Here is a 57,671-nt window from a genome sequence, read left to right as displayed (position 1 = left end):
TCCTTATTTTTCTTTGTGGCTGGCTTTATGGTCAGATATAGCGTTGATAACGGTGGCAGCGTCAATGCAATAGAATACTGGCAACCATGTGCCTTGATTGGCTGGCTGGAAATAAGAGCAACAGGATGCTTATCGCTGCCCCCATAGCGTGAATCATTTGTGTTTAATAAGACTTGATATTGACCGTGTAGCCTGACACCAATGCGGTAATCTGCTCGCGTTACTGGAGTGAAATGGCTGATTACAAGCAGCGGGTCGCCATTTTCGGCGTAGCGAATAAATGCAAAAACCGAATTATCGTGATCGTCGACGATCACCCATTCAAAACCACTTTCATTGTGATCGTTATCGTACAGGGCGGGTGTACCGCGATAAGTAACGTTGAGATCTCTGATCAGACGTTGAACACCAGCATGCGGGCTGGTAGGAATATCCACCAGATGCCAATCTAACTCCCCATCATGATCCCATTCACGCCATTGTGCGATTTCTCCCCCCATAAACAGCAGCTTTTTACCTGGGTGCGCCCACATAAACCCATAATAGGCACGTAGCGTGGCAAATTTTTGGTCAGGTGAGCCTGACATTTTGCGCAATAAGGAACCTTTACCGTGAACAACTTCATCGTGAGATAGAGGCAATATGTAGTTTTCACTCCACGCATACATCACGCTGAATGTCATTTTATTATGGTGGTATTTACGGGCGATAGGGTCTAGCTGTAAATAGCTTAACGTGTCATGCATCCACCCCATATTCCATTTGTAGTTAAATCCAAGTCCGCCAAGGGATGGTGGCAATGTCACCCCAGAGAAGTCTGTCGACTCTTCTGCGGCCATTAATACATTAGGCTGGATACGGTGAAGTAATTCGTTGGTATGCTGTAAGAAACTGACGGCCTCAAGGTTAATATTGCCACCATACTCGTTTGCAATCCATTCGCCGTCAGGGCGGCTATAATCGCGATAAATCATCGATGCAACAGCATCAACGCGTAAGCCATCGAAGCCAAATCGATCTACCCAATAGACGGCATTATCGGATAAAAACTGGCGTACCTCGTGACTGCGGTAGTCGTAGATCAGAGTATCCCAGTCGCGGTGCTTACCTTCTTTTGGGTCAGCATACTCATAGAGTGGCGTACCATCAAAATTGGCTAACCCACTATTATCCGAAGGAAAATGGCCGGGCACCCAATCTAGGATCACATTAATACCTAATCGATGTGCTTCATCAACAAAGTCAATCAAATCTTGCGGCGACCCAAAACGGCTGGTAGGGGAGTAGATACCTAATGGCTGATAGCCCCATGAGCCATCAAAAGGGTGTTCGCTAATAGGCAATATTTCTAAATGGGTGAACCCCATCTCTTTAACATAGGGAAGTAATGTTTCTGCCAGTTCTCGGTAAGTGAGCCAACTATGGTTATTGGCTGAGCGCCGCCATGAACCAAGGTGAACCTCATAAATAGAGATAGGGGCATTGCGTTGGTTCGATTGGATTTGCTGTGCTGTGGGGTGGCGCTGTTTTGGAAGCAGGGAAACAATTGATGTCGTATCTGGTCGTAATTGGCTGCGAAAGGCATAAGGATCGGATTTTAATTGTATTTCGCCTTTTGCATCTAATATTTCATATTGATAGTGAGTACCTGCCTGAATCGCGGGAAGAAAGATTTCCCAAAGGCCATTTTCGGGATGATGGCGCATTGGGTATCGGCGACCGTCCCAAAAGTTAAAAGCGCCCACGACAGAGACTCGTTGGGCATTCGGTGCCCAAACACAAAAATGCGTACCTGTAATATCACCCACTTGGCGTACATGCGCACCGAGTGTCTCAAATGAGAAAGTACGCTGGAGGCCTTTGGTATCTGCATCGTGTAGTAATGTGCCGAAACGGTACGGATCTTCAATAACCTGTTGTGAATTGCCCCAGTTAACCTGCAAAATATAAGTGAAATTAGCGTCTAAGTCTGTTGCATCGCCTGAAAAAAAGCCGCGTTCATCAAGGCGTGATAGTTGCACAACGGGGGCTGCGGTCAACCTATCCAGTACGGTGACCTCTTGAGCATTTGGGAGTAAGACTCGAAAATAGGTAACTTTTCCTTGTTGATGCATACCAAGGAAAGCAAAAGGGTCACGATAATGTCCGGCAAATAATTGATCGATGATCAGTTGTTGCTCTGATGGTTTTTCTCTCTCTTTCATCACCTCTCCTGAATGAAATCAGTCGCAGCTAGCCGCCTTATATTATCGTTTTCATGATTAACTTTTAGATGCTAAAGGTAGCGTTAAAACGAGCGCTATTTGTTATTATTTATCATTTTCAATGATACAAAATAATAGTCCACAATTTCATTTGATAAAAATATTGAGATAAGTCAATAACTATCAAATTAGGAATGTTTTATATTTTAATATAGCGATAAAACAATAAAGCTGCTTGGTGTTGAAGTAAAGTCATCAAAAATAGATGAATTGGAAATGGTTTTGTTTCTTATGATAATAAGTCTAGGTGCTAAAAAGTCAACATCTATAACTAGTTGAATCTATGCGTTAAAATGCTTTTCAATTTCGGATGCTCTTGATTAAATATTACTGTCATTTATTGATGTGAAATATAAAACATTAATTAATGACAAAACTAAAAATTAATATTGTTAAATGGAATTCTCTATTGCTTTATTAGCATTAGTCCGTAAATATAAGGGTAGTGATTAATAAAGTGTGAGACCCAGAGAGTTATTATGGATCAACCAACGAGTTCAACCGAAACTAATCAAAAAACGAAGAATGAAAAACGTAGAAAAGTCTGGATGGTAATTGCTTCAATTATTATTGTTCTACTGTTTGTTGCTTATGGTGCTTATTGGTTTTTGGTATTACGTTTTCAAGAATATACTGATGATGCTTATGTCTCCGGTGTGCAAGTACCTATTGTTGCGCAGACTACAGGTAATGTGACTCAGGTTAATTTTGAAAATACCGATTTGGTTAAAGCGGGTGATGTGCTGGTGGTTCTGGATAAAACCAATGCACGGCTAGCCTACGAGCAGGCAAAACATGACCTCGCAACCACGGTGCGCAAAACCAAAGAGCTGTACATTAATGGTGATGAATACCAAGCGCAAATCCAAAAAAATCGTATCTCACTTGCGCAAGCACAGAAAGATTATCAACGCCGCGCCGCTTTAGGACGAAGTGGGACTATCTCTAAAGAAGATTTACAACACTCCCAAGAAGCGGTGCAGTTGGCGCAAGCAGCCTTAGATATCTCCATTCAGCAATATAATGCGAACCAAGCACTATTGCGCAATACCGAGTTGAGAAAACAACCGGCAATCCAACAAGCCGCAGATAATGTGCGCAACGCATGGATTACTTTGCAACGTACAGAGGTGAAAAGCCCTATCACAGGTTATGTTTCGCGTCGTAATGTGCAAGTCGGTTCACAAGTCGGTCCGCAAGGCTCTTTGATGGCTATTGTGCCAGCTCAACCCGTTTGGGTGGATGCGAACTTTAAGGAAACACAATTAGAAAAGGTGCGCATAGGGCAGCCAGTAACACTCACCAGTGATTTTTATGGTGATGATATTGTGTATACCGGTAAAGTGGCTGGTTTGGATATGGGAACGGGGAGTGCTTTCTCTTTATTACCTGCACAGAATGCAACAGGTAACTGGATTAAAGTGGTACAACGTTTGCCTGTCCGTGTAGAGCTAGACCCTGAACAGGTTGCCAAATATCCGTTGCGTATTGGGTTATCAATGAATGCAACGATTGATATTAAAGATCAAAATGGCCCTGTGTTAGCAGAGGTTCAGCGTGACACGCCTGCATTTGAAAGTGATGTGCTGGTGTTAAAGCTGGCGGATGTCGATTCGGTGATCGACACGATTATTAACGAAAACGCGGATTAGCCCGAAAGGAGTGGCTGTGGCAGATATTCAACCACTAAAGGGCTCAAAGCTGGTATGGGCAACGATTGCATTGTCACTTGCAACCTTTATGCAGGTGCTGGATTCGACAATCGCTAACGTTGCCATCCCAACCATTGCTGGTGATCTCGGTGTTTCAATGTCACAAGGAACATGGGTGATTACCTCATTTGGTGTTTCTAATGCCATTTCCATTGCGATCTCTGGGTTCCTTGCTAAACGGTTTGGTGAAGTCCGTGTTTTTATATGGGCAACCGCTTTATTTACCATCTTTTCATTACTTTGTGGCTTCTCTGATAGCCTTGGCATGTTAATTTTATTTCGTGTTTTACAAGGTGCTGTTGCGGGGCCGGTGATCCCCCTTTCACAAAGTCTGATCATGCGTTGCTACCCCCCTAAAATGCAAAATATGGCATTGGCATTTTGGTCAATGACGATCATTTTAGCCCCGGTGTTTGGCCCTATTTTTGGTGGTTATATTAGTGATAACTTCCATTGGGGGTGGATCTTCTTTATGAACGTTCCACTGGGTATTTTTGTGGTTATTGTGGGCTCTATTATCCTTAAAGGAATGGAATCGAAAGTAGTCAATGTCCCGTTTAATTTGATTGGCTTGGCATTATTGTCAGTGGGTGTTGGTTGCCTTCAGGTCCTGTTGGATAAGGGGAAAGAGTTAGGATGGTTAGCCTCTGATGAAATTGTCACATTAGCGGTAATTTCAGCGATAGCATTGGTTTTTTTGGTTATTTGGGAACTAACAGACAAAAACCCAGTTGTTGAGCTTGCACTATTTAAATCACGTAACTTCACGATAGGCACGATTTCCGTTAGCTTAGCCTATATGGCCTACTTTGGTGCTATCGTTCTCTTGCCCCAGTTATTGCAGGAGGTCTATGGGTATACGGCAACATGGGCGGGGTTAGCCCTTGCGCCGATAGGGTTATTGCCCGTCTTGTTCTCTGCCCCCGTCGCGAAATTGTCAGACTTCCTTGATATTCGCTGGATAGTGACATTTAGTTTTGTATTCTATGCGATTTGTTTCTTCTGGCGGGCATATACCTTTGAACCAAGTATGGGCTTTTCTGCCGTAGTTTGGCCTCAGTTAGTGCAAGGGATGGCTGTGGCTTGCTTCTTTATGCCACTGACGACGTTAACACTGTCAGGTTTACCCCCTGAAAAATTGGCGTCGGCGTCAAGTCTTGCAAACTTCTTCCGTACTCTTGCAGGCTCGATAGGAACATCAATCACAACCACGATGTGGAGTGATAGAGAGTCGCTCCATCATAGCCAGTTAACGGAATACATCACTGACTATAACCCTGAATCGCTAGAGATGTATAAAGAGATGGCGGCACATGGCTTAAGTCATGAGCAGACATCGGGCTTTATTGTGCAGGAGATCACTAGCCAAGGATTAATCATTGCGGCCAATGAAATCTTTTGGTTGTGTGGATGGGTGTTTATTGGACTGATTATCACCGTCTGGTTTGCAAAACCGCCTTTTGGTAGTAAAGCGTAAGTTAAATACAATAAGAGCGCTAATGATTAGCGCTCTTATCTTTTGAAGCCTACGGGTAGACAATATTGAGTGTCGCCGTGGTTTTGAGGGTGCCTTGGGTTGCTCGCTGAGGGTCCCATGCATAATAGTAAACAGCCATTGGAATACTAAAGTGCGGTTCCAGTTGGCCTCCTGCATTTACGTAAAACAGCGACGTTGCATTACCTCGGGAGTTTGGATTTTGTGAAATCACCACAGGGGTATTTGGCGCATTAGTTTTAACTAAGCGTAGCCCGATACCTTGTGCGGCATTGGCTGTTTTATCAATCAAGACCGTATTATCTGAGCTAAGCAGATTATTGCTAGATAAAAAGACATCGATCGCTCTTTCTGCCGTATTATTTGCGCCCCCAAGGTTCTCACAACGCATATTCAATGAAAACGGTGTATAGCCAGCTTGGTTTCCATTGATGACTTGATGGCGGCTTAATGTTGGTAATGTGACAACAAGCCCCGCATTTTGGAAAGCGCAGGTAGTTAATTTTGGTGCATATTTTAATATTAGTGGCTGACCGAACATATCACGGTCATCATAGGGCCAGTTAAAACCGTTAAATAACCATTGTAGGATTTTCAGAAGTTGTTTAACGGGCCATAGCACAATATCAAAAATTGACATTCCGCTTAAATCTGTGACGAAGAGAATATCATGTAGATGGACGGTATCACCGGCAATGAGCGTGCCTTGTTTTGGTTCAAGCGTAAATTTAATCGTTACTGGCGTATTTAACTCAGAAGCAGAGTGACGACCTGATTTATTCAGTTTCTTATTCGGAATATCATTAATGATTTGTGCCCTGACATGATATTTCCCATTCATAAAACTCAAAATGGTTGCATATTGGTTGTCAGTATTCAGGATTTTGGTATAACCAAATTCGCTTTGGCGGGTGGAACAATTAAAGCTACCCGAGTACTGTGTCGATATGGTCGTTGTCCACTCGGGGGTGGCGGGGGTGAGTTTATCCGACAAATCAATGCTAATTGGCGAAGCATAGCTTATGCCACTTTCATGGCAAATTGCCTGACTATAGCCGCTAAAGAGAATTAGGATTAAAAAAAGATAGTATCGCATCATGACATTCATCTCGTTATTGGCAAACGCCAGTGGGGCCGTCAAGGTTGTCTGGTAAGTTATGAATGGTGCAGTGACCCTCATTTAACCGAATAATGACCGACTTAGGAAAAGCTTCTGCTTTTAAATACAGCACACTGGCTTGCCCTACATAGCCAATCGCTTCTCCTTGAAGGTCAGTTACTTCTGCGCCGAAAGGTAATGCACTGCCATCTTGTCGTAATGCACGACTGAGCCAAGAGGTGCGCGTATCGGTTTTGAATTTCACTAAGTTCACTGAACCTTCGATTGGTGCGCTATTTGCCATATTGCCGATAACTTCAGCGCCTTGTGTATTTTCTGTATTTGAAAGCATAATCGTATTTTTACGATATGGCGTTGCATAAGGTACTAATGCCAGTCCTTCTTTATTGGTCACGATACTTTGGTCGCCATTCACCATTAAGCCTTGTGCATGGGGCGCTTTGACGATGGTCATTGTATTGCCGATTTCGTTAGATGCGAGTATATCCCAAGGTATAGCGACTAAGCTGCCGCGTGCACTCAGCCCAGTTTGATGGTAGTCATTAGATTCACTGAGTGAACTACCAATAGTGGAAACATTTGAGCGATAAGCCATATTGGCGCTTGCCATGTTTTGGCCACCTTGCTGATTACTGCCGGAAAGTGAATAACTCAATCGGTTTGCTTCCAGAGCCGTACCACTTAAAGAAACGGTACTTTGTTGATAGTGAGAATCGGTAGCAGTAAGGCCTGTGCTGACCCATATATCATTATCAAATACAGACAGAGGTAAACTGATTGAAATATAGTAGCGATTTTCTTCTTCGCCTTTACCATCTCGTACTCGGCTAGCGGACAGTGAATAGCTGATATCTGAATACGCATTCGAGTAGCCTAGTTGGTACTCGCGGGTTGTTGGGGTAGTCGACCAATAGTCACGTTGGGAGCCGGAAACGTAGAAGGTTCCCCAGTTTTCAGGTAAGCGCTGATTTAAATTGATCGTGAAGGTATTTTTTGGACGAACCCCACGCATAGAATCCCACGTATTTATATCGAAAGCAGGTAATTCACGATGAGGCAGTGTCTCTGTGGCCTGTTTTTCTAAAGTTTCCTGATATAAACGATAACCTTCATGGGCATGAATCGAATCACTGAAGCTATAATAGCCTTTGGTCGAATAGCGATAGGCGGCTAAGGTGAAGTTGGTAGCTGTCGTATTGAGAAACTTACTGTATGACACTCGCATACTTTGGCCTTTCTGCGTGTCATTAGGTAATTGAGTATTGGCATGTGTGATATCGAGAGAAACAGCACCAATAGGTAAGTTCCAACCAGAGCCGAGCAGATAAGCTTGATAATCTTCACTTGCAATCACCCCCGTGTAGCCAGTGATTAGGTTATTAAAACCATATTCGAAGGTGCCTTGGAGAAATTTGGGCTGATAGTGACCATTTTCTTGGTTCACCTTACCAGCGAGCAGGGCATAATTACTTACCCCCTCTTTTAACATCCCCGGTACGGCAGAAAATGGAACCGTAAAAGATTGTTCTTGCCCGTTGGCTTCTTTTACGATCACTAACAAATCGCCAGCCGACCCCGTTGGCTGAATATTATCGATGGTAAATTGCCCTGGTGGCACGTTTTCTTGGTAAATAATACTGCCGTTTTGTATGACTTTGACAAGGGCGTTAGTTTGAGCGACACCTCTAACAATCGGGGCAAAGCCTTGTTGTGAAGTGGGGCGCATATTAATGTCTGAGGCGAGAGAAACGCCACGAACTCGCACTGAATCAAATAGTGTTCCCTGGGAGTAAAAATCACCTGCAATAAAATTGGATTGATATAATGGTAAAGCTTTGCGTAGATAGCGTGTATTATTTTCCCATTTTAAGCTATCACCTGAATGTTTTCGGAGTGAGCTGCTATCGCGAAATTGCCAAGAGCTAAAATTGAGCCCCGATTCAAAACCCGCGTAGAGATCATCACTCGATGATTTATCACCATTTTTATTCTTTGTTTTATAGTAAGTCGCGTTATATGAAAGCATGGCTGCGGGGATACCCTCTTCCCAAAATTCGGGAGGAACATAGCCCACTTCGTTGTGCAAAAGAAAGCTTTGTGGAATAGACATTTTGATGCTTAATGTACTGATATCGACATTAAAGCTACCACCTTGGACCAATTGTTCTAATGTATATTCCTGCTCTTCATCCGATGTTTCAGGTAATTTGATCCCTAAAAGTCCAGCTTCGCGTTTGCTAAGAAAAATACGGTTGTGAGAGTCTGTAAATATAAAAGGATAACGGCCTTTCCAATCGCCATTAATAAAGACATCCATCTCTTGTGTACCCGCTGGCATGCTTTGCTCTTCATAAAAGCGAGACAGATCGGATTTCGCGGAATCACCAGCGAGTAAAGAGGTATCAAAACTCACCCCCCAGCTTTTTGATGTTCCAAGAATTAGGCAAACTGCTAATAGGCTCCTATGGCGGCCATGCAACTTCATTATTACAAGCTCTCTTATATTTTATTTTGCAATCACATCTTTATTTTTATAGGCGCCGAGATCATCGACATAGAGCAAACTGTATTTTTGACCTGCACTGACAGCGGTTTTAGTTGGTGCTAAAGCATGTGAAAACGGCGCTACCATGAGTGAATCGGTCAATATTTTTTTACCTTTTTTATCATCAACATTCGCAAGAGTGACGTAATAAGGACTATTGTTAGTGATACGGAATTGTTTGTTTTCCGCTTTCACTTCAATCTGTTCGAGTGCTTGTTCAACACCGGCTTGTAAGTGGTTCGGACGATAGAACAGTTTAATACGTGTTTTAATCGCCAACTGCATCGTGTTTTTCCCTTGCAGATGTTCTGGTGTTGGTGGGATATCTAATATATTTAAATAAAAAACAGATTCGCGATCGGTTGGCAGCGATGCGGGGAGTTTTTTAATGCGTAACTGTTGCCCATCATTCCCTGATACCTTAACAACAGGGGGAGAAAGCAAAAAAGGAACATTGGCTGTTTCTGGTGTTGAATTGATATCACCATCGTCAATCCATGATTGGACTAAGGCTGGATCATTTCCATTATTAATAAGTTGTACGATGGTTTCGTTATTTTTTTCTGGATAAATAACGCGTGTTCCATTAACAACAATATTAGCAAAGGCAGTATTAATACTAGCGAGTAAGGAAAATAAAATAAGTAGGCGCATAATAATAAACTCAGAAATAGCCAAGCTAATAAAATAGCCTGGCTATTTGGGTAAATAATTACAGATATGAAATGGTATAAGTGACGTTAGAGCTTAAGCTACCAACTCTTGCTGGCAGAGCATTCGTTTTATAGTAATAGATATCTAATGCTAAGGTTTCAGTGTTAGAGTCGTTGCCTTTGATATCAGTAACGAATGGTTGGTTTAATAACAGAGGAATTTGGTCTGTTGTTTTAGTAATGGCGAAACCAACGTTACGAGAAACGCTCGTGTCATTTTCATTAACTGTGGTATTTTGCAGATACTTACCATCAGTAGAAATATTATTTGCAGATGAGAAATAAATTTTCAGAGGGGTATCAGCAGCGCCGCTTGCAGAAGTACAGTTAGAGAAAGTGAGTGATACTGTTTTTTTATTTTTAGTAATAATGCCTTGAGTCGTGCCTGCATCTTCAACAGTGATTGGATTTAATGCAACAGTGAAATCCGCACTTTTACCGCCATTGATAGTACAAGTTGTATCAGTAATTGCGCCACTAAAGTTAATTACACCACCAGCTGCTTTTTCAGCAGCAAGTGCTGGTGTAGCAGAAAGAATTAATGCCGTTGCAACTGATAATGCAAATTTGTTATTCATTTTCTTCTCCGAGAAAAGCTGTATATATGTTAATAAAAGAGGAATGGCAAAGTTTGCGCCTTCTGTTATTTATAGAAATAGAAAGCCATCCTCAGCCAGTTTAAAAAAATTTATTAATTACGTTGAATTTAAAAAACAGAAATACGAAACGGCACTTTTTAACAAAGGCGCTTTATATTTCAGCCTCATTTAAATTTGAGGGTAATTTGATTTATATCAAATTTTATAGGGCGCTATTATACGTGTAATCATTTGTTTAAAAAGAGGGGGATTATTACTCATATTAGATTTAAAAATTAAATATCGAATTAGGCTCGGAAAAGATTGCTGATTACGTGTTAAAGGGCGTATTTTGAAAAGAGGGTGGTGTTTTATTTTTTAATTTCAGTTAATTCAGAGTTATATGTATTTTTTGGCTACAAAAGTAGAGTTAAAAACTTGTTACCAAACGTTTCATTTTGTGGATTTGTATTTCTTTATTGATTTTAAATCAATATGTTAAGTCAGGTACTCCTTTGGTAGTAGTTGATAAATAGTCAAAATACATAAATTTTTTTGATGAAAATCATTTTAATAATTTTATTTTATTCAAATTTTTAATCTGAATAAATAAGTTTAGTCAAAATAAATATTTATATAAAAATGAAACTATTCTTAATATGTATTATTGTTAATAAATATATTCACCATGTGAAATATTTTTTTGATATAAACAATGACGTGTCGATGAGTAAATATTAATCAATTTTAGGTTTTAACTATCATATTAATAGCTAATATCTATAAAATAATCACATTAATAATAAGGTTTATTTTATATTGGCTCACTTCGAAAAAGGTCTGCCAGTTAAACTTAATTTATCTAAAAATGATTTATTCATTTCTACAGGTTTCATTATCGGCAAAAAACAAATTAACTTTATTATTAATTTACCTTTTCTTTTGCACATAGAAGAAAAGGCGGTGAATTTTTCAACATGGGTGGTATTTTGCACGATAAATACCCATAACGAATTGTTATTCTTTGTTATTGTGGGTTGAAAAACAGCCACTGCTTATTTTATTTCTAAGGGATTGTATTAAACACGGCGATATAAGCGAATCAGAATAGTATCAATTTAATGATGATTTATTGCCAATAATCAGTGACTTTACTTAATTATGGGTATAAAAGCACTCGAAGTGGAGTGCTTATTATTTTATTCGTAGGGTAACTATAGGGCTGATTTCGGAATGACACCTTCAAATGTCAGTTTCGGGCGATCTGGCTCTTCTTGTGTGAGTGGGGTAACTTCTTTGAAGCTTTGTTGGCAGCGGATAACAAGGTCTTGATAGTCAGCCGTACCTCGGCTTTTCCAAGCTATTTCTTTTTCAGACAGTGTTCTTTGTGCTTTAGCAGGTGTTCCTACGATCAACGTATTATCTGCAAATACCGCTTCTGCTTTCACAAAGGAGCAAGCGCCAACAATAGAATTCTCGCCAATCACGGCGCCATCCATAATGACACTGTTCATTCCAACCAAGGCATTACGCTTAATATGGCAGCCGTGCAAAATCGCACCGTGACCAATATGACCATTTTCTTCAATGATGGTATCGTATTGCGGGAAACCATGCATAACACAGTTATCCTGAACATTAGCCCCTTCTTTAATGATCAAACGCCCGAAGTCTCCACGTAAGCTCGCATTAGGGCCAATATAAACATTTTTTCCGATAATCACGTCGCCAATGATCACAGCGGTTGGATGCACAAAACTTTCTGGACTAACAACTGGCGTGATGCCATCTATCTGATAAAAAGGCATATTGAGTTCCCCTTCTGTTTAAGTTACATCGGTATTTAAGAAGATTTATGCCGCGATCTCTTTTAATACACCGCCAAAACGTCGGAAATAGGTTGTAGTCGGTTGCGGCAGTTCCCCTACAGTTGTTTCGCATATTTCGCTGACGTAGCGTGTTGCTGCTACTTCAACACGCTGGTAAATATTGATACACAGATTCCTGGCTATTTGCCCCTCCCATTGCGCAGGGAGTAACTCATCAGGTAGCAGCGGATCTTTTAATACTACTCGGCGATAAAAGTGGATCAGTAATAAGCGTAGTTGAAAGCATTGCTCAGGTGTTATTTGCTCATCCGATAACTCTTTTAATAAGAGTGCGAGTGGGCGAAATAACACGATAAATTGGTGATAATGTTCAGCCACCTGTTGTAACGACCAACTGTCTGACACCAACTCTTTTAGGTGTTTTTCGGAGCGGTTATAGGGGTAATCTGCTCGAAAGTAGATCACCTCTTCACTTGCATTAAGTTCATTAAGTAATGAAGGAATATCGCTTTGAGCGCTACTTGGTGCTGCCATCAGTGAGGTGCTAAATTGACCAAATCCTAACCAGCTTAACTCTTTTTTGAGCCTTGCTTTTTCATCTTTGTCAGCGGCTTCAAGTAACAATAAATCCCACTCGCCATCCCAATTGGGTTGCTCACTTTGATAGATTTTACTTTCAGCGTGACGAAATTGGTTTTGACCACGTTCAGATATTCGGTAATAGCTACGACGACCGATTTTTTCAGCATCTAGCCAGCCTTCTTTTTGTAAGCGAAATACAGAAGTACGGACAAAGCGGTCGGTAAAGCCCATTGGTTCAAGTAAATTGGTTAAGCTACCAAGCCATACTTCGCCCCCGCGGTGGTGTAGCGCATCGCCATAAAGAGAGATAATGAGTGATGTTCCACTAATTGGCTGGCTGGTTAGCGCATGCTGTATAAATTGGTTAAGTTTAGTTTCCATTTTGTCATTATCCGATGAATATCTGTATCAAAAATATGAATGAATAGTAGACAAAAACATCTTGCTTGTCTTCTATTTGCTACACAGGGCATTGTTATATTAGGAAACTAAAATTAAAGGCACCCCGACATTTATCCATTGTGAGGTGCCTCGTAGAGAAGATTTATATGGCGATCCTTGTATCAATAACACGAGCCGCTTTGCCTTGTGAACGAGGGATATCACCGCAATTAACGAGACTGATCTGTGTGCTCACGCCTACCATTGACTTAATTCGATGCTTAAGGTTATGGCAGATATTACAACGCTCATCATAGGTCAGAAGATCGGGTTTTTTCAGCTCGACGCGAATAGCTAAGCTATCCATATTCCCTTTACGGCTAATTTCTAGCTGGTAATGAGGGGAAAGCTCTTTGAACTGCATGATTTGCTCTTCTATCTGCGATGGGAAAACGTTGACTCCACGAATGATCATCATGTCATCAGAGCGGCCGGTAATTTTACCGATACGGCGCATATTACGATTAATCCCCGGCATTAAGTGGGTTAAATCGCGAGTGCGATAGCGGATAACAGGCATAGCCTCTTTTGTTAGGGTAGTGAATACTAACTCACCTTTATCACCGGGCGAGAGTGTTTTTAGGGTATCAGGTGAGATAATCTCCGGATAAAAATGATCTTCCCAGATTGTAGGCCCACTTTCTCCGGCATCGGCACACTCCATGGCCACACCTGGCCCCATGACTTCTGACAGGCCGTAGATATCAAGCGCTTTGATGCCTAAGCGAGTTTCAATTTCTGTTCTTAATGCCTCAGTCCATGGCTCTGCACCAAATACGCCTAGTCTTAGTGAGCACTTACTTGCGTCTCCGCCCATGATTTTCTCTAGCTCATCAATGATGCTTAGACAGTAAGAGGGGGTTACCATGATGACGTCAGGTTTGAAATCAGCAATTAATTGAGCCTGTTTTTCTGTCTGACCACCAGACATAGGAATAACGGCTGCACCAAGACGCTCAGCACCATAATGAGCGCCTAAGCCACCGGTAAATAGGCCGTAGCCGTAGGCAACGTGGATTTTATCTCCTTTCGTGGCTCCCGCAGAGCGTAGGCTACGAGCGATTAAATCAGCCCAATTATCAATATCTTGTTGGGTATAGCCGACAACAGTGGGGCGACCCGTCGTGCCCGAAGAGGCATGAATACGGATGATTTTATCCATGGGCACTGCAAAGGTATTAAATGGGTAATTCTCGCGTAGATCTTGCTTTGTGGTATACGGGAATTTTTCGATATCACTCAGTTGCTTGAAATCGTCAGGATGAACGCCGGCCGCATCGAATTTTTTGCGATACATCGGCACATTTTCATAAGCGTGAGTGAGTGTCCACTTCAGTCTTGAGAACTGCAATGCCTCGATTTCATCTCTCGATGCAAACTCAATTGGATCAATAGTGTGTTGTAGAGTGCTCATAATTGCTAGTCCTTATAATTATTGATATCCGCATGCTTTAAGCCTTTTTTGCGATATATTGCCGAGTCAGGGCGGGTATATATGCAATGGCGAAAAGCGAGTGCAGTATTGGCCTGAGCAGGTGTAGGGTTTCAGGCGTTTTTATTTTTTACCCATCATTCATCTCATTAGAACGGTGTGATTTTGGGTAGGTTAATCGGTCTAAACTCGTTCAATAATCATGGCTATGCCTTGGCCCACACCAATACACATGGTGCATAAGGCATAGCGCCCTTGGCGACGATGTAATTCGTTCACGGCGGTAATCGCCAACCTTGCCCCACTCATACCAAGAGGGTGGCCTAAGGAAATGGCACCACCATTTGGATTCACTTGTGGCGCGTCGTCAGGTAAACCTAATCCTCTTAGTACAGCGAGTGCTTGAGCAGCAAAAGCTTCGTTTAGCTCAATCACATCCATTTGTTCGATTGTTAGCCCCGTCATTTTGAGGACTTTTTGGGTAGCGGGTAATGGTCCTATCCCCATAAACCGAGGTTCAACACCACAGGTTGCTGTTGCGATAATTCGTGCTTTAGGGGTTAACCCCTGAGCTTTAGCCGTTTCTTGGGAAGCGATAATCAAGGCGGCTGCACCATCATTCACCCCAGAAGCATTACCTGCTGTCACTGAGCCATTTTCACGAAACGGTGTTTTTAACTTTTGTAATTGTTCCAAGGTTGTTTCAGGTCTTGGGTGTTCGTCTTCTGTAACAATCGTCTCCCCTTTGCGATGTTTAATGGTGACGGGGATGATCTCTTGTGCGAAAACGCCTTGTTGACGAGCCTGTTCGGTGCGTTGTTGGCTACGTAGAGCAAAGGCATCTTGGTCAGCTCGATGGATGCGATACTCTTCTGCAACGTTCTCCGCCGTTTCTGGCATCGAATGTGTTGAGAACTGCTTTTCCATCAGTGGATTGACAAATCGCCAACCAATTGTGGTATCAAATATTTGTGCTTGCCTTGAAAAGGCCGATTCTGATTTACCCATAACAAAGGGCGCGCGGCTCATTGATTCGACACCGCCTGCAATCATAAAATTCGCTTCCCCCGCTTTGATACTTCTAGCCGCAAGTGCAATTGCATCAAGGCCTGAACCACAAAGACGATTCACGGTAGTGCCCGATACGGATAATGGAAGACCCGCTAATAAACTCGCCATTCGTGCGACATTACGGTTATCTTCACCAGCCTGATTTGCGCAACCTAAGATAATGTCATCAGTTATTGACCAATCTAATTGAGGATGCCTTTCCATTAGAGCCTTTAAAGGTAAAACGGCGAGGTCATCAGGGCGTACAGAGGACAGTGCGCCTCCGTAGCGGCCAATTGGGGTTCTGATACCATCACAGATAAAGGCATCTCTCATCACTCTTCTCCTGTTAAACGGTGACCTAGGCGATGTGCTCGCCCGTAGAACCAAGCTAAGGTTTTGCCTTGTTGGTTGACAATTTCTACTTCATATAAGCCAGTACGTTTGCCCTGATGCTTAACGTTTGCGACTGCGGTCAATGTATCCCCTTCATATGCAGGGCGGATAAAATCAATGGAGCAGCTTGAGGCAACAGCGGCGAGTCCATGGCTATTGCAAGCGTAAGCAAACGCGGTGTCAGCTAGGCTGAATAGTTGACCGCCATGGCAGGTTTTATGGCCATTAAGCATGTGCGAAGTGACGGTCATGGAGAGTTGAGCGGCTCCCTCAGAAACTTGCTCTATCACCATCCCCATCGCTTTTGCGCAAGCATCGTCACGGTACATGATGTCTGCGGATTGTTGAGCCAATGTTATTGTGGTTTGTGAACTCATTGCAGCTCCTTAGCAGGTAATGACCGCACCCCAGCAACCAATTGGCGCAACAGGGGATTCGCCCGGTAGCGCCCGTCGGCATAAAACTGCGATAACTGATCGAGTGTATTAAGGATATGTTGCCAGCCAATTTCGGCGCCCCAAGCGAGCGGCCCTTTAGGGTAGTTCACGCCATAACGCATTGCGTTATCAGTATCTTTTGGGCTAGCGACGCCTTTATTGACAACATCTAAAGCTTCATTGCATAGCATGGCAACCGTCCGCATTGTCAATAGGCCGGGATAATCAGGTAATACAATCACGTCCTTGTTGAGCGATTGAAAAAAGGCAATGACACTCTGGTTTTCTTGGTGGCTGTTTTGGACTGCACAACTGATTGCAATTGCGTTTGCTTTGGCATAATCAGCGGATAAATCAAATTGCACCATGCTCTGATTGGCTTTTTGCGCTCGTACAGAAGTCAATTCACCATTCGTTAACATAACAATAACATTGTTAACTCGGAGTGTAGGCGATTCGTGGCTATCTATTTTAGATTCTTCGAGAGGGATCCCGTTTTGCCTTAATAATTGTGCAAACTCAGGTAAACTTTGCCAATCGCCTCGAGCCGTAACGGAGGGGGGATTGTTTAATATCACTTTTTCTGCCATTGTGGCTTTAGGCAGTGGTTTGTTGTCATCGTAATGATAAAAGCCGCGGCCAGTTTTTCGACCGAGATGTCCCGCTTGGACCAGCTCTAATTGTTCAAAGGAGGTTTGGAACCGAGGGTCGTAGCCAAATGCTTGAAAAACCGAATCCGTCACCGCGTAATTCACATCATGACCAATAAGGTCGGTCAGTTGTAAAGGGCCCATGGAAAACCCACCGGCATCACGTAGAACACTATCTAATGTTGCAGGGTTTGCGATTTGCTCTTCAAGTGCGCGTAATGTTTCAGCATAAAAAGGGCGAGCAACTCGATTAACGATAAAGCCAGGCGTTGAGCGGCAGATAACGGGAATTTTGCCCCATGCGACCGCCAAGTTTTTTAGCTGTTCAATAACAGCGCTTGCGGTTTCGCGCCCACGAATAACTTCAACCAACTTCATAATGGGAGCTGGGTTGAAAAAATGGAGGCCAGCAAAGCGCTCTGGGTGTTTAAGTTGGCTGGCGATGGCGGTAATCGATAACGAAGAGGTGTTACTTGCAAAGAGGGTATTTTCTTTGCAAATGCCTTCAAGTTCGCTAAATATCGCTTGTTTTATAGTCAGTTTCTCAGCGACAGCCTCAATGACTAATTGAGCCGGTGCTAAGTCAGCCATCGTATGTACAAGTGTAATACGCGCAAGCAGTGCCTCTGTTGTTTGCGCATCCGCTTTGCCCTGCTGAACGCGCTTATTTAACCGTTCAGTTAAAGACTGTTTTGCTTTATTCAGTGCTTGTGTGTTGATGTCAAATAGCAGTACCGTATGTCCAGCGCTTGCTGCCACCTGTGCAATGCCGATACCCATTGTGCCAGCACCAATGACAGCGACGGTATTAAGAGTTAAAGTCATATTAGCGTCCTTTAAACTTAGGTTCGCGCTTATTCAAAAAGGCATCGACTCCTTCGCGATAGTCTTCGCTGCGTCCACCTAAGCGCTGTAAATCACGTTCTAGGTCTAGCTGCTCATCTAATGTGTTAGTTGCGGCACGATAGATAGCTTTTTTGATTAGCCCTAAGCCATAGGTTGGCTGTGTGGCGAAGTGCTGGGCTAATTGATTAACGGTGGTTGTCAGCTCATCATTTTCAGTGACTTGCCAAATCATGCCCCACTGTAGTGCTTGCTCAGCGCTAATTTTATCGCCAAGTAATGCCATCCCCATGGCTCTTGCATGGCCTGCTAATTGAGGTAAGAACCAGCTACCACCGGAGTCCGGTACTAAACCTAAGCGGCAAAAAGATTGAATAAAACTGGCGCTTTTAGCCGCAATAACGATATCACCCGCTAAGGCGATTGCCGCGCCTGCACCTGCGGCTACGCCATTAACGGCACAGATGATAGGCTTCGGTAGTGAAGTGAGTCGGCGCATCAGAGGGTTATAGAAAGTTTCGACGGAATAACCTAAATCCGGTGCCTGTTCGCTAACCGAAACATTGCGATCATTCAAATCTTGACCTGCACAAAAACCACGACCGGCTCCTGTAATCACTAAACAACGCACGGTATCATCACGTTCAGCAATTTTTAGTGCATCACTTAGTTGACGATGCATTTCATCGTTAAAGCTGTTTAACCGGTCAGGGCGGTTTAATGTAATGGTGAGTACGCCATTTTCCAGTGTTGTCAGTATCATTGCGCTGTTTGGCATCTTATTGTCCTGTAAATTTTGGCTGTCGCTTTTCAAAGAAAGCATTGATCCCTTCGCGGCGGTCATCAGTACCTGCCAAGGTGACAAAATATTGGCGCTCAAGCTGTAATCCCTCTGAAAGTGAGATTTCTTGAGCTGCATTAATGGATGCTTTAGCCGCTCTCACGGCAAGTGGGGCGTGATCCGCCATGCGTTGGGCAAGTTTCTGTGCGTATTCAACAACTAACCCATCCACACAAATTTGACTCACTAATCCTGCTTGTAAGGCACGTTGTGCAGGAATCGCCTCGCCCGTGAGTACCATTTGCATCGCAAGGGATTTGCCAACCACGCGAACCAGACGTTGAGTTCCTCCCGCGCCAGGTATTAGCCCTAGGGTGATTTCAGGTAAGCCAAAACGCGCCGTTTCACCGGCAATGACCACATCACTTGCAAGTACTAATTCAAAGCCAGCACCCAATGCATAACCATTGACTGCGGTGATAATGGGTTTGGAAATTTGCGAAAAACGACGCCAAACTTGAGGGCGCCTATCCGTGATCGCCGCCGCAACGGTTTGTTGCTGGAGCTCTTTAAGGTCAGCACCCGCCGCAAAAAAACGTGGGTTGCCGGCAATAACGATGGCGCCGATTTGTGGGTCTTTATCGGCTTGTTCAAGGTGATCGACAAGTAATTCGAGGCAATCAGTACTTAAGGCGTTACGCACATCAGGGCGATTCAACGTCAATGTTAGGACGCGATGTTCAATATGAGCTAGGATCCAATCAGTTTGCATATGAGCCTCCTACACATCGAAATCGAGTTCTACGCCATCGCCTTTCGGCCATGCTTGGCAGCTTAAAATATAACCATCCGCAATTTGGTCCGGCTCAAGGCTGTAGTTGACGCCCATTTCAACTTCGCCCGCTTTAAGCTTACATTTACATGTTGCGCAAACACCGCCTTTACAGGCATAGGGAAGGTCTGCGCCTTGGCGTAAGGCCGCATCCAGAATACTGTCGTCTTGGCTATCCATATTGATGGTCATTGTACGTCCATCAAGGTGAATGCTGACTTGGCGGTTATCCGTTGCTAATGTTGCAGATGGGCGGAATTTCGTGCCGGAAGTGTTAAAACGCTCACTATGAATACGCTCTGGCGCCATGCCACATTCAGCTAATGCAGATTGCACATCGTCCATCATCTCTTCAGGGCCGCACACAAAAGCATGGTCAAATTGCTTAAAATTGAGCAAGGTTTTACCCAATGCCATTAATTGTGGCTTATTCACGCGACCGCTAAGCAGTGCACTGTCTTGCTGCTCTTGGCTAAATAGATAGAGCACCTGAAAACGTTCTGCATACTGGTTTTTAAGGTCGGCAATGCTCTCTTTAAACATCACCGAACGGCTATTTTTGTTGCCATAAATTAAAGTGAAGCGGCTGTGTGGCTCAGTTTGTAGGGTGGCTTTAATAATGGAAAGTAAAGGTGTGATACCGGAGCCTGCCGCAACCGCAAGGTAACGACCTTCTGTTGTGACTTGAGGTTGATAACCAAATTTCCCTTGGGGGATCATTACATCAAGGCTATCGCCAACATGAAGTTGTTGGTTAATAAAATTTGAAAAACGTCCTTCGTGGATGGCTTTAACACCAATTTTTAGCACCCCGTCGTCAGGTGAACTGCAAATGGAATAACAGCGGCGTAAGTCTTCGCCATTGACTAAGGCTTTTAGGGTTAAATGTTGCCCAGGGCGGTAGCGATAGTGCTCGCGCAAATTATCAGGAACGCAGAAGGTCACAGCAACCGCATCAGGCGTGTCACGTTCAATTGCAGCAATACTTAAACGATGAAATACAGTCATGAGTGTGCCCTTAAATACATTTAAAATAATCAAATGGCTCAAAGCATTCGAGACAGCGATATAGTGCTTTGCAGGCGGTCGAGCCGAATTCGCTGATTTTCTCTGTGTGTTGACTGTCGCAACGTGGGCAACAGATTGGCCCCGATTTTTCGGGGTGTTCACAGGCTTTTCCTGCTGGCGGCGCAATACCAAATTCACGCAAGCGTTGTTTGGCGTCTTGGTTCATCCAATCTGTTGTCCATGCCGGCGTGAGAACGACCTCGATTTCCACATTGGGAAACCCGGCATGCTCTAAAACATTTTTGATTTCGTTAATTAAAAATTCAGTTGCTGGGCAACCGGAATAAGTGGGTGTAAACATCACTTTCCAGCCACGAGATGTGGCAAAAACATTGCGGATCATGCCAAGATCAGTAATGGAGAGTGCAGGTAACTCAGGATCGGGGATTTGATGCAGTTGCTGCCAGATCTGATGAATTTGAGGGGGTTGTAACCCGCTGTTTTGCAATCTCTGTTCCATAGCATCACCATTCACAATTTGGATAAGCGCGTTGGACAAACTGTAGCTCGGTTAAAATGAGGCCCAAGTGTTCAGTGTGGTTACCCTGTTTGCCACCTAAACGGTATGCATTTTGTTCAGGCATCGTCAGCGTGGCTTGCGCGAAAGTCTCTGTGACCGTTTCTAACCACTGTTCACGTAATGTTCGAGGGTCAACAGCGATACCTACCTCTGCGAGCGTAATCTCGACTTCATCGGCGTGGAATAATTCGCCTGTAAAGCGCCACAGTTGATCGACCGACTGCTGAATTCGCCGATGGCTTTCTTCGCTACCATCACCTAAGCGGATCATCCAGTTACGGCTAAAGCGTAAGTGGTAGAGCACCTCTTTGAGCGATTTTTCCGCGATGGCTGCCAATTGTTCATCTGCGCTGTGAATTAAGGCTTGATAAAGCGGAACATGGTAGGCATCCATAAAAAATTGGCGTACTAGCGTGTCGTTGAAGCCGCCGTTTGGTTGCTCTACCAGCAGTAAGTTGCAAAACTCACGTTCATCTCGGAGGAAGGCAATTTTATCTTCATCAAACTCTGTTCCTGATAGGGTTGCGGCATACGCTAAAAAGTTTCTTGCCTGACCGAGTAAGTCCAAACCGATGTTGGAGAGAGCAAGGTCGATTTCCAATTCTGGTGCATGACCACACCATTCACATAGCCGTTGAGCCAGGATCAATGCGCTATCGCCTTGCCTTAAAACATATTGTTTGAGTGCTTCATGCTGATTCATATCGTTGCCTCACATGTTTTTGATGCCATCGGGGATGGTATAAAAAGTTGGGTGGCGATAGACTTTGGTGTCAGCAGGGTCAAAGAAAGCGCTCTTATCTTCTGGTTGAGAGGCAATAATATGCGTCGCTTTGACCACCCAAACGGAGCATCCTTCACTACGACGAGTGTAAGCATCGCGTGCATTTTCTAGTGCCATCTGATCGTCAGCGGCATGCAGGCTACCGACATGACGATGCGCAAGCCCTTGTTTGCTCCGAACAAAAACTTCATATAATGGCCAATCTTGATTGCTCATGGTCTTTTCCTTTTATTCTGTGCTAGGCGGCGGATTTAACGGCTTTCTGTTTTCGGCTATGTGCCATGGCACCTTCGCGTACCCATGCTCCATCTTCCCAAGCTTTGCGTTTGGCATGCACGCGTTCGTAATTACAGATGCCTTCGCCTTTAATGACTTGATAAAACTCTTCCCAGTCGATTTCACCAAAGCGGTAGTGCCCTAGCTCCTCATCCCATTTCAGTTCTGGATCTGGAATAGTCATACCGAGGGCTTCCACTTGCGGTACTGTGTTATCAACAAATTTTTGGCGTAGCTCATCGTTGCTAAATCTTTTAATTTTCCATGCCATACTTTGTGCACTGTGTGGGGAGTCACTGTCGTTCGGGCCGAACATCATCAGAACAGGCCACCAGAAACGGTTAATGGCATCTTGTAACATGGCTTTTTGTTCATCAGAGCCGTTCGCCAGTACAGTGACAGCTTCGTAACCTTGACGTTGATGAAAACTCTCTTCTTTACAGATTTTCACCATCGCTCGTGCATAGGGGCCATATGAGGCTCGGCAGAGGGCAACTTGGTTAACAATGGCGGCACCATCAACCAACCAGCCAATCACACCTACATCGGCCCAAGTTAGGGTGGGGTAGTTAAAAATAGACGAATATTTCATTTTGCCATCAAGCATCTTTTGATAGATGTCTTGGCGAGTGCATCCTAACGTTTCGGCTGCGCTATAAAGGTAGAGGCCATGACCTGCTTCATCTTGGATTTTTGCTAACAAGATAGCTTTACGTCTCAATGTGGGTGCGCGAGTTAACCAGTTTGCTTCTGGCAGCATGCCGATAACTTCCGAGTGTGCATGTTGTCCAACTTGGCGGATCAGGTTTTGCCTATAGGCATCGGGCATCCAATCTTTTGGCTCAATATTAATGTCGGCTTCGATTTTGGCCTCGAAGTTTGCCTGATTTTGCTCATTCATTGTTTTCTTCCAAATGATTCGTATTAAATTAAATAAAAATAAAAAATGAATCACAATATTTAACATTAATGCTAGGAATCGTTAACAATAAAATCAATCTCATTTATTCTCCTTTTGCGATTGGCTTCACAATCAATTTAAGTTTATTGATTTAAATCATAGGGTTAATTTTATGTAAATTAGTGTGGTTTTTATTTGTTAGTAGCTAATGGATAAGTTTTGTTCTTAATTTGTTAAATTGAGGTTGGCATTCGCTGCCCATATTGTGATACATATTTATTTAATATTTGTGTTTGTTGTTTTTTATTTTGGAGAGATGCCATGCAGCAATTAACAAGTTATATAACGGGGAAGTGGTTATATGGTGAAGGTGAAGGCCGCAAAATTTATCATGCATTGACTGGGCAGGCGTTATATGAGGTTACCACTGCGGGTTTACCTCTGGTTGATTGTCTTGATTACGGTCGGAAAAAAGGCGGGGATGCTTTATCCGCCATGACTTTCCAGCAGCGCGGCCAAATGTTAAAAGCCGTCGCTAAATATTTGCTAGAGCATAAAGCGTCTCTTTATGAAATATCAGCACAAACAGGGGCGACTAAAGCAGATAGTTGGGTTGATATTGAAGGTGGGATCGCAACACTCTTCTCTTTTGCAGGGCTTGCAAATCGCGAGTTGCCAGATGATACGATTTGGCCCGAAGATGAGATGATCCCGCTATCGAAACAAGGCCAATTTATTGCTCGCCATATTTTAACTTCCCGCCATGGTGTGGCATTACATATCAATGCATTTAACTTCCCTTGTTGGGGAATGCTAGAAAAATTGGCACCAACGTGGCTAGCGGGGATGCCTGCGATTATTAAACCTGCGACGGCTTCCGCTCAAGTTACTCAAGCAATGGTGCGCCTGATCGTTGAAAGTGGGTTAGTGCCTGAAGGTGCTATTCAGCTAATCTGCGGGGGGATCGGTGATATGTTTGAATATCTCGATTTTGAGGATGTGGTGACCTTTACTGGCTCGGCAGCAACAGGGCAAAAATTAAAATCTCACCCTCGATTACGTGAAAAGTCGATCCCATTCACCATGGAAGCAGACTCCCTTAACTGCGCAATACTTGGGGTTGATGTTACTCCAGAACAACCTGAATTTTCTTTATTTATTAAAGAAGTGACCCGTGAGATGACGGTGAAAGCAGGGCAAAAATGTACGGCAATCCGTCGTATCATTGTGCCGAAGCCCCAGTTAGAAACAGTTAAACAGGCATTATTAAAACGCTTATCGGGTATCACTGTCGGTGACCCTGCCGTTGAAGGCGTGCGCATGGGGGCTTTAATCAATCAAGAGCAGCGTGATGATGTTCATGAAAAGGTTATGTATTTACAGCAAAACGGTTGTGAAATCCTGTGTGGAGGGGATCTTCAAGAGCTGAATGTGATGGGGGCCGATAGCCAAAAAGGGGCATTCTATCCGCCTACCTTGCTCTATTGCGCCGATCCTTATACTAATCAGGCCGTCCATGAAACGGAGGCATTTGGGCCGGTTGCAACATTGATTGGCTATGAGACGAGTGACCAAGCGGTTGAGTTGGCCATTATGGGAGGAGGGAGCCTTGCGGGTACATTAGTAACGGCAGACACCTCAGTAGCGCAAGATGTTATCCGTAGAAGTGCACGGGCACATGGTCGAATGTTGATTCTGAATGAAGCCTCAGCGGCAGAATCAACGGGGCATGGCTCACCATTACCACTATTAGTGCATGGTGGCCCGGGTCGCGCGGGTGGTGGCGAGGAGCTAGGCGGATTGAGGGCAGTTAAACACTATATGCAGCGAACGGCTATTCAAGGTAGCCCTTCTATGCTGACTGCCGTCACCAAGCAGTGGATCCGTGGTGCAGATGTAGTGACGGATCAAGTGCATCCGTTTAGGAAGTATTTTGAGGATTTAGTCATTGGCGATACCTTATTGACGGCAAGACGCACGGTGTCGGAAGCAGACTTAGTCAACTTCGCTTGTTTAAGTGGTGACCATTTCTATGCACATATGGATAAAATTGGCGCTGCGCAATCATTATTTGGTGAGCGAGTGGCTCATGGCTACTTTGTTGTATCAGCAGCGGCTGGTTTATTTGTTGATGCGGCAGTCGGTCCTGTGATCGCCAACTATGGTATGGAAAACTTACGTTTTATTGAGCCTGTAAAAATTGGTGATACCATCCAAGTGCGTTTAACTTGCAAGAAAAAGATTAAAAAAGCACAAAAAACGGCAGAAGATAAGCCAAATGGCGTGGTTGAATGGGATGTTCAAGTCTTCAATCAAAATAATGTTGCCGTTGCCTTATACAGTATTCTGACGCTTGTTGAGCGCCGTGAAGGGGATTTTTAGCGGCTGAACGGATACGGGGATGATTCGCCCGTATTCAATAGCAGGTTGCGGTGAGGCTAGCCGCTGTCCAGCCTCTTATCAGCAGTCAGAAATTAATTGTGAATAAAGTGCGCTTGGTTCAGTTGGCTAAGCGCATGATTGACGGCAAAGATCTCCCCTCGGACTTCAGGAACACCAAAGGATTTTAGCCGCGCACTGTGCTTTTGTAAGTAAGCTTGAGCTTGCCCTTCTGACGCAAACAGGTAAATACCTCCAGCCTTTTGTGTCGATGGGTTCTCCGTCCAAATTTTCCAGATAAAGCCAGGTTCATCATTGATAGACTCGGCTAATGTTTTCATTGCATCAGCCATCTGCTCTCCCCAAGGGCCTTGATAAGGGAAATCGACCTGTAAAATCACCTGCATAACGACTCCGATTTTTGCTTGTTCTATGGATGAGTAGTAGACAGTATAATCCCTAACTGAAATTATTACTTTGATAATTAATGGTGTTTTACGCTATCGCTTTTTCCTGCTTCAAAAGCGGCTAATGTGGCTAAACGTGCTTGTTTATGGTCAACAATTGGTGCGGGATAATCTAAAGTAACGTGGTTAGCCTCTGCCCACTCATGCGGTGTGTGAATATATTTATCGGGTACGGATTGTAATTCTGGAAGCCACTGGCGAATAAATGCACCCTGAGGGTCAAATTTTTTACCCTGAGTGGTTGGATTAAAAATACGAAACCAAGGTTGTGCATCAGTACCTGTCGAAGCAGACCACTGCCAGCCTCCATTGTTTGCCGCGAGTGTGCCATCAATTAATTGCTGCATAAAATATTGTTCGCCGAGTCGCCAATCAATCAGTAAATCTTTCACTAAAAAACTCGCAGTGATCATTCTTAAGCGATTATGCATCCAACCTGTGGTATTGAGTTGTCGCATTGCAGCATCAACGATGGGGTATCCCGTTTGCCCAAGCTGCCACGCTTTAAAGTCAGCATCGGAGCTATTCCACTGAATGTGGTTGGTCCATTCAATAAAAGGCTGGTGGCGGCATAAGCGTGGAAAAGCGACGAGTAGATGATGGTAAAACTCTCGCCAAATTAATTCATTAAGCCATGTGAATGCCCCGCTATCTGGGGAATCAAAAAGCGGTGGATACTCAGCGAGCAGGCGATTTAAACATTGCCGTGGTGAGAGTACCCCAATTGCCAAATATGGGGATAACAGGCTAGTACCCTCAATTGAGGGAATATCGCGATGCTGTTGGTAATGCTGCACTTTTAGGCGACAAAATTGCCTGAGTTGCTGGCGTGCTGCTGATTCACCCGCTGGGAAATGTGGCGCAATATCGACGGCGTGATGCGCAAACAAGGGGAGTGATAGGTCATCGATAGCAAGTGCTTCCCCTCGTGGTTGAGGTGCTGGTAAGGAACGAAAATCGGTGGTCACTAATTGGCTAATAAAGGCTCGACGAAACGGAGTGTACACTTGGTACATTTCGCCTTTCTGATTTGTGACGGATTTTGGTGGTAATAGTAAGGCATCATCAAAAGCATGTACTCGGAAAGCGCGTTGTGGGTGATGAATCAACCATTCGTCTCGCCTATGCTCATTGAGTTCATATTGATGATTGAAATATAGGTGGTCAACTTGCTGCTGTTGAGCAAAATCCAGTACCCATTGTGCGGCACTTAAAAAATCGGGGGTTGTTTGGCAAAACAGAGGGATGCTTAATTTGGCCAGCGAGTCACGAAGCGCAATGAGATTTTGATGCAAAAAGGTGATTTGCCGAGAGGAGAGGTGATGTGCTCGCCATTGTTCTGGTGTAGCCGTAAACACGGCGAGCACTTTAGCATCAGGATCAGCACAAGCAGATGACAGCGCTTTATTATCGGTGACACGAAGGTCATTACGAAACCAGACTAGGTGACAAGCCTGTTTTTTCGCCATCTTCTGCTCCTTTGCCTTACATCAGGTTTAATCCAATTTAGGGTGCTGATTAATTAATGACTGACGCTTTTTCTCTAGCTCAGCGATCTGTTGTTCAATATCTTCAACTTTCTGTTCAATATTGTCATAGTGCTCGCTTAAGATCTCTTTCGCCTCTGCTCTATCAGATGCCGCAGGCGTTGCCCCTCTTAATGGTTTGTTTGCGGTCTCTGGCATAGTAATACCAGTATAGAGGCCAATTAAGGCGATAACCATTAAATAAAAGGCGGGCATATACAGATTATTGGTTGATTCAACTAACCATGCTGCTACTGTCGGTGTGGCACCGGCAATCAAAACTGAAATATTAAAGGCGATTGCGAGGGCGCTATAACGAATGTGCGTTGGGAAAATAGCCGGTAAAATTGATGCCATCACCCCTGTAAAACAGTTCAGTAGCACAGCTAAAATAAGCAAACCAACAAAAATCAAGCCAACAGAGCCGCTATCAATGAGCATAAAGGCAGGATAGGCTAACACTATCAGACCTAAACTCCCCGCAATAACGAATGGGCGGCGACCAATTTTATCGCTGGTTAAACCAATAATTGGTTGGACAAAGAGCATACCAATCATAATGGCAATGATGATCAGCACACCATGGTCAGCAGAATAGTTTAGGTTATGCGACAGGTAACTTGGCATATAAGTCAGCAACATGTAGTAAGTCACGTTTGTTGCGATAACTAAACCAACGCAGATCATCAAACTTTTCCAATATTTAGAAACGACCTCACGGAAAGAGACTTTCGGTGGATTTTGAATATTGGCTTTATCTTGTTTTTCGAGCGTTTCAATGTGTTGTTGGAATGCTGGGGTCTCTTCAAGTGCATGGCGTAAATACAGGCCAATGATACCTAAAGGCAGTGCAAGGAAGAAAGGGATCCTCCAGCCCCATTCGTGGAAGTTTTCTTCACCAACAATACTTGAAATGAGTACCACAACACCGGCACCTAGCACGAAACCTGCGATAGAGCCAAAGTCTAACCAACTTCCCATAAAACCACGTTTACGGTCAGGTGAGTATTCGGCAACAAAGATAGCTGCACCTGAATACTCTCCACCCACGGAGAAGCCTTGGGCGAGTTTTGCTAACAATAGTAGGATAGGCGCCCAGATACCAATAGTCTCATATGAAGGGATCAAACCGATACTGAAAGTACTGATCGACATAATGATAATGGTGATGGCTAAGACTTTTTGTCGGCCATACTTATCCCCTAGGATACCAAAGACGACACCGCCGAGCGGTCGAACTAAGAAGGGAACAGAGAAAGTGGCTAGAGCGGCGATCATCTGTACGCTCGGTGATGCGCCAGGGAAGAAAACTTGACCGAGTACATAGGCTAAGAAACCGTATACCCCAAAGTCAAACCACTCCATCGCATTACCCAGCGACGCCGCAGTGATGGCTTTTTTTAATTTTCCATCATCAATGATAGTAATATCATTAATATTTAAAGGCTTTTCTTTTTTCTTTTTGAACTTCATGGAACCATCCTTTTATCTGAATTTCGAAACGTAATGAATTGCATTCATGATCTGTGTGGTCCATATCTCTATATCTTGCTCGCGCCAGATAAAAACAGAGATCGTTATATTAGAATAGTCGTTATCTGTAGAATGCATCAATATTTTATTTATCACTGGCAAAGATCATCAATATGACGAGTGTTTCATATCGAATTTGCTAAGACGACTTGGGGAAAATCACCGCTAACAATTGCGCAGAGAAGAGCAGGGAATAGAGAAGTGTTGTGAGCTAGTTTGTTGTTGTGCATTTTGTAAAAAAAGCAAAATGAGAACCTTTATGTGACTTAAACAGGTCATCAATAATACAATAATATCGATTAAATGTAAAATGTCGGTTATTTATGCTGATTTTAGTGGCTTTATTAATTTTTTAACCTTGCCAAAAATACTTAATTGGTTTTTATACTTAGTGTGTTGTTTTTTAATAAAAAATTGCGATGTGTTTAATGCTTAATAATATGATGCTTATCTTAAATTTTTTACAAGAGGGGGAGTTATGCAGCAGCGCGCAAAAATATCGCGTTTGGCCTATTGGTAAACCATACCATTTATCCGATGGAGGGTATGGAATTTGAGTTATTTATCGATAGCTATTTTTGAGTCTTATTTCTGGTTTGAATTTCGTGAATATTTCTATTTTGATGCCAGCTTCTTGCACTTCAATCACCAATTTAAATATTCTGGCACCTTAACCAATACAATTATTTATCTTATTTTTACTCCTCTAGGATAATCAACAAATTACTTATCATTATCGATATTATTTATTAAATACTCTTATTATGACTGGTTATTAAATAATTGTTAATATTATTGTTTTTTGATATTTCAGCACACAATGAATATTTAATTTATGCTGTATCTAGATTCTTCTTTTGATATTAGTGGAGGATTGTTCTGTTCTTAATAGCTATTTGTTTTCCTCGGTAGGAACCGCAAATTTAATTCGTTACACTAAGTTTAAAGTGCGTAAATTGGTTTAATAATGATGATGTATTACAGAGAAAATAGATTTGATGCTCTGTGAATATTTTAACCTAATCTGACTGGAAAGAGTGCCATTATGAAAAAACAGACAGTTGCATCCTATGTCGCGAAAGTCCTAGATAATGCTGGTGTGAAGCGCATCTGGGGCGTTACGGGTGATTCACTCAATGGGCTGAGTGATAGCTTACGCCGTCTTGGCACAATCGAATGGTTAGGCACCCGTCACGAAGAAGTTGCAGCATTTGCCGCAGGTGCAGAAGCGCAAATGACGGGTAAGCTAGCCGTTTGCGCAGGCTCTTGTGGTCCGGGTAATATGCACCTAATCAATGGGTTGTATGATTGCCATCGTAATCGCGTGCCTGTATTAGCAATTGCTGCACATATCCCTTCTAGTGAAATCGGTAGTAACTACTTTCAAGAAACGCACCCAACAGAGCTATTTCGCGAATGTAGTCATTATTGCGAACTGATCTCTAACCCTGAGCAGCTTCCTCAAGTGCTTGGGATTGCGATGCGTAAAGCGATTCTAGAAAAAGGTGTCTCTGTCATTGTACTGCCAGGAGATATTGCGTTACGTGAAGCACCGGAAACAGCAAATGATACATGGTATCAGCCGCAAGCTCCGTTGATCATGCCTCAGCCTGCTGAAATTGCGAAGTTAGCGGACGCACTAAACCAAGCACAAAATATCACCCTATTTTGTGGGGCAGGCTGTGCTGGTGCACACGATGAAGTGATTAAGCTGGCGGAAACATTAAAAGCGCCAGTCGTGCATGCACTACGCGGTAAAGAGCACATTGAGTGGGATAACCCATATAGCGTTGGTATGACGGGGCTGATTGGTTTTTCATCCGGCTACCATGCAATGATGAATGCCGATACGGTGGTGTTACTGGGTACTCAGTTCCCATACCGCCCATTCTATCCTCAAGGGGCTAAGATTATTCAAATCGATATTAATGCAGGTAGCTTAGGCTCCCATTGCCATATCGATATGGGTATGATTGGTGACATTAAAGCCACTTTGACCGCATTGCAACCTCACTTAGACGTGAAACAAGATAGGCACCACTTAGATAGCGCATTGAAACATTATACCGAAGCGCGTGAAGGTCTTGATGATTTAGCGAAACCGGGTAAAGACGGTGTGATCCACCCTCAATATTTAGCAAGCCGGATCAGTGCATTGGCGAATGATGACGCGGTATTTACCTGTGATGTGGGAACGCCAACGGTATGGGCGGCTCGTTACTTAAAAATGAATGGTAAACGCCGTTTAATTGGCTCGTTTAATCATGGGTCAATGGCAAATGCGATGCCGCAAGCGATGGGGATCCAATCTGTCGATAAACAACGCCAAGTTGTAACCATGAGTGGTGATGGCGGTTTTAGTATGTTGATGGGGGATCTGTTGTCACTGGCACAAATGAATTTACCTGTGAAAGTCATTGTTCTGAATAACGGCGTGTTAGGTTTTGTCGCTATGGAAATGAAGGTAGGTGGCTTCTTAACAGAAGGCACTGATCTCCATAATCCTAATTTTGCGGCAGTTGCCAATGCTGCTGGGATCAAAGGGATCCGCGTTGAGAAGAGTGAAGATGTGGATGCCGCATTGAAGGAAGCTTTCGCTCATGATGGCCCTGTTGTTGTTGATGTTGTCACAGCAAAACAAGAACTTTCTATGCCACCGACAATTAATTTGCAAGAAGCAAAAGGTTTTAGCCTATATATGCTCAAAGCCATTTTAAGTGGTCGTGGTGATGAAGTTGTTGAATTAGCGAAAACCAACTGGTTACGTTAATCGGTCATTTTGACTGATCTGCTTTGCCGAATTAGGCAATTTACGCAGCCAACCAATTAGGGTTGGCTGCTATCTGTATGAGGGAATTAATACCCCGCAGCCGATTGGCTACGCCATAAATGAGCGGCAACTAAGGCACGCCATGGCGAAAATGCCTCTAACCATTTTTCCGTCTCTTTTGCTGTAGGCTGGCTCTCTGCGCCAAGTAGAGACTGCAAATTGCGCCTCACGGCCACATCGCCATGTAACGAGCCATCGAGGTAGTTAAAACCGCGTAAAAGCGCATAATTTACCGTCCATGGGCCAATACCTTTAAGGCTGACTAATTGGTCGGTCAATATTGTGACATTATGGTTGCTGATAGGTTGTGATAGGTCGATTTGCTGACTTAACAGTGCGTGACAAAGCGCTCGTATGGCGATGATTTTACCAGTAGAAAATCCAGCTTGGCGTAGTGATTCATCAGTCACTTTTGACACCTGCTGTGCATCTGGAAAACACCAAATGCCCGATGAGTGTTTTGAACCAGTGGCTTGAATAAAGCGACGACGTATTGCAATCGCGGCTGTTACACTGATTTGTTGGCCAATAATCGCCCACACTAATGCTTCAAATGGGCTTGAAGATTGATATATTCGTAAACCTTGTTGTTGCTTAATCAGCTTACCGATAATGGGATGTGATAAATATTCCGCTTCAAACTGTTCGACGGCTTGCCGTAAACCGAGCATATGTTTCCCTAGTTCAACAACATCGTATTCGCTGGGCCGATTTTTAGCGTTATCAATATCAAGGGTAATGTGTGCCTTGTCTTTATCAATCTCAATAAGTAATTGAGCTGGAGAGTGCGCCCACAATATACCTTTGCGCAATAAATTACCTTCAACAATTTCGGCAATATTATGTTGATCTCTTAAATGAAAGGCGAAAAAGTCATTCGTCTGATAATGGGGAGGTAGAGACAGCTGGGCGGTTATTTTTGGCATAGAGTAGGCCTTATCGGGATTATTATTTTTATGGACAAAAAATATGAGGTTATTTTGATATTTTTCGTATTTTGGCTTTGATAATTTTTAATTCAAAGGTGATATTTTAATCGAAAAGCGTTAGATTTATATAAAATAAATTTTCCATTTAAGTTAACTATTTGCATTGAGGTTAAACTAAAAAGCAAGGAGCTAGCCATGAACCAATCTGAAGAACATCTCTCCTCAAGTAGAATTAATGAGGGTTCAGATCAAAAAACGGATTGCCCATCAGTAACGGTTGAAAATGAGCCTCTTTCTTCTGAACCCGTCGGTTTTGGGGGATGGCTACTAATCCCTATGTTAGGATTATTTCTTACGCTAATTATCACTCCTTATACTTTATTGAAAGACCTTCCAGAGCAGCTAGAAGGTTTGGAGAAGATGACTGACCCTACGTCATTATCATTTATTCCAATGGCTAGGGAGTTCATATATTTTAACTTACTCTCGAGTGCATTGATTTATGGCTTATTGTTATTCGTATGTTATCTCTTTATTTATAAGAAAAAATTGGTGATTAAAGTCATTATTCTCTTTTACGCGAGTGACTTCATACTATCCATAGCAAGTGTCGTTTTATTGAGTTCATTATTCTCAATATCAGCAGAGGATGAAGATATTGTAGATATTGTCGGTAGTGGGATACGCCTCTTTATTTGGGGCTTATATTTCTTAGTTTCTGTCAGGGTAAAAAATACGTTTGTTAATTAAGTAATAGCGATACTGAATATCGCGAATGTGAGGGTGCATGATTTACTGTAAAAGAGTCTATGATGCCGTTTCGTCTGAAGATGGATACCGTGTATTGGTTGATAGGTTATGGCCAAGAGGGATAAAAAAAGTCGCGCTCGATTATGATGAATGGAATAAAGACGTTGCGCCATCCAATGAGTTACGTAAATGGTTTCATCAACATCCTGACCAATTCAATAAATTTGTTGAAGACTATCATCAAGAATTAAGTCATCATTCAGCGGCTTGGATGCCTCTTGTAGAGAAAGCGAAGCTAGGCAATCTCACCTTGCTGTATAGTGCTAAAGATAAGGTGCATAATCAGGCACACGTATTGAAAGCATATTTAGAACGCTGTATTAAGTCACAAGAATAAGGTTATTAATCAGATGGATGTCAACACACCCGCAGTCTTAACGGGCCCTCAAAAAACACCACTACAAGGCATTAGAGGATGGCTTATTTTACCTATGCTGGGTCTGTTTTATATGCTTTATCAGACTATCATCATGATGTACTTAGATATCCTGCAAGTTAAATCAGCTTGGCACCTTGTGACGAATGAGCAATCTGATTTTTATGTCGATGGGTTTTCAAACGCTTTTTATATGCTACAAATGGCCCAAGGTATATTGATAGTTTTGTTGGCGTGGAACGTTATCGCAGCCTTCAAAGGCCTAAAAATCGCGAAACCTTTATTTATTATCTCGATGCTATTTTATACCGTGATGGTTGTTGTTTCGCGCTTTGTTTTCCCAAATATTTTTGGTATTGAAATTGAGTATAGCTACATTATTAATGTGGTAAATAGCTGTTTCTACTGCTTTATCTGGATCCCCTATGTTTTGATGTCAGATAGAGTCAAGCAGACGTTTATTCACTAGTCGCTCGTTGGCTGCCAGTAGGCAGCCAATGGCATAAAAAGGTTAATTTGCCAGCACTAATTCATTGGTCATCCCACATTGTTCAACAAAAGTCTCATCATGCGACACCAAAAAAAGCGTGCCTTTGTAGTCGCTGAGTAATCCTTCCAATAGTGTTTTTGAATCTAAATCAAGGTGGTTATCAGGTTCATCCAGTAACAATATCGCAGGGGGGGTTGGGCTATGGGTTAGCGCTAATAGCGTCGCTTTTAGTTGTTCACCACCGCTAAGTTGGCTAAGTGGTTGGAGTGACTTATCCCCTCGGATCCTGAGCATGCCCAATTGGGTGCGCCATTGTTCAACGGTAAATGCAGGTTGATAGCGTTGTAGCGCTTCCGCGACGGGGAGTGTTTTATCCAATAAATTGAGATGTTGATCGAGATAACAAAATGCAGGGTTAATTCGGTATTCTCCGGATACCGCAGTAATCATCCCCGCAAGGGTTTTTAACAATGTTGATTTACCGCTGCCATTACGGCCTTTAATGTGCCAATGTTCCCCTGTATAGGCAGTGAAAGAAACAGGCTCCGTGTAGCCATAAGGCAGTTGTAGCTGAGAGGCAAAAATCGTGACCTTACGACCATCTGGCTGGTAATTTAACGTCATTTTCTGTTGTTTATTATGGATCTGTTTGTCTTGTACGTCCTGTAATTGGCCTTGTAAATCGTTCATAACACGCTGATGGCGTTCAGCCACGTTAGATTGTCTTTTTTGCGCACGATTGGTTTGCATATCCAGTAGCAATAAGGACTGAGAGCCACTATAACGAACTTTTTCGCCTTGTTTGCGTCGTTGCTCTGCTTTTTGCAACGTGGCGTGTTGTTGGCGTTTTTCTTGGCGGATTTGGTTGTCTAGCCGTTCGGTTTTGGCCTCAATGGCTGCCATAGCAAAATGTTTTTGTTCTTCATAAAGGGCATAGTTGCCGCCATATTCATGTAGCCCTTTATCGGTTAACTCAAAAATCATTTGCATATGAGCCAGTAAAGCTCGGTTATGAGTAATAACCAAAGAGCCTGCTTTATGTTCTGCCAATTTATTGCTTAGCCACTGGCGACCCTCATGGTCAAGGTGGTTATCGGGTTCATCTAATAACAGAAAATGGTCTTTATGTAAGAAGGCTCGACATAATGCAAGACGAGTTCGCTCACCACCACTTAAGTGATTAATTGGAGCATCTATCATCACGGGTAATTTGGCTGAGTCCAATAAGCTCTGCCAAATGGCAGGTAAATGCCATTTATCTTCCAATAGCTCTAAGTCCTCCATAGTCGCATTACCCGAATCGACTCTTGTAAATGCATCGACCAAGGGGCTAACACCTAAAGCGTCTGCGATGGTATCTCCTTCTAAGCGTGTGAGCTGGTCAACGTGCATAAAAGGCATCGCCCAACTAACGTAGCCTGAGGTTGGTTGCATTTGTTGAGCAAGTAGCCGCATTAATACAGACTTTCCTTTGCCATTGTTGCCAATTAACGCATTTTTTTGGCATATCAAGGAGCCATTTAAGGGGGGAAAAAGCGCTGTTTGGTGAAATTCGATATTAAGTTGTGAAAAATGACAAGCAACAGTCATGTGTACCTCCTGAGAGCAGGGGGCAGACAACAGCGTGCTATCTTTCAAGAAATGAGACGATTGATGACCATTGTCTGCCAAAAACAGAAAAAGAAATACCGTGTTGGGTATCTGTAAGCATTTTCTGGCAGATCTCAAATCATCGTCGGGGAATACCTTTAGCTAGGTGGAAGAAAGAGTGATTTGATTATTTAATCAAACTCTATGCGTTTAGGCAACTGATAAAGTAGTAGGTATTGTGCTCTATGGGTCCGTATAAATTCCAAAAGAAAAGCCAGCCGATGATAAACCGACTGGCTTTTGGTGCATTGCCAACGAGATTTTTACAACTAAACTGTGGCTGGTTGAGCGACGTTCACATGCTCTGCCAACCATTGTGCGATGCGCTGTTTTTCACTTTCGTTCAGCCACATGCCCAATTTGGTACGACGCCAGATAGCGTCATCTAATTCAGTAACCCACTCATGTTCGACTAAGTAACGTAGCTCTGCTTCATAGACGTTATGACCGAATGCTTCGCCAAGATCGCTGAGTGAGTTAGCACCTTCGAGGATCAACTTGCTTTGACTGCCGTATGTTCTTGCAAAACGTAGAGCAAGGCCTTCTGGTAGCCAATTGTAACGTTGACGTAGTAAGCGTGCATAACCATCACGATCACAACCTTCAATGTCACCGCCAGGCAGCACACCATTTTTAGTCCATGCTGCACCTGCATTTGGGTAGTAAGGCGCAAGTTTACCGAAAGCCGCTTCTGCGAGTTTACGATAAGTGGTTAATTTACCGCCGAAAACAGACAGCAGCGGTGCTTTGCCATTTTCATCGTGAATATCGAGTGTGTAGTCACGTGTAATGGCTTGTGGTGAATCAGACTCATCGTCACATAATGGACGAACCCCTGAGTAATCCCAAACAATATCCGCTTTGCTCAACTGTTTTTTGAAATGATCGTTATAGACTTTTAGTAAGTAGTTCACTTCATTGTCATCAATACGAACATTTTTTGGATCGCCTTTGTATTCGACATCGGTGGTGCCGATAATGGAAAATTCATCCATCCAAGGGATCACAAACACAATACGGTTGTCTTCATTTTGTAAAATATAAGCTTGTGGCTCATCATGAGCGCGAGGCACAACAATATGGCTACCTTTGATAAGACGAATGCCATAAGGTGATTTGAGTTTCAAACCATCGTCAAAGAACTCTTTTACCCATGGGCCAGTGGCGTTAACTAAACCTTTCGCCTTCCAAGTTTCTTTTTCACCAGTGCGCAGGTCTTCTGCTTCAACTACCCATAAGCCATCTTCACGATAGGCTCGAGTGACTTTTGTACGTGTGCGAACCTCACCATTTTTACGTACCACTTCTTGAGCGTTTAATACAACCAAACGCGCATCATCGACCCAACAGTCTGAATATTCGAAACCTTTGTTAAGTTCAGGCTTAAGGACGGAATTTTGACCAAATTTTAACCCTTTACTGCCGGGCAAGCTGGTACGTTTACCCAAGTGATCATACAGGAATAAGCCAATACGGATCATCCAAGCTGGGCGTAAGTGAGGTTGGTGCGGCAGACGGAAGCACATTGGAAACGCAATGTGTGGCGCAAGTTTTAATAACACCTCGCGTTCAGCAAGTGCTTCACTCACAAGGCGAAATTCATAATGCTCAAGATAACGTAAACCACCGTGGATCAGTTTTGAACTCGCAGATGATGTCGCACTTGCTAAGTCTTGAGCTTCAAGCAGCAATACAGATAATCCACGGCCAGCGGCATCTGCCGCGATACCAGCGCCGTTTATACCGCCGCCGATTACAATCAAGTCTTTAGTTTCCATGCATCCCCCTGAGATGTTCGAAACGTTTTCTATAATGTTCGTTTTCGCTCATTTGATTGTAATCAAAATCGATTAATATGCCAACTGTTAACCAACAAAAAACAACAACTCGTGATAAAGGTAACAAATTATTTTCAATAACCACACATATACTGTGGCTATTTTTACAAAGTGAAAATGTTCGAACATTAACGAAAGAATGTCATTGAGAGCGTTATCGAGAGGGTTAACGAAAAGGTTAAGTTTGGCAGGAAAGGAAAGATGGTAGCCGATACTACCATCTAGATTAAAGTATTAGCACAGCTCGAGTTGTACATTGTGCTGTTCAATCACTTTTTGAATGCTTTCAGGTGGTAGCTTGTCGGTAAATAAATGATCGATCAGATTCATATTGCCGAGGTTGACCATGGCATTACGACCAAATTTTGAGTGGTCAGTGACTAGCATCACACAACGTGAGTTTTCGATAATTGCGCGTTTGGTGCGCACTTCGTGATAATCAAACTCAAGTAGTGAACCATCCATATCAATGCCGCTGATCCCTAAGATACCGTAATCCAGCCTAAATTGTGAGATAAAATCCAGAGTTGCCTCACCAACAATGCCGCCATCGCGTGAGCGTACTTCGCCACCAGCGAGGATCAAGCGGAAGTCTTCTTTTGGCATTAGCAGTGTGGCGACGTTTAGGTTGTTGGTCACGACCCGTAGATTTTTATGATTCACCAGTGCATGAGCCACGGCTTCAGGGGTTGTACCGATATCGATAAATAAGGTTGCACCATCAGGGATCTGGCTGGCAACGCGTTGAGCAATGCGAGCTTTTTCATTTGACCACATGATTTTACGGTCGTGATAGGCCGCATTAACCGAGCTAGAAGGCAGGGCTGCACCACCATGGTGGCGCTGGATCCTATTTTGTTCTGCGAGGTCGTTGAGGTCACGACGGATCGTCTGAGGGCTAACCTCGAAATGCTCAACAAGCTCTTCAGTGCTCACATAGCCCTGAAGGCGAACGAGTTCGATGATTGCATCATGTCTCTGGGTCTGTTTCACGGTGTTAGCCTCTAACTAAATATGTATGTTCTATCTGGAGCGATGGGATGTAAAAGTATGTCGATTATCCCATATTCCCATCAATAATCCGATAATTAACCCCGATATATGTGAGGCATTTGCGATATCAGGACCTAAAATTTCTAAGTTACCTAACACGAGCCAAACAACAACTAGAATGATTAACCCTCTCGGAGCACTGACCTCTTTTTCGGGTTGACGTTCACCCATTAGCCAAACGTAGCTGATCAGCGCGTAGACAACCCCAGATAGTCCACCAAAATTAGATGCACTATACAGCGATTGCCCCCAATTACAGAATAAGGCAGATACTAAAAAGATCGTTAGTAATTTACCGGAGCCTAGCCTACGTTCAACTTGGCTAGCTAAATACCACCACAAAACGAGGTTAAAAATGAGCTGAGATAGGGAAAATTGAACGAATGCAGGGCTAAACCACCGCCAAAGTTCAAATTGCTGCCCTTCCCGTGGCCATGCAAGATAACGTAGCACATCAAGGTGCTGGGTTATGGCTAACCAAAAATAAACGCCAGCACAGATCAGTATGACGGCGATGGTTAAAGGACCTGATTGTGCTTTGAGATTAGCCAAGGTCAAAGTGTTGCGATATTTAAACGCGGTTTGGGTGTTACCTATTTTCCAGCTTGCTTCGGTATAACGGGGGTTTGATGGATCTTGCAAAAAAAGGTTAAGCTCTTGCTGTACTTTTGCGAGATATTGCTCATCTTGAAGCCAAAGCTCTATTTGCTGCTGCTCTGGAACAGGATGGACTTTTAATTCGATATGTTGGCTTGCCATATAATCGACAAAAGCCTGGGCCATTCTGGGATTTGTGAATGAAACAACATGGATCATGAATGGATTTTCTCGCTTAGAGAGCCGTAACGGCTTGTGGATATTCCCTCAACCAAGCCTCAAAACCACCATTGATACTGTAGACGGATTCGAAGCCAATATTAATTAAGTACTGTGCAGCTCCTTGGCTGCTATGACCGTGATAACACATCACCATGATGGTCTGCTCATAGTCTGTTTGTGCTAAAAATGCGCTCAGTGTTTCATTGGTCAAATGATAGGCGCCACTTGCGTGCCCCGCACGGAAGCTTTGTGGGTCACGAACATCCACTAATATCGCGGTGCCATCAACCCAATGTTGGTATGCCTGTGCAGGCGTTAGCGTCTCAAATTGTTCCATAAAATACCGAATTATAAAGGTGATGAAATAATAAAAGACACCCGCAATAAGATACGGGCGCCGTCAGATTAGCAAGTTTAGGTGAACAATTAGTAGAACGAATGCTCACCACGTTGGTGCTCAGTAAGATCTTTAACACCTTTTAGCTCGCCTTCAAACATTTTGAGAAGTTCTTTTTCAATCCCTTCTTTTAATGTGACATCGACCATTGAACAGCCGTTACAACCGCCACCAAACTGTAAAATAGCAAAGCCGTCATCAGTGATCTCCATCAGTGAGACACGACCGCCATGGCTTGCAAGTTGTGGGTTAATTTGTGATTGTAAAACATACTCAACACGTTCGATAAGAGGTGCGTCATCAGAGACTTTGCGCATTTTTGCGTTAGGCGCTTTGAGCGTCAGTTGTGAACCCAACTGATCTGTCACGAAATCAATTTCTGCGTCTTCTAAGAATGGTGCGCTGATCTCATCAACATAAGCGGATAGGCGCTCAAATTTCAATTCTTGGTCTGTTGCTTCAACAGCGTCCGGTGGGCAGTAGGAAACGCCACATTCAGCAGAAGGTGTGCCTGGGTTGATGACAAACACGCGAATTTGGGTGCCTGGCTCTTGGTTTTCCAGTAATTTGGCAAAATGAGCCTGTGCTGCTTCAGTAATATTAATCATAATCATTTGCTCAATAATAGTTGACCGCTTTAGTTGGTTATAATACGCCCATTTGCCCCATTCCTACAAGGTGCGACAGAGTGACCAAGCCTGTACTGTCTCTACACCCGCACAAATCAGCAATTGTGCCGCGGCTTGCATCGTCGCGCCTGTCGTCAGCACATCATCAAAAATAGCGACGTGCTGCCCTATGACAGGAGTTGTTAGGGTAAATGCGCCATTAAGATTGCTGTGGCGGTGTTTACGTTTTAATGTTATCTGAGCCAGTGTATCACGAGTGCGCAATAATGAATTTCGCGAATAGGCAATATTTAACCACTTGGCTAAATATTCACCGATAAAAGCAATGTGGTCAAATTCACGTAACCATAGCCGCTTAGGGTGTGAAGGGATTGTCAAAAGCCTATCAGGCTTAGGCCAAAGCTGCTGGCGATAACCATTAAGCCAATGTAATGCGTACACTTTAGCAAGCGTGAAAGCTAATTGAGGCTGTGGGTTAAACTTATAACGATGGATTAATTTACGTAAAGGGGCTTGATAGGGGCTAACAGCGATTAACCGATGCCACGCAGGCGGCTGAATTAAGCAGCGACCACATAGGATGTGGCCTTGTTCGGCTGGTAGTGCGCACCGATGGCAGACATTTGACATGGTTGGGATGCGCTTTATGCAGAACGCACAAATCCCGTGATCCACTAATTTTAATGGCTGCTGGCATAGCCAACAGGCACCTTGCATTGTTAGCATAAGCATATTCCTGTGAAAAAAGAGAGTGTAACCATGACGCAGTTGTACTGGGAGACAATCGGTGAAGGTTCTCAAGATCTTGTGTTGCTGCACGGATGGGGGCTGAATGCCGAAGTGTGGCGTTCCATTATTCCGCGAATCTCACCGCATTTTCGTTTGCATTTAGTTGACATGCCTGGCTATGGTCGTAGCCAAGGGTTTGATGCGATGAATTTAGCCGCGATGGCTGATACTTTATGGCAACAGGCGCCTAAAGAGGCTATTTGGCTCGGGTGGTCACTGGGGGGATTAATCGCCAGTCATATTGCACTTAGCCATCCTCAGCAGGTAAAAGGATTGATTACGGTCGCTTCATCACCTTGTTTTCAAGCCCATGAGGGGAGCTGGCCGGGGATAAAATCAGCGGTGCTACTTGGGTTTGAACAGCAACTATCGACAGATTTTCAGCGCACAGTCGAACGTTTTTTAGCATTGCAAACGTTAGGCACTGAAAGCGCTCGTCAAGATGCTAAATTGCTAAAATCTGTGGTGCTCGAGCAGCCTATGCCAAAAGTGGAAATTCTAAATGCAGGGCTAGAAATTTTACGTATTACAGATTTACGTGAGGAGCTTAAAGCTCTCACCGTGCCATTTTTACGTCTTTATGGTTACTTAGATGGTTTGGTGCCACGTAAAGTCGCGACATTACTTGATGAACGTTATCCTAATTCACCTTCTGTTGTGATGCGCCATAGCGCCCATGCACCCTTCATTTCCCATCCAGATGAATTTTGTGAATATTTACTGGACTTTCTGGCACGATTGGAAGAGTGACCTATTAGCTCAGTGGCAATAAGCCACTGAGTAAAATGATAAAACTAACGTTGCTGGGTAGGCGAAAATAGGGCATAAGGGGGAGCTGGTGCGTTGTGCTGCCCAGAAAGATGTGCGTCATGGAGCGCTAAAGGGGATTTATCCCCTAGAAATAGTTCGCCATAAGATGGAGGAACGGTAGAGCTGGTAGAGCCAACCGTGTCTTCTGCCATCAACGCCTCGGGTGGGGCGGAAGGCTCAAAAGGGAGTGGTGGCGCGGACGGCGCAAAAAGGTTTGCACGATGGGTTGCCGTTTGTTCTTGGTCGGCGGCGGGTGGTCGGTGGTAATAAAACTTTTTGTATTTCAATGTTTCGGTAGAATAGCCATTTTCAAGGTTATAAGCCGTAGCTTTGCTAATCAGCGTCGTAAGAAAGGCGTCAATACTATAGAATTTTTCAACACCGACATTAGGGTCAAAGAGGGTGAAAGTTGTGACATCATCCGCTGGATTTTTACGGATATAGGCCGCTAATGTATCTTTACCGGCAAAAATTTGTATCCCTGTCTCTTTATTGCCTGTTTCAGCCTGCCGGGCGTCTTCACGTAACCCTAGTTTAATTTCAACAGGCGTTTTTATTTGAAAAAAATAGCTAAGCTCAGTTTCACTCGCTGTGATAAATCCATTTTTTGCCATAAATTGGTCATATTGCTTTAACTTGGGGCAACGCATTTGTTCCGCAGCGGTATTAAAGCAGGCCTCTATTAGGCTTTTATCGGATTTGGTAATGAGTTTTGATAAATTATTGGGGTATCTGCTGAGTAATTTTTTAAATAAAACCTTATTTAATGAGGGGTCGAGCTCATCAACGTTTTTAAGTGCTTTATTTTTCAGTGCATTAAAGTATTGTTCAGCTAATTGATGAACGCTGTCACTATATTTTTTGAAATGTTGGCTGCTTTCAACATCTGCTTTTCGGTGGGTTGCGAGTGATTGTTTGACGCCTAAACCTCGGCGATCAATTTTGCTAGAGCTGGCATGATAGTCTTGATAGCGTTTAATCACATCTAAGGGTTTTTGGATATCAAGTACTTTTTTGATACTTGTTGTGAGTAATTCATGGGAGATATCGGTTTTATTTGAAGTTAAGTGAGTACGATTAAGATAATCTTGCGCTCGCGATAACAAGCTGATGTAACTGTTACCACTATTTTTCACTGAGGTAACGAGGAAATAAGCGGTAAGGCCTTTGGTTAAATTATATTTCACTTCTGATGGGATTGCTTGATAGCCGAATTGACGAAGGTAATTAAGCGTATTATTTAAAAATAGGCTTTTATCAAATCTTGTCATACATACTTCCTCTTTTAACCTGAATGAAGTCATGTATTTTAGTGAGTAATTTGATTAAAACTTTAAAAAAGAGACATTGTCGAGGTCGCGTAAGTCATTCACAGAGCGGGGGTGACTTTATTTTATATAAAGGGTGTGAGCAATTACTGCTTTCGGGGCATCCTTTACAGCTTGTTCCGGTTAAACAGGCTGTTATATCGACTTTTTCGATTTTGTTCATTGCGACTAGTTTATCGAGCATCGCTTGGATAAGTGATTTAGGGGCATGGAGTCGTTGGCTGAGTAAGTCGAGGTCAGCTTGCCCATACAGTGCAATGAAATCCCTGATTTGTAACAAGCTGACCATCGTTATTCCCCGTTAGTGGCAGGCTTTGCCTGAGCAGTCGGAACAAGATTTGGCGGTTTGATTTGCCAGATTCAGTGTTACTCTGCTCCGTGCTCGGCGCAATAAGGTAAACAGCACAAGATTAAATATGATAACTGCAACAATAATAATTAAGCTGCTTTGCGGGTGCTGGCTAAAAGTTGCAGCTTGGTAGAACAGAGCCGCAAGGCTATAAGCCACATTCAGCCCCCATAAAATGGAGAATGCCATCCAGCTTTTATTGGTTTCACGAGCGATAGCCCCCATGACCGAAACACAAGGGACATACAGCAAGACAAAAATAAGGTAGCTGTATGCGGCAATATCGGAACCAAATTTGGCTGCCATGGTGCCCATGGATCCAGAAGCCATTTCACCATCGCCTTTACTTGCCTCGATTGGATTAGAAAGTGCACTTAGGGTAAAGGTCTCTTTCAAACTATCCCAAGTTTCTGCGACTGCATCCCCCAACTCATCGAGTAAATCAAAGGATTGGGCATCGAATGGCTCGGCTGTGATATTTTCCGCGGTGTAGAGGGTGTTTAATGTTCCTACAACAACTTCTTTTGCCATCGCACCAGTAATCAAACCAACAGTGGCTTGCCAGTTATCAGTATGCACTCCGATAGGCTGTAAAACAGGGGTAATCACTTTACTGACGGAAGCAAGAGCGGAGTCATTAATATTATCGACAGGTTTTCCTGAAAGGGAAAAACTATTTAAAGCGCCGATAAACATACTGGCAACCACGATAACTTTACCAGCACGGATCACAAAGCCTTTTAGGCGCTGCCAAGTTTGGATCAACAGCGTTTTTAAGTGGGGCACATGATACACCGGGAGTTCCATCACAAAGGGAGAGGCTTCACCACGCATTAAGGTATGTTTCAGTAGCAAACCCGTTAAGATAGCGACAACAATTCCGAGGATATAGAGTGAAAAAACAATACTTGCGCCACTTTTCCCAAAAAACGCGGAGGCGAATACCGCGAAGATAGCGAGCCGCGCACCACAAGACATAAATGGAGCCATTAATACGGTAATGAGGCGCTCACGAGGTGCATCCAACGTACGTGCGCCCATAATGGCGGGAACATTGCAACCAAAACCCACAATTAATGGCACGAAGGATTTACCCGGTAAGCCCAAGGCCTGCATTAATCTATCCATCACAAAGGCGGCTCGTGCCATATAGCCCGAGTCTTCTAAGACAGATAAAAACAGGTACATCATACCAATTTGCGGTACGAGAGGGAGTACGGTATTGATACCGCCACCAATACCTTGTGCAAGGAAGACGGTGAGCCAATCAGGGAAACTGAAATACGCCCCTACCCACTGAATACCATGGATAAAGATGGCTTCTGAGGCACCTTCAAAGAACGGCTGCAAAGCGCCACCAATATTAATTGCCAAGACGAACATTAAGTACATGACAAATAAAAAAATCGGAACGCCAAGCCAGCGGTTAAGGATGAGTCTATCAAGGGATTGCGTTAATTTGTTGGGCTCCGCGGCACTGTTATTGATGGATTTCTCACAAATTGCAGCAATGGATTGGTAGCGGGCATCGGCAATTAACAGTTCAGGCTCTTCATTTAAGCTAGCTTTTAAGTGCTGTTGAGTTGCCTGCAATTGCGCTTCTGTAATATTCGCGCGCTGGCGGCTATAAATATCGCCTTCGAGTATCTGCAATGCTAACCAACGACGTTGTTGCTGACTAAATTGCTGCGCCGAGATCTGCTCAGAGAGTGAATCCACCTCTTGTAATAAGGCCGCCGGATATTCAACCAGCGCTGTCATATTGTTCTGAGGATGTTTATCAATCGATTGTTTGAGTTTATCAATCCCTGTCGCACGGGTTGAAACCAACGGAATGACAGGGCAACCCAACTGCTGTTGCAGTTTTTCAACATCAATCTCAATGTGTTGGCTTTGTGCAATATCCAACATATTAAGTGCGATGATGCAAGGCACCCCCAACTCCACTAATTGCAAAGTGAGGTAGAGGTTGCGCTCTAAATTGGAGGCATCGACGACGTTAATCAGCATATCGGCTTCGCCGCTTAAAATAAAATAGCAGGCGATTTGCTCATCGAGAGATGTCTGTTCTGAAATGGTGGTTAGCGAATAAGTACCGGGCAAGTCAACTAATTCAATATGATGCTCAGCCGTATTAAAACGCCCAACTTTCCTTTCGACGGTGACACCAGCCCAGTTACCAACCCGTTGGCGAGAGCCAGTTAATTGGTTAAATAGCGTTGTCTTACCTGCATTTGGATTGCCAATGAGGCCGATGGTTAATGGTTTCATAGTGTTTACCGATAATAAAAATACAAAATAGTAACGTGGTATAACAACACCTGATATTAAGTCGGCGTGGCTTCATCAAGGTTGAGTAAGGCGAGATCTTTTTTTCGTAGTACAAGACTAACTCGATGCGTTTCGATTTGTATTGGGTCTCCTAAAGGAGCAAAACGTACTACTTTAAAAATGGAACCCGGTAATAAACCAAGCGAGAGCAGTTTTTGTCGGTAAGCGGGGCTTATCTGCGGTGAAAAACCGAGTATTTTGTAGCTGTGTTGAGGAAGTAGTGACATATCGCCTTCCATTAGTCATAGGTAATAATACTGATGATTGTTATTAAGAGAGATACAAGTAAAAAGTCAGCATAAACAGAAAAAAATCTAATCAATAATGATAATAATAATCATCAACTATTCGTTATATTTAGCCTCTTTTTTCGTCAAATTTAATTGATGTGGATCAACTAAGCATTGAGTTTGCCGCGCACCAAGGCGAAACCCAATAAATTTATAGAGTAAATTAAAATCGATTAATGTATTTGTTTTGTTAATTATTCACGGGGCGAAATAGCTTGGGCGTGAGTAAAAACCTCTACAATCAAAGAGAAATCGGATTGTAGAGGTTGAGGGATTAGCGTTTTTTACCGAATGCGGCAGCGAGGGCATCACTCATCGCACTGTTTCCAGTGGCGGCTTGGTTTTTCCGTGACATGTCACGTTGTGCAGATTGCGGTTTACGTGAGTTTCTCTCTTGCTGGTCATTATGGCGGCGTGGTGCGCTATTGGTATCGCCGGGTTGTTCATCAAGGCGCATCGATAAGGCGATACGTTTGCGAGGGATATCAACATCCATCACTTTTACTTTAACGATATCACCTGCTTTAACCACTTTATGTGGGTCTTCAACATAGCTGTTAGACAGCGATGAAATATGCACTAAGCCATCTTGATGCACACCAATATCAACGAAAGCGCCGAAATTAGTGACGTTAGTCACCGAACCTTCCAAAATCATGCCTGCGACTAAGTCATTTATGGTTTCAATGCCTTCGGCAAAGGTCGCCGTTTTAAACTCAGGGCGTGGGTCGCGGCCCGGTTTGTCCAGCTCTTTGATAATATCGGTAACAGTAGGAACCCCAAACTGCTCTGTTGTGAAGTCGCGAGGGCTTAAGCTATTTAAAACAGAGGAGTTGCCCATAATCTCTTTAAGGGGCTGGCGAACAGTTTCGAGGATCTTTTCAACAACGGGATAAGCCTCTGGGTGAACGCCAGAAGCATCAAGTGGGTTATCGCCGTTGGTGATCCGTAAGAAGCCCGCACACTGTTCAAAGGCTTTTGGCCCTAAGCGAGTGACTTTTAGAAGCTGTTTTCTATCTGCAAAACGGCCATTCTCATCGCGCCAATTTACCACGTTTTGCGCGATCATTTTGCTTAGACCTGCAACGCGGGTTAGCAAGGCAACAGAAGCGGTATTCAAGTCAACGCCGACAGAGTTTACACAGTCCTCGACCACGGCATCGAGTTTACGAGCCAATTGAGTTTGGCTCACATCGTGTTGATATTGACCAACACCAATCGATTTCGGGTCGATTTTCACTAATTCGGCGAGGGGGTCTTGTAAGCGGCGTGCGATAGACACGGCTCCGCGCAGTGACACATCAAGATCAGGGAACTCTTGAGCGGCTAGCTCTGATGCCGAGTAAACGGAGGCCCCCGCTTCACTCACAATCACTTTCTGTGCTGTGACTTCGGGGTACTGTTTTTGCACGTCAGCAAAGAAGCGCTCAGTCTCTCTTGAAGCCGTTCCGTTACCGATAGCGACTAACTCGACTTGGTGTTTTTGACATAAGGCCGCAACGCTAGCCGCCGCTTTAGCCGCTTGACCTGTGTGTGGATAGATAGTATCCGTTGCGATAAGTTTACCTGTCGCATCCACCACCGCGACTTTCACCCCTGTCCGTAGACCCGGATCTAACCCCATAGTCGCTCGCATACCGGCTGGTGCCGCCATCAATAAGTCACTGAGGTTACGCGCAAACACATTGATTGCTTCTTCTTCTGCTTTTTCGCGCAGTGAGCTCATAATCTCAGTTTCGAGATGTAGCAATACTTTGACGCGCCATGTCCAACTAATAACCGCTTTACGCCATTGGTCTGCTGGTGCATTATTCAATCGAACATCAAGGTGACGAGTAATGATCTCTTCACAGTAACTTTCTTTTGGTGGCTCTTCAAATTGCGGGTCACAGTTTAGTGATAACTGTAAAATACCTTCATTACGACCACGGAACATGGCTAATGCGCGATGCGACGGAACGGAAGAAACAGGTTCTTGGTGATCAAAGTAGTCACTAAATTTAGCGCCTTCGGTTTGTTTGCCATCGATAACTTTGGAAACCAAATGGGCATTTTTCAGTAAATAGTCGCGAACTTTAGCTAATAATGCTGCATCTTCGGCGAAACGCTCCATTAAGATATAACGAGCACCATCGAGAGCCGCTTTCGTATCTGCCACGCCATTTTCGGCATTGACAAAGGATTGAGCGACATCATCGGGGGATTGAGTGGGGTCATTCCACAATGTGTCTGCTAACGGCTCTAGGCCTGCTTCGATAGCAATTTGCCCACGAGTGCGGCGTTTGGGCTTAAAGGGCAAGTAGAGGTCTTCAAGCTCGGTTTTATTTAAGGTGTTATTGATAGCAGCGGCGAGTTCGGGAGTGAGTTTGTCTTGTTCTTCGATTGACTTGAGGATGGTTTGCTTGCGTTCATTTAACTCTCGTAAATAGCCTAAACGGTTCTCTAATTGGCGAAGCTGAGTATCATCAAGGCCTCCTGTGACTTCCTTACGATAACGAGCAATAAAAGGAACCGTATTCCCTTCATCTAACAAGGTGATAGCAGAAAATACCTGTTTCGGTTGAACTTGTAGCTCTCCCGCGATTATTTGGCTTAGAGTTTCATTCATGTCGCTTTTTAATACCTAGTCAAAGAATGGTTAAAAAATTTATGGCACTGTTATACTTGCACAGAAGCAGAATTTCTAGGGTGAACTTTGCTAAAGTTAAAGATTAATTCTGTATATAATTTATAATTATCTAACTTGCTTACTGATTTATGAAGGTTATGAATAAGAGTCTCTTAATCACACGCGAAGGTTGGGATGCGCTAGACAAAGAACTTAAATATCTTTGGAAAGAGGAGCGCCCAAGAGTCACTCAGTCGGTTTCTGAAGCTGCGGCTCAAGGTGATCGTTCAGAAAATGCGGAATATATTTATGGTAAAAAGCGTTTGCGAGAGATTGATCGTCGAGTACGCTTTTTATCTAAAAGATTGGATCAACTAAGAATTGTCGAACCAGACCCACGGCAAGAAGGGCGAGTCTTTTTTGGCGCATGGGTGAAATTAGAAGACGATAATGAAAATATCAGAATATTCCGATTGGTCGGTGCCGATGAGTTTAATCCATCCAAAAATTGGATTTCTATTGATTCTCCAGTTGCTCGCGCGCTAGTTGGTAAGCAGGTTGATGATGAAATTACGGTGAATACACCTGGGGGGCGGGTAACCTATACAGTGTTAGAAATTAGTTATAAACCGCTAGTCCTATAAGGCGTAAAATTATTCATTAAATTTCAAGTTGATGGTAAATTAGGACGTTAACTATCTTATATTTTACTTATACACAAAATAATTCAGGTGATATGCCGTTATTAAGCGCAAGTAAAAATTTATCGTCATGACTATTTTTGTGATTTAGATAGCAGCGCTTTGTAACACCCATACAGCTTGGAGCATGGTGGGTATATTCTTATTTTAAAAATAATTTCGATAGATTGCACATCTTGAGGGCTACAAAATGCAAGAAAGCTATAAAGTTCTTGTCGTCGATGATGATATGCGTTTGCGTGCCTTGCTTGAACGCTACCTCACAGAGCAAGGATTTCAGGTACGTAGTGCCGCGAATGCTGAACAAATGGATAGGATCCTAACGAGGGAGTCGATTCATCTAATCGTTTTAGATTTGATGTTGCCAGGTGAAGATGGTCTGTCAATTTGTCGTCGTTTACGCAGCCAAAACAATCCAATACCGATTATTATGGTAACGGCTAAAGGTGAAGAGGTTGACCGTATTGTTGGTTTAGAGATTGGCGCCGACGATTACATTCCTAAACCTTTTAACCCGCGTGAATTACTTGCACGTATTCGTGCTGTATTACGTCGCCAAGCAAACGAATTGCCAGGCGCACCATCTCAGGATGATGCGATTATTACCTTCGGTAAGTTTAAACTGAACCTAGGCACCCGTGAAATGTTCCAAGGCGAAGAAAATATGCCTTTGACGAGCGGTGAGTTTGCTGTACTTAAAGTATTGGTTTCGCACCCAAGGGAACCATTATCTCGTGATAAGCTGATGAGCTTAGCGAGAGGCCGTGAATACAGTGCGATGGAACGTTCAATTGACGTTCAAATTTCACGTTTACGTCGTATGGTTGAAGAAGATCCAGCTCACCCTCGCTACATTCAGACAGTCTGGGGCTTGGGCTATGTATTTGTGCCGGACGGTAGTAAAGCATGAAGCGACTGAGGTTCTCTCGCCGTAGTACATTTTCGCGTTCGTTATTTTTGTTTGTTGCATTACTGTTTGCCAGCCTTGTCACCAGCTATATGGTGGTGCTGAATTTTGTTGTTATGCCAAGTTTGCAGCAATTCAACAAAGTGTTGGCTTATGAAGTGCGAACATTAATGACGGAGCGGATGGTGCTGCAAGATGGAACCACAGTACGGGTCTCTCCCGCATTACGTAAAAAAATCTACAATGAGTTGGGGATCACCTTTTATGCTCAATCAGCCGCGATGGAAGAAGGCTTAAATTGGGCGAAAGAATACGATTTTCTCAGCGAAAACATGTCGGAATATATTGGTGGCGAAGCCCAAGTGCGTCTTGAGCTTGGCCGCGAATATCCTATTCTTTGGTTAACCTCCTATCTTGCGCCTGATATCTGGGTGCGTGTGCCATTAACTGAAATTGGGCAAAACCAATTTTCGTTAGTATTCCGTTATACTTTAGCTATTTTCCTGTCTATTTTTGCAGGGGTCTGGCTCTATATTCGTTACCAAAACAAGCCATTACTTGAACTTGAATACCATGCAGGGCAAGTGGGGAAAGGGGTCATATTACCCGCCATGCAAGAAAAAGGGGCAACTGAGGTAAGAGCCGCGATCCGCTCCTTTAATCATATGGCTGCGGGCATAAAGACGCTTGAAAATGATCGGACAATTTTAATGGCGGGGGTCAGTCATGACTTACGTACCCCACTGACACGGATCCGATTGGCGACGGAAATGATGAGCCCTGAAGATGGCTACCTAGCAGAATCCATCAATAAGGATATTGAAGAGTGTGATGCGATTATTGGTCAGTTTATGGACTACCTGAAAACGGGTCAGGAAATGAATATGGAGTTTTGTGACCTAAATAGCATCCTCAATGAGGCAGTTACCGCTGAAACGAGCGTGACTGGTGAAATTGAAACGGCACTGGAGCCGGGTAGTCTGATCGTGAATGCGAATCCATTAGCCATTAAACGCGCCATCACCAATATGATTGTTAACGCTTATCGCTATGGTAACGGCTGGATCAAAGTGAGCAGTGGCAAAAATGAGGATTCGGTTTGGTTCCAAGTGGAAGATGATGGTGCAGGTATCAAAGAAGAAGATATTCAACGCCTCTTCCAACCTTTTGTGCAAGGTGAAAAAGCCCGTAGCAATAAGGGAACAGGGCTAGGATTGGCAATTATCCGCCGTATTGTCGATGCCCATGAAGGTAGTATCGAAATCCATAAAAGTGAACGCGGCGGTTTCGCCATTCGTGCACTCCTGCCATTGAAAGAAAAAGAAGAGTAACCATTGTCGGTAGTGGGTCGTATAAAACGACCTACCTTCTATTTTATTTCGGTATTAACGCCTATCTTACGCGCCAGTCATCATATAAAAAATAACTTACTCTATAAGTAATACCATCGTTATATAAAAGATCTGATAGTTATTTTATTTAGATAATAAACATAAATAAAATAACTCAGGTGAATTTATGCATATCTATTTTTCTAAACCTATTTGCTGTTTTCAGAGTAAAGCGGCATTAGCTTTCGCTGGAATAGAGGGAAAGCAAAAGCAGGCTACACTCTCCACGGGAATAATTAATATCAAAAACACAGTCGTAGGGCTGTTTCAAGAACCCAAAAAGGCCTTTAAGCAGGTGAAATGGAGCAAACAACTGGCAACCGTTATACAACTACCTCCAAATCAACCCTTAGCATCGAAAGGGGCATTATCTATTCCTATGCCACCCCCTATGCCAAAGCCTGATATTAAGCCCGCTCAAACAGGAGATGGCGGAAAAACAGGGATGGATCAAGTGATTGCCGAACTTAAAAATAGCCCAGTATTTAAAGCCAATGCGCAGAAATACCAAGCCGCAGCCACGGAGCAACCGACGTCGACAAATACACCGCCACCTCCACCGCCGATGGCAGAATTTGCGGGTCTTCGCAACAATATAGCGGCATTATCGCAGACCACTCATGGTAAAACGGGGATGGATCAAGTGATTGCTGAACTTAAAAATAGCCCAGTATTTAAAGCCAATGCGCAGAAATACCAAGCCGCAGCCACGGAGCAACCGACGTCGACAAATACACCGCCACCTCCACCGCCGATGGCAAAATTTGCAGGTCTTCGCAACACTATAGCGACATTATCGCAGACCGCTCATGATAAAACGGGGATGGATCAAGTAATCGCTCAGCTCAAACAACATCCGGTTTTCAAGTCAAATAAAGAACAATGAATATTTGCTTGTTGTTTGCGTAGCTGGCGTGAGGCTCAATTTTCGCTGATTATCTGCCTGCTTTATCATAAAGCAGGCACCACGCGAGATGACCATTTTGTGATGGTAGTCTGACCGCATACGCAAATTGCTGATTTTAATCCCTTGATGGCAAGCGCATGTTTCTCCCTTGAAACGGTGAATTAAACCGTATTATCAAAATAGAGAAGCAGTAAAAAAGGATTTTACGACTTTTTTATGACAGTTTGTCATGGTGGTCTCAATATAGAGATATTCTGCTCTGTATTTCATTACTCATTGATTTTATGGTCAATTTTGTTTTTTAAGCTGCTGTTTTTTTTCGATAGCTAGACGAAAATCGTCAATTGTCATAAAACTGTCATAAATCAGACATGTTGTTGTCATCAAATTGTCCTATTTTTCCTACCGTGACATTTCACCAACAATTTACTACTTAATTGTTTCTATACATCCCCGGAGGGATTATGAAAATGATGCGTACAACCTTAGCTAGCGTAATGGCAGCAACCCTTTCAATGACTGCAATGTCTTCTTTTGCTGCCACAAGCTTAACTGGCGCGGGTGCAACATTCCCTGCTCCTGTTTATGCTAAGTGGGCGGACTCTTATCAGAAAGAAACAGGTAATAAAGTGAACTATCAGGGGATTGGCTCTTCTGGTGGTGTTAAACAAATTAATGCAAAAACGGTTGATTTCGGTGCGTCTGATGCGCCATTAACCGATGAAAAATTGAAAGAAGATGGCCTATTCCAGTTCCCAACCGTAATCGGTGGTGTGGTACTGGCGGTTAACGTAAAAGGTATCCAGTCAGGTCAATTGACATTAGACGGTACAACATTAGGTGATATCTACCTCGGTAAAATCACCAAATGGAATGATCCTGCCATCGCTAAATTGAACCCAGGTGTTAACTTACCCGATCAAAACATTGCAGTGGTAAGACGCTCTGATGGCTCAGGTACGACGTTCGTATTTACGAGCTACTTATCAAAAGTCAGCTCAAGCTGGAAAAATGATATTGGTGCAGGCTCTACAGTAAACTGGCCGAAAAACAACGTCGCAGGTAAAGGTAACGATGGCGTTGCAGCTTTCGTCCAGCGTTTACCAGGCTCTATCGGTTATGTGGAGTATGCCTATGCGAAACAGAATAACCTTGCTTATACTAAACTCATTTCCGCAGATGGTAAGGTTGTTTCCCCAACAGGTGAAAGCTTCAGCGCAGCAGCGAAGAAAGTTGACTGGTCTAAGTCATTCGCTCAAGACCTGACTAACCGTAATGGTGAGAACGCATGGCCAATTACCTCAACCACGTTTATCTTAGTTCACAAAGATCAAGCGAATGCAGAAAAAGGAAAAGCTGTGCTCGATTTCTTTAACTGGGCTTATGAGAAAGGTGGTCAGCAAGCAGAAGCATTGGATTATGCTATCCTTCCTCAAGAAGTTGTGACAGCAATTCGTGCAGCATGGAAAACAGAAGTCAAAGATAGCCAAGGCAAACCACTGTTCTAATCAGTGAGCCTCGGGTTGGTAATGGTAGGCGGATGCTTAGGATTAACATCCGCCTTCTGACGTAGTAACTAAATCCTACTAAATAAAGTAGGTGTAGGATGAGACAAAGCGCATGGCCGAAAAAACAACGGCATTTAAAGCACCGAGCAAGTCAGGCGATGTGATATTTGGCGCATTAGTCAAAATTGCCGCGCTAATCACTTTGTTAATGCTTGGTGGCATCATTATTTCCCTTATTTTTGCCTCGTGGCCGAGTATGCAAAAATTTGGGTTTTCGTTTTTATGGACTAAAGAATGGGATGCTCCCGCTGAGGAGTTTGGTGCGCTTGTGCCTATCTATGGCACCATCGTCACATCACTGATAGCCCTGATTATTGCAGTACCCGTGAGCTTTGGTATTGCTCTTTTCTTAACTGAACTTGCACCTAATTGGTTAAAACGCCCATTAGGGATTGCGATTGAGCTTCTCGCTGCCATTCCTAGTATCGTTTATGGTATGTGGGGGCTGTTTGTTTTTGCGCCGCTGTTTGCGGAATATTTTCAAGAGCCTGTTGGCAATGTGATGTCGAGTATCCCAATTGTCGGTGAGCTTTTCTCAGGTCCTGCATTCGGGATTGGTATTTTGGCAGCAGGTATTATCCTCGCCATTATGATCATTCCTTATATTGCCTCTGTCATGCGTGACGTGTTTGAACAAACACCTGTCATGATGAAGGAGTCAGCATATGGTATCGGTTGTACCACATGGGAAGTGATCTGGAATATTGTTCTGCCTTATACACGTAACGGTGTGATAGGTGGGGTAATGTTAGGTTTAGGGCGCGCGCTTGGTGAAACAATGGCGGTGACCTTTGTAATTGGTAATACGTATCAACTGGATAGTTTCTCGTTGTTTATGCCGAGTAACAGTATTACTTCTGCATTGGCGAATGAATTTGCCGAAGCGGAAGGTGGTCTACATACCGCTGCGCTGATGGAACTTGGGTTAATTCTATTTGTTATCACCTTTATTGTTCTGGCGATATCAAAACTCATGGTTATGCGTTTAGCGAAGAACGAGGGCCGTTAATATGTCGACATCCGATAATATTGTCGTTAATCAAAAAGAACGAGCCCGTCGTCAGGCATGGCGACGCCAAGTTAACCGAATCGCTCTGTTTGTTTCGATGCTAACAATGGCATTTGGGCTGTTCTGGTTAATTTGGATTTTGTTCTCAACCGTTACCAAAGGGTTCGATGGCATGTCATTGAACTTGTTCACAGAAATGACTCCTCCACCGAATACGGAAGGGGGCGGCCTTGCTAATGCTATCGTAGGTAGTGGGCTGTTGATCTTGTGGGCAACGGTCGTGGGTACACCGCTTGGGATCTTAGCAGGGATCTATTTGGCAGAGTATGGCCGTAAATCATGGCTAGCTTCTGTAACGCGTTTTATTAATGACATTTTGCTTTCAGCACCATCGATTGTGGTGGGGCTATTCGTCTATACCATTGTGGTGGCGCAAATGCAGCACTTCTCTGGCTGGGCTGGCGTTATCGCATTGGCGTTGTTGCAAATTCCGATTGTTATCCGTACCACTGAAAACATGTTGAAGTTAGTGCCGGATAGCTTACGAGAAGCCGCATATGCGCTAGGTACGCCAAAATGGAAAATGATTTTATCGATTACGCTTAAAGCATCTGTCTCCGGGATCATTACAGGTATTTTGCTGGCTATTGCTCGTATTGCGGGGGAAACCGCACCATTACTGTTCACATCACTGTCGAACCAGTTCTGGAGTACGGATATGAATGAGCCAATTGCTAACTTACCCGTCACTATCTTTAAATTTGCGATGAGCCCGTTCTCTGAATGGCAACAACTGGCATGGGCAGGGGTTCTATTAATCACCCTATGTGTCTTGTTAATTAACATCGTCGCACGTGTTGTGTTTGCTCAGAAAAAACACTAACCCCGGATTGAATAAAGATTTATAGAGAGAAGTTGCCATGATTAATGCAAATGATATTGCAAACAGTAAGATTAAAGTACGTGACCTTAATTTTTATTACGGGAAATTCCACGCATTAAAAAATATCTCATTAGATATCGAAAAAAATAAAGTCACCGCCTTTATCGGCCCATCTGGTTGCGGTAAATCGACCTTACTGCGTACCTTCAATAAAATGTATGAGCTGTACGGTGAACAGCGTGCGGAAGGTGAAATCTTACTTGATGGTCAAAATATTCTGACAGACAAACAGGATATCGCTCTGTTACGTGCCAAGGTCGGAATGGTATTCCAAAAACCAACGCCATTCCCAATGTCAATCTACGATAATATTGCATTTGGTGTACGCCTGTTTGAAAAACTCTCTCGTGTAGAGATGGATGAGCGCGTTCAATGGGCATTAACCAAAGCGGCTCTGTGGAATGAGACCAAAGATAAATTACATCAAAGTGGTTATAGCCTATCTGGTGGTCAGCAACAGCGTCTATGTATCGCACGTGGTATTGCTATCCGCCCTGAAGTGTTATTGCTTGATGAGCCGTGTTCAGCTCTTGACCCAATTTCAACAGGGCGCATTGAGGAGTTGATCAGCGAACTCAAATCTGAATACACCGTGGTGATCGTAACTCATAATATGCAACAGGCTGCGCGTTGTTCTGATTATACGGCCTTTATGTATTTGGGTGAGCTGATTGAGTTTAATAATACAGACAAGATGTTCACCACACCTGAAAAGAAACAAACTGAAGACTACATTACTGGTCGTTACGGTTGATATGGAGCCGA

50 protein-coding genes (1 of these 50 only partly in view) are annotated in these 57,671 nt (G+C 43.5%); 16 read left to right on the top strand and 34 right to left on the bottom strand.

Translation table 11 applies throughout. The features are described from left to right. Positions 1-2,204: the 5' portion of a 1,4-alpha-glucan branching protein GlgB gene (gene glgB, locus PR833_RS10520; RefSeq protein ID WP_076914647.1), read on the bottom strand. It extends 4 nt beyond the left edge of the window; only the first 2,204 of its 2,208 coding nucleotides appear in the window; the start codon lies at positions 2,202-2,204; its stop codon lies off the left edge, out of view. A gap of 539 nt (positions 2,205-2,743) precedes the next feature. On the opposite strand from glgB, the gene emrA reads away from it, so the two are divergent. Together emrA and PR833_RS10510 are read left to right on the top strand one after the other, a co-directional pair. After that, a complete protein-coding gene (gene emrA / locus PR833_RS10515; protein WP_004923418.1) occupies positions 2,744-3,916 on the top strand; it encodes a multidrug efflux MFS transporter periplasmic adaptor subunit EmrA in 1,173 nt (390 codons plus the stop codon). 16 nt (positions 3,917-3,932) lie between these two features. Continuing rightward, the gene (locus PR833_RS10510; protein ID WP_272526086.1) at positions 3,933-5,453 is read left to right on the top strand and encodes a DHA2 family efflux MFS transporter permease subunit; all 1,521 of its coding nucleotides are present in this window, start codon (positions 3,933-3,935) and stop codon (positions 5,451-5,453) included. Between the two features lie 49 nt (positions 5,454-5,502). Here the strand turns inward: PR833_RS10510 and PR833_RS10505 are convergent, their stop codons facing one another. The 17 genes from PR833_RS10505 to paaA all read right to left on the bottom strand — a co-directional run bounded on the left by PR833_RS10505 (position 5,503) and on the right by paaA (position 23,249). Further along, positions 5,503-6,570, bottom strand: coding sequence for a fimbrial protein (locus PR833_RS10505; RefSeq protein ID WP_076914646.1), 1,068 nt, complete (start codon positions 6,568-6,570; stop codon positions 5,503-5,505). A 13-nt stretch (positions 6,571-6,583) separates the two neighbouring features. Next, complete coding sequence (locus PR833_RS10500; RefSeq protein WP_272526085.1) at positions 6,584-9,076, bottom strand: fimbria/pilus outer membrane usher protein; 2,493 nt, start codon at positions 9,074-9,076, stop codon at positions 6,584-6,586. Between the two features lie 21 nt (positions 9,077-9,097). Next, complete coding sequence (locus PR833_RS10495; protein ID WP_072503009.1) at positions 9,098-9,793, bottom strand: fimbrial biogenesis chaperone; 696 nt, start codon at positions 9,791-9,793, stop codon at positions 9,098-9,100. Between the two features lie 55 nt (positions 9,794-9,848). Then, complete coding sequence (locus PR833_RS10490) at positions 9,849-10,427, bottom strand: fimbrial protein (RefSeq protein ID WP_004923436.1); 579 nt, start codon at positions 10,425-10,427, stop codon at positions 9,849-9,851. 1,214 nt (positions 10,428-11,641) lie between these two features. Beyond that, positions 11,642-12,235: a phenylacetic acid degradation protein PaaY gene (gene paaY / locus PR833_RS10485; protein WP_004923444.1), complete on the bottom strand. Its 594-nt coding sequence runs from the start codon at positions 12,233-12,235 to the stop codon at positions 11,642-11,644. A gap of 45 nt (positions 12,236-12,280) precedes the next feature. After that, positions 12,281-13,219, bottom strand: a complete 939-nt coding sequence (gene paaX, locus PR833_RS10480) for a phenylacetic acid degradation operon negative regulatory protein PaaX (RefSeq protein WP_272526084.1) — start codon at positions 13,217-13,219, stop codon at positions 12,281-12,283. A gap of 163 nt (positions 13,220-13,382) precedes the next feature. Beyond that, positions 13,383-14,693: a phenylacetate--CoA ligase PaaK gene (gene paaK / locus PR833_RS10475; RefSeq protein ID WP_272526083.1), complete on the bottom strand. Its 1,311-nt coding sequence runs from the start codon at positions 14,691-14,693 to the stop codon at positions 13,383-13,385. 201 nt (positions 14,694-14,894) lie between these two features. Next, on the bottom strand, positions 14,895-16,097 hold the full coding sequence (gene pcaF, locus PR833_RS10470; RefSeq protein WP_014657035.1) for a 3-oxoadipyl-CoA thiolase: 1,203 nt from the start codon (positions 16,095-16,097) through the stop codon (positions 14,895-14,897). Next, a complete protein-coding gene (gene paaI / locus PR833_RS10465; RefSeq protein WP_004923454.1) occupies positions 16,097-16,534 on the bottom strand; it encodes a hydroxyphenylacetyl-CoA thioesterase PaaI in 438 nt (145 codons plus the stop codon). Before paaI ends, pcaF begins: the two co-directional genes overlap by 1 nt. Beyond that, a complete protein-coding gene (locus PR833_RS10460) occupies positions 16,531-18,069 on the bottom strand; it encodes a 3-hydroxyacyl-CoA dehydrogenase (protein ID WP_053110257.1) in 1,539 nt (512 codons plus the stop codon). Before PR833_RS10460 ends, paaI begins: the two co-directional genes overlap by 4 nt. Before the next feature lies 1 nt (position 18,070). Continuing rightward, entirely contained in the window at positions 18,071-18,865 is a 795-nt protein-coding gene (gene paaG / locus PR833_RS10455; RefSeq protein ID WP_272526082.1) for a 2-(1,2-epoxy-1,2-dihydrophenyl)acetyl-CoA isomerase PaaG, read from the bottom strand. 1 nt (position 18,866) lies between these two features. Further along, on the bottom strand, positions 18,867-19,640 hold the full coding sequence (gene paaF, locus PR833_RS10450; RefSeq protein ID WP_004923466.1) for a 2,3-dehydroadipyl-CoA hydratase PaaF: 774 nt from the start codon (positions 19,638-19,640) through the stop codon (positions 18,867-18,869). A gap of 9 nt (positions 19,641-19,649) precedes the next feature. Next, positions 19,650-20,708 (bottom strand): 1,2-phenylacetyl-CoA epoxidase subunit PaaE, encoded by a 1,059-nt coding sequence (paaE, locus tag PR833_RS10445; RefSeq protein ID WP_014657033.1) that lies wholly within the window; start codon positions 20,706-20,708, stop codon positions 19,650-19,652. A gap of 10 nt (positions 20,709-20,718) precedes the next feature. Further along, the gene (gene paaD / locus PR833_RS10440; RefSeq protein ID WP_014657032.1) at positions 20,719-21,228 is read right to left on the bottom strand and encodes a 1,2-phenylacetyl-CoA epoxidase subunit PaaD; all 510 of its coding nucleotides are present in this window, start codon (positions 21,226-21,228) and stop codon (positions 20,719-20,721) included. Positions 21,229-21,232: 4 nt separating this feature from the next. Beyond that, a complete protein-coding gene (paaC, locus tag PR833_RS10435; RefSeq protein ID WP_150376113.1) occupies positions 21,233-21,991 on the bottom strand; it encodes a 1,2-phenylacetyl-CoA epoxidase subunit PaaC in 759 nt (252 codons plus the stop codon). A 9-nt stretch (positions 21,992-22,000) separates the two neighbouring features. Next, a complete protein-coding gene (paaB, locus tag PR833_RS10430) occupies positions 22,001-22,288 on the bottom strand; it encodes a 1,2-phenylacetyl-CoA epoxidase subunit PaaB (RefSeq protein ID WP_004923482.1) in 288 nt (95 codons plus the stop codon). A 22-nt stretch (positions 22,289-22,310) separates the two neighbouring features. Beyond that, the gene (paaA, locus tag PR833_RS10425; RefSeq protein WP_036944051.1) at positions 22,311-23,249 is read right to left on the bottom strand and encodes a 1,2-phenylacetyl-CoA epoxidase subunit PaaA; all 939 of its coding nucleotides are present in this window, start codon (positions 23,247-23,249) and stop codon (positions 22,311-22,313) included. Between the two features lie 321 nt (positions 23,250-23,570). Between paaA and paaZ the strand changes: the two genes are divergently transcribed. Further along, positions 23,571-25,631 (top strand): phenylacetic acid degradation bifunctional protein PaaZ, encoded by a 2,061-nt coding sequence (gene paaZ, locus PR833_RS10420; RefSeq protein ID WP_004923491.1) that lies wholly within the window; start codon positions 23,571-23,573, stop codon positions 25,629-25,631. A 92-nt stretch (positions 25,632-25,723) separates the two neighbouring features. Here the strand turns inward: paaZ and PR833_RS10415 are convergent, their stop codons facing one another. From PR833_RS10415 to proP, 3 genes are all read right to left on the bottom strand, one after another. Then, on the bottom strand, positions 25,724-26,035 hold the full coding sequence (locus tag PR833_RS10415) for a monooxygenase (protein ID WP_036942261.1): 312 nt from the start codon (positions 26,033-26,035) through the stop codon (positions 25,724-25,726). A 77-nt stretch (positions 26,036-26,112) separates the two neighbouring features. Then, positions 26,113-27,564: a deoxyribodipyrimidine photo-lyase gene (gene phrB / locus PR833_RS10410; protein ID WP_014657027.1), complete on the bottom strand. Its 1,452-nt coding sequence runs from the start codon at positions 27,562-27,564 to the stop codon at positions 26,113-26,115. Positions 27,565-27,591: 27 nt separating this feature from the next. Continuing rightward, positions 27,592-29,094, bottom strand: a complete 1,503-nt coding sequence (gene proP / locus PR833_RS10405; RefSeq protein WP_141173263.1) for a glycine betaine/L-proline transporter ProP — start codon at positions 29,092-29,094, stop codon at positions 27,592-27,594. A gap of 1,105 nt (positions 29,095-30,199) precedes the next feature. Between proP and poxB the strand changes: the two genes are divergently transcribed. After that, a complete protein-coding gene (gene poxB, locus PR833_RS10400; RefSeq protein WP_004923516.1) occupies positions 30,200-31,924 on the top strand; it encodes a ubiquinone-dependent pyruvate dehydrogenase in 1,725 nt (574 codons plus the stop codon). Between the two features lie 86 nt (positions 31,925-32,010). Here the strand turns inward: poxB and PR833_RS10395 are convergent, their stop codons facing one another. Continuing rightward, entirely contained in the window at positions 32,011-32,910 is a 900-nt protein-coding gene (locus tag PR833_RS10395) for a DNA-3-methyladenine glycosylase family protein (protein ID WP_004923520.1), read from the bottom strand. Positions 32,911-33,108: 198 nt separating this feature from the next. On the opposite strand from PR833_RS10395, the gene PR833_RS10390 reads away from it, so the two are divergent. From PR833_RS10390 to PR833_RS10380, 3 genes are read left to right on the top strand one after another with little or no spacing between them, the layout of a single operon-like run. Next, entirely contained in the window at positions 33,109-33,663 is a 555-nt protein-coding gene (locus tag PR833_RS10390) for a DUF2569 family protein (protein WP_060561283.1), read from the top strand. Positions 33,664-33,700: 37 nt separating this feature from the next. After that, positions 33,701-34,060 carry a DUF488 domain-containing protein gene (locus PR833_RS10385; protein WP_014657025.1) on the top strand — a complete coding sequence of 120 codons (360 nt, stop codon included), beginning with the start codon at positions 33,701-33,703 and terminating at the stop codon, positions 34,058-34,060. A 13-nt stretch (positions 34,061-34,073) separates the two neighbouring features. Continuing rightward, positions 34,074-34,568, top strand: a complete 495-nt coding sequence (locus tag PR833_RS10380; RefSeq protein WP_014657024.1) for a DUF2569 family protein — start codon at positions 34,074-34,076, stop codon at positions 34,566-34,568. A 42-nt stretch (positions 34,569-34,610) separates the two neighbouring features. On the opposite strand, the gene PR833_RS10375 is transcribed toward PR833_RS10380, so the two are convergent. The 7 genes from PR833_RS10375 to PR833_RS10345 form a co-directional block, all read right to left on the bottom strand. Continuing rightward, entirely contained in the window at positions 34,611-36,179 is a 1,569-nt protein-coding gene (locus PR833_RS10375; protein ID WP_150376107.1) for an ATP-binding cassette domain-containing protein, read from the bottom strand. Between the two features lie 329 nt (positions 36,180-36,508). After that, entirely contained in the window at positions 36,509-38,017 is a 1,509-nt protein-coding gene (glpD, locus tag PR833_RS10370; protein WP_272526081.1) for a glycerol-3-phosphate dehydrogenase, read from the bottom strand. Between the two features lie 294 nt (positions 38,018-38,311). Continuing rightward, a complete protein-coding gene (locus tag PR833_RS10365) occupies positions 38,312-39,070 on the bottom strand; it encodes a DeoR/GlpR family transcriptional regulator (RefSeq protein ID WP_004923543.1) in 759 nt (252 codons plus the stop codon). Between the two features lie 30 nt (positions 39,071-39,100). Next, positions 39,101-39,946, bottom strand: coding sequence for a rhomboid family intramembrane serine protease GlpG (gene glpG / locus PR833_RS10360; RefSeq protein ID WP_014657022.1), 846 nt, complete (start codon positions 39,944-39,946; stop codon positions 39,101-39,103). Between the two features lie 16 nt (positions 39,947-39,962). Further along, entirely contained in the window at positions 39,963-40,286 is a 324-nt protein-coding gene (glpE, locus tag PR833_RS10355; RefSeq protein WP_004923549.1) for a thiosulfate sulfurtransferase GlpE, read from the bottom strand. Positions 40,287-40,375: 89 nt separating this feature from the next. Continuing rightward, a complete protein-coding gene (gene nfuA, locus PR833_RS10350) occupies positions 40,376-40,954 on the bottom strand; it encodes a Fe-S biogenesis protein NfuA (RefSeq protein ID WP_014657021.1) in 579 nt (192 codons plus the stop codon). Between the two features lie 63 nt (positions 40,955-41,017). Beyond that, positions 41,018-41,701 carry a hypothetical protein gene (locus PR833_RS10345; protein ID WP_014657020.1) on the bottom strand — a complete coding sequence of 228 codons (684 nt, stop codon included), beginning with the start codon at positions 41,699-41,701 and terminating at the stop codon, positions 41,018-41,020. A 33-nt stretch (positions 41,702-41,734) separates the two neighbouring features. Here PR833_RS10345 and bioH point away from each other — a divergent pair, with 33 nt between their 5' ends. Then, positions 41,735-42,514 (top strand): pimeloyl-ACP methyl ester esterase BioH, encoded by a 780-nt coding sequence (gene bioH / locus PR833_RS10340; RefSeq protein ID WP_150376103.1) that lies wholly within the window; start codon positions 41,735-41,737, stop codon positions 42,512-42,514. A 44-nt stretch (positions 42,515-42,558) separates the two neighbouring features. Here the strand turns inward: bioH and PR833_RS10335 are convergent, their stop codons facing one another. The 5 genes from PR833_RS10335 to PR833_RS10315 all read right to left on the bottom strand — a co-directional run bounded on the left by PR833_RS10335 (position 42,559) and on the right by PR833_RS10315 (position 49,480). Next, the gene (locus PR833_RS10335) at positions 42,559-43,845 is read right to left on the bottom strand and encodes a hypothetical protein (RefSeq protein ID WP_272526080.1); all 1,287 of its coding nucleotides are present in this window, start codon (positions 43,843-43,845) and stop codon (positions 42,559-42,561) included. Between the two features lie 94 nt (positions 43,846-43,939). Beyond that, entirely contained in the window at positions 43,940-44,191 is a 252-nt protein-coding gene (locus tag PR833_RS10330) for a FeoC-like transcriptional regulator (RefSeq protein WP_040132687.1), read from the bottom strand. A 12-nt stretch (positions 44,192-44,203) separates the two neighbouring features. Then, complete coding sequence (gene feoB, locus PR833_RS10325; protein ID WP_060561279.1) at positions 44,204-46,522, bottom strand: Fe(2+) transporter permease subunit FeoB; 2,319 nt, start codon at positions 46,520-46,522, stop codon at positions 44,204-44,206. A 56-nt stretch (positions 46,523-46,578) separates the two neighbouring features. Then, positions 46,579-46,809, bottom strand: a complete 231-nt coding sequence (feoA, locus tag PR833_RS10320; protein ID WP_036942241.1) for a ferrous iron transporter A — start codon at positions 46,807-46,809, stop codon at positions 46,579-46,581. 337 nt (positions 46,810-47,146) lie between these two features. Continuing rightward, complete coding sequence (locus PR833_RS10315) at positions 47,147-49,480, bottom strand: Tex family protein (RefSeq protein WP_040132688.1); 2,334 nt, start codon at positions 49,478-49,480, stop codon at positions 47,147-47,149. 158 nt (positions 49,481-49,638) lie between these two features. On the opposite strand from PR833_RS10315, the gene greB reads away from it, so the two are divergent. From greB to pstB, 8 genes are all read left to right on the top strand, one after another. Then, positions 49,639-50,124: a transcription elongation factor GreB gene (gene greB, locus PR833_RS10310; RefSeq protein WP_014657013.1), complete on the top strand. Its 486-nt coding sequence runs from the start codon at positions 49,639-49,641 to the stop codon at positions 50,122-50,124. 247 nt (positions 50,125-50,371) lie between these two features. After that, entirely contained in the window at positions 50,372-51,091 is a 720-nt protein-coding gene (ompR, locus tag PR833_RS10305; protein ID WP_004923581.1) for an osmolarity response regulator transcription factor OmpR, read from the top strand. Then, positions 51,088-52,419, top strand: coding sequence for a two-component system sensor histidine kinase EnvZ (gene envZ / locus PR833_RS10300; RefSeq protein ID WP_071599669.1), 1,332 nt, complete (start codon positions 51,088-51,090; stop codon positions 52,417-52,419). The genes ompR and envZ overlap by 4 nt, the downstream gene beginning before the upstream one ends. Before the next feature lie 187 nt (positions 52,420-52,606). Then, entirely contained in the window at positions 52,607-53,365 is a 759-nt protein-coding gene (locus PR833_RS10295) for a hypothetical protein (protein ID WP_272526079.1), read from the top strand. Positions 53,366-53,850: 485 nt separating this feature from the next. Beyond that, positions 53,851-54,894: a phosphate ABC transporter substrate-binding protein PstS gene (gene pstS / locus PR833_RS10290; protein ID WP_004923592.1), complete on the top strand. Its 1,044-nt coding sequence runs from the start codon at positions 53,851-53,853 to the stop codon at positions 54,892-54,894. A 112-nt stretch (positions 54,895-55,006) separates the two neighbouring features. After that, a complete protein-coding gene (pstC, locus tag PR833_RS10285) occupies positions 55,007-55,963 on the top strand; it encodes a phosphate ABC transporter permease PstC (protein ID WP_004923595.1) in 957 nt (318 codons plus the stop codon). A gap of 1 nt (position 55,964) precedes the next feature. After that, on the top strand, positions 55,965-56,846 hold the full coding sequence (gene pstA, locus PR833_RS10280; protein WP_004923598.1) for a phosphate ABC transporter permease PstA: 882 nt from the start codon (positions 55,965-55,967) through the stop codon (positions 56,844-56,846). A 37-nt stretch (positions 56,847-56,883) separates the two neighbouring features. Beyond that, positions 56,884-57,660, top strand: a complete 777-nt coding sequence (gene pstB / locus PR833_RS10275) for a phosphate ABC transporter ATP-binding protein PstB (protein WP_004923601.1) — start codon at positions 56,884-56,886, stop codon at positions 57,658-57,660. Positions 57,661-57,671 lie beyond the last annotated feature (11 nt).

Origin of the sequence: Providencia sp. PROV189, assembly GCF_028480065.1 — a bacterium.
In the GTDB taxonomy this organism is placed as follows: domain Bacteria; phylum Pseudomonadota; class Gammaproteobacteria; order Enterobacterales; family Enterobacteriaceae; genus Providencia; species Providencia stuartii.
The sequence above is the reverse complement of the archived record's forward strand: the minus strand, read 5'-3'. Positions and strand labels throughout refer to the sequence as shown.

Coding starts and splice junctions, on each gene's coding strand:
- emrA (WP_004923418.1), top strand. CDS start 2,744: ATGGATCAACCAACGAGTTCAACCGAAACTAATCAAAAAACGAAGAAT.
- PR833_RS10505 (WP_076914646.1), bottom strand. CDS start 6,570: ATGATGCGATACTATCTTTTTTTAATCCTAATTCTCTTTAGCGGCTAT.
- PR833_RS10500 (WP_272526085.1), bottom strand. CDS start 9,076: ATGAAGTTGCATGGCCGCCATAGGAGCCTATTAGCAGTTTGCCTAATT.
- PR833_RS10490 (WP_004923436.1), bottom strand. CDS start 10,427: ATGAATAACAAATTTGCATTATCAGTTGCAACGGCATTAATTCTTTCT.
- paaY (WP_004923444.1), bottom strand. CDS start 12,235: ATGCCTTTTTATCAGATAGATGGCATCACGCCAGTTGTTAGTCCAGAA.
- paaX (WP_272526084.1), bottom strand. CDS start 13,219: ATGGAAACTAAACTTAACCAATTTATACAGCATGCGCTAACCAGCCAG.
- paaK (WP_272526083.1), bottom strand. CDS start 14,693: ATGAGCACTCTACAACACACTATTGATCCAATTGAGTTTGCATCGAGA.
- pcaF (WP_014657035.1), bottom strand. CDS start 16,097: ATGAGAGATGCCTTTATCTGTGATGGTATCAGAACCCCAATTGGCCGC.
- paaI (WP_004923454.1), bottom strand. CDS start 16,534: ATGAGTTCACAAACCACAATAACATTGGCTCAACAATCCGCAGACATC.
- PR833_RS10460 (WP_053110257.1), bottom strand. CDS start 18,069: ATGACTTTAACTCTTAATACCGTCGCTGTCATTGGTGCTGGCACAATG.
- paaG (WP_272526082.1), bottom strand. CDS start 18,865: ATGCCAAACAGCGCAATGATACTGACAACACTGGAAAATGGCGTACTC.
- paaF (WP_004923466.1), bottom strand. CDS start 19,640: ATGCAAACTGATTGGATCCTAGCTCATATTGAACATCGCGTCCTAACA.
- paaE (WP_014657033.1), bottom strand. CDS start 20,708: ATGACTGTATTTCATCGTTTAAGTATTGCTGCAATTGAACGTGACACG.
- paaD (WP_014657032.1), bottom strand. CDS start 21,228: ATGGAACAGAGATTGCAAAACAGCGGGTTACAACCCCCTCAAATTCAT.
- paaC (WP_150376113.1), bottom strand. CDS start 21,991: ATGAATCAGCATGAAGCACTCAAACAATATGTTTTAAGGCAAGGCGAT.
- paaB (WP_004923482.1), bottom strand. CDS start 22,288: ATGAGCAATCAAGATTGGCCATTATATGAAGTTTTTGTTCGGAGCAAA.
- paaA (WP_036944051.1), bottom strand. CDS start 23,249: ATGAATGAGCAAAATCAGGCAAACTTCGAGGCCAAAATCGAAGCCGAC.
- paaZ (WP_004923491.1), top strand. CDS start 23,571: ATGCAGCAATTAACAAGTTATATAACGGGGAAGTGGTTATATGGTGAA.
- PR833_RS10415 (WP_036942261.1), bottom strand. CDS start 26,035: ATGCAGGTGATTTTACAGGTCGATTTCCCTTATCAAGGCCCTTGGGGA.
- phrB (WP_014657027.1), bottom strand. CDS start 27,564: ATGGCGAAAAAACAGGCTTGTCACCTAGTCTGGTTTCGTAATGACCTT.
- proP (WP_141173263.1), bottom strand. CDS start 29,094: ATGAAGTTCAAAAAGAAAAAAGAAAAGCCTTTAAATATTAATGATATT.
- poxB (WP_004923516.1), top strand. CDS start 30,200: ATGAAAAAACAGACAGTTGCATCCTATGTCGCGAAAGTCCTAGATAAT.
- PR833_RS10395 (WP_004923520.1), bottom strand. CDS start 32,910: ATGCCAAAAATAACCGCCCAGCTGTCTCTACCTCCCCATTATCAGACG.
- PR833_RS10390 (WP_060561283.1), top strand. CDS start 33,109: ATGAACCAATCTGAAGAACATCTCTCCTCAAGTAGAATTAATGAGGGT.
- PR833_RS10385 (WP_014657025.1), top strand. CDS start 33,701: ATGATTTACTGTAAAAGAGTCTATGATGCCGTTTCGTCTGAAGATGGA.
- PR833_RS10380 (WP_014657024.1), top strand. CDS start 34,074: ATGGATGTCAACACACCCGCAGTCTTAACGGGCCCTCAAAAAACACCA.
- PR833_RS10375 (WP_150376107.1), bottom strand. CDS start 36,179: ATGACTGTTGCTTGTCATTTTTCACAACTTAATATCGAATTTCACCAA.
- glpD (WP_272526081.1), bottom strand. CDS start 38,017: ATGGAAACTAAAGACTTGATTGTAATCGGCGGCGGTATAAACGGCGCT.
- glpG (WP_014657022.1), bottom strand. CDS start 39,946: ATGATCCATGTTGTTTCATTCACAAATCCCAGAATGGCCCAGGCTTTT.
- glpE (WP_004923549.1), bottom strand. CDS start 40,286: ATGGAACAATTTGAGACGCTAACGCCTGCACAGGCATACCAACATTGG.
- nfuA (WP_014657021.1), bottom strand. CDS start 40,954: ATGATTAATATTACTGAAGCAGCACAGGCTCATTTTGCCAAATTACTG.
- PR833_RS10345 (WP_014657020.1), bottom strand. CDS start 41,701: ATGCTAACAATGCAAGGTGCCTGTTGGCTATGCCAGCAGCCATTAAAA.
- bioH (WP_150376103.1), top strand. CDS start 41,735: ATGACGCAGTTGTACTGGGAGACAATCGGTGAAGGTTCTCAAGATCTT.
- PR833_RS10335 (WP_272526080.1), bottom strand. CDS start 43,845: ATGACAAGATTTGATAAAAGCCTATTTTTAAATAATACGCTTAATTAC.
- PR833_RS10330 (WP_040132687.1), bottom strand. CDS start 44,191: ATGGTCAGCTTGTTACAAATCAGGGATTTCATTGCACTGTATGGGCAA.
- feoB (WP_060561279.1), bottom strand. CDS start 46,522: ATGAAACCATTAACCATCGGCCTCATTGGCAATCCAAATGCAGGTAAG.
- feoA (WP_036942241.1), bottom strand. CDS start 46,809: ATGTCACTACTTCCTCAACACAGCTACAAAATACTCGGTTTTTCACCG.
- PR833_RS10315 (WP_040132688.1), bottom strand. CDS start 49,480: ATGAATGAAACTCTAAGCCAAATAATCGCGGGAGAGCTACAAGTTCAA.
- greB (WP_014657013.1), top strand. CDS start 49,639: ATGAATAAGAGTCTCTTAATCACACGCGAAGGTTGGGATGCGCTAGAC.
- ompR (WP_004923581.1), top strand. CDS start 50,372: ATGCAAGAAAGCTATAAAGTTCTTGTCGTCGATGATGATATGCGTTTG.
- envZ (WP_071599669.1), top strand. CDS start 51,088: ATGAAGCGACTGAGGTTCTCTCGCCGTAGTACATTTTCGCGTTCGTTA.
- PR833_RS10295 (WP_272526079.1), top strand. CDS start 52,607: ATGCATATCTATTTTTCTAAACCTATTTGCTGTTTTCAGAGTAAAGCG.
- pstS (WP_004923592.1), top strand. CDS start 53,851: ATGAAAATGATGCGTACAACCTTAGCTAGCGTAATGGCAGCAACCCTT.
- pstC (WP_004923595.1), top strand. CDS start 55,007: ATGGCCGAAAAAACAACGGCATTTAAAGCACCGAGCAAGTCAGGCGAT.
- pstA (WP_004923598.1), top strand. CDS start 55,965: ATGTCGACATCCGATAATATTGTCGTTAATCAAAAAGAACGAGCCCGT.
- pstB (WP_004923601.1), top strand. CDS start 56,884: ATGATTAATGCAAATGATATTGCAAACAGTAAGATTAAAGTACGTGAC.